Raw genomic sequence first — 56704 nt, 5'->3', positions numbered from 1 at the left:
GGTGGGCCTCGATGCCTCGTACGGCGACCGTCTCCCGCACGAGCTCTCCGGCGGTCAGTGCCAGCGCGCCGGAATCGCCCGCACGCTGGCCTCGGAGCCACGTCTACTGGTCCTGGACGAACCGGTCTCGTCCCTCGACCCGTCGGTGCGCGCCGGCGTGCTGAACCTGCTCGCCGACCTCAGGGATGATCTCGGCCTCGGCTACCTGTTCATCTGCCACGACCGGGCGGTCGTACGGCATTTCGCGGACCGGACGGTCGAGATGCGTGAGGGGCGCGTCATTTCCGGGTAGCGGCGTCGATCACCTGGCGCAGGCCCTCGGTGAGCTGCTCCGCGGAGGGCGCGGTCTTGGCGTCGAAGGTCCACTGGGCGATGAGCCCGGTCATCAGAGTCACGTAGAACATGCCCAGGGTGTCCGCGGTCTCATCCAGGACGTCCTCCTCCCGCCCGCCCATCAGCAACGGGATCAGGCCCCTCCCGGCCTCCCGCTGCGCCACCGCCAAGTGGTCGCGCACCTCGGGCAGTTGGTCGCCCATGACCACGATCTCCATACTGAGGCGCCACAGCGAACCGGGCTCCCGCATGGTGCCGATGATGTTCGACCACACCTCCCGGAACCGCTCGACCGAGCCGGGCTCGGCGCTGATCCCGGCGGTCCCGTCGCCCTCGAAGGCGTCGCCCATCCCCTCGACCAGCGACACGTACGCCTGCGCCAGCAGCGCGTCCTTCGAGCCGTAGTGGTAGCCGATCGACGCCAGGTTGGTCCCCGACTCCTTGACGATGTCGCGCGCCGTCGTACGTACGAAGCCCTTGGCCAGCAGGCAGCGCTTGGCGCCTTCGAGCAGATCCTCGCGGTGTCCCATGGCACCACCCTACTCCGGATCCATACGACCGTCCTATACATACGTTCTAGACAAGCGTTTAAGACGCGCGTACATTCACCGCCATGACAACCAACCCGACGAGCACCACCCCGCCCGCCCGCGCCGGCCGCCGCGAATGGACCGCCCTCGGCGTCCTGATGCTGCCGCTGCTGCTGGTCTCCATGGACGTCTCGGTCCTCTACTTCGCGATCCCGTCGATCAGCGCCGACCTGGAGCCGAGCGGCACCCAGCAGCTGTGGATCTTCGACATCTACGGCTTCGTCCTGGCCGGTCTGCTGATGACGATGGGCTCGCTCGGCGACCGCGTCGGCCACCGCCGCCTCCTGCTGGTCGGCGCCGCCGCCTTCGGCACCGCCTCACTCATGGCGGCGTACGCGAACAGCGCCGAGATGCTGATCGCGGCCCGCGCCGTCCTCGGCATCGGCGGCGCGACCCTGATGCCGGCGACGATGGCCCTCCTGCGCACGATGTTCGGCGACCCGGCGCAGCGCGCGAAGGCGATCGGGATGTGGTCCGGCGTGATGACGGCCGGGATCGCGCTCGGCTCGGTGATGAGCGGGGTCCTGGTCGAGCACTTCTGGTGGGGCTCGGTGTTCCTGGTCAACCTGCCCGCGATGGCCCTGCTGCTGGCCCTCGGCCCGGTGCTGCTCCCCGAGTCGAGGAACTCCGCGCCCGGCCGCTTCGACTGGCTGAGCGTCCCGCTCTCGATGGCCGCGGTGCTTCCCGTGGTCTACGGCCTGAAGGAGATCCCGTCCGAGGGCTGGAACGTCCTCTACGTCGTCTCGATCACCGTCGGCCTGCTGTTCGCGACCCTCTTCGCCCACCGCCAGCGCACGACCGCGGCACCGATGATCTCCCCGGCCCTGTTCCGCGGGCGGGGCTTCGCACCCTCCGTGGTGCTCAACCTCGTCTGCATGTTCGGCGTGATGGGTTCGTCCTACTTCACCACGCAGTACCTTCAGTCGGTGCTCGGCATGGGCGCGCTGGAGGCGGCCCTGTGGGCCCTGCTGCCGTCGGTGCCGATCGGGGCGGCGGGACCCCTCGCGGCCCAGCTGGTGCAGAAGGGTGTCAACCGCGCCTACGTCGTCACCGCGGGTTTCGCGACGTCCGCGGCCGGGTTCGCACTGCTGTCCCTCGCCGGTACGGACTCGCTGTGGCTGGTGCTGACCTCGTGCGCGGTCCTCGCCGTGGGAGGCGTCACGGTGATGTCCCAGATCATGGACCTCGCCATGGGATCCGTTCCGGTGGAGCGGGTGGGCTCCGCGTCGTCCCTGCTGGAGACCGGCGCCGAGTTCGGCGGCGCCCTCGGCATGGCCCTGCTCGGCTCGATCGGTACGGCGGTCTACCGCCACGAGATCCCGGCCTCGGCCCCGGACGGGGCGCACGAGACGCTGGGCGGAGCGCTGGCGGTCGCCGATCAGGTACCGGGCCTGGCCACCGTCGCGCGGGAGGCGTTCACCAGCGGCATGCAGGGGGCGGCGATCGCGGGAGCGGTAGTGCTGGCGGGGGCGGCCGTGCTGGCGGCGGTCACCCTGCGGCGGGTCGAGGTGCGGGAGCGGGCATGCGAAACGCCGGACGCGCCGAGCAACCTCAGCACGTCCGGCGTTTGAGAGACCTCAGCCGCGGGAGACCTCAGGCGAGGTTCACCGCACGGGCCGACGTGGCACCGATCTCCTCGGCGACCTCGGTCAGCACGCCCGCGGGCACCGTGTCGTCCACGGTCAGGACGGCCAGCGCCTCACCACCGGCGACGGCACGCGAGACCTGCATGCCGGCGATGTTGATGCCCGCCTCGCCGAAGACCCGGCCGACCGTGCCGACGACACCCGGACGGTCCTCGTACTTCAGGACGACCATGTGGTCGGCGAGCGCGAGGTCCACGTCGTAGTCGCCGACCGCGACGATCTTCTGCAGGTGCTTGGGACCGGCCAGGGTGCCGGAGACCGACACCTCCTCGCCGTTGCCGAGCGTGCCGCGCACGGTGACGACGTTGCGGTGGTCGGACGACTCCGAGCTGGTCGTCAGCCGCACCTCGACGCCGCGCTCCTGCGCGAACAGCGGGGCGTTGACGTACGACACCGTCTCGTCGACGACGTCCTCGAAGACACCCTTGAGGGCGCTGAGCTCCAGCACCTTCACGTCGTGCTGGGTGATCTCGCCGTACACCTCGACGTCGAGGCGGACCGCGACCTCACCGGCGAGCGCCGTGAAGATACGGCCCAGGCGCTCGGCGAGCGGCAGACCCGGCTTGACGTCCTCGGCGATGACACCGCCCTGGACGTTGACCGCGTCGGGCACGAGCTCACCGGCGAGGGCGAGGCGCACCGAGCGGGCGACCGCGATACCGGCCTTCTCCTGCGCCTCGTCGGTGGAGGCACCGAGGTGCGGGGTGGCGACGACCTGGTCGAACTCGAAGAGCGGGGAGTCCGTGCAGGGCTCCTTCGCGTACACGTCGAGACCGGCACCGGCGACCCGGCCCTCCTTGAGGGCGGAGTACAACGCCTCCTCGTCGACGATCCCGCCGCGCGCGGCGTTGACGATGCGCACGCTCGGCTTGACCTTGCGCAGCGCCTCGTCGCCGATCAGACCGACGGTCTCGGGGGTCTTGGGCAGGTGGACGGTGATGAAGTCGGAGACCTCGAGCAGCTCGTCCAGCGAGAGCACCTTCACGCCCATCTGGGCGGCGCGGGCGGGCTGGATGTAGGGGTCGTAGGCGACGACCTTCATGCCGAAGCCGGACATGCGCTGGGCGACCAGCGCACCGATCCGGCCCAGACCCACGACACCGAGGGTCTTCTCGGCCAGCTCCACGCCCGTGTACTTGCTCCGCTTCCACTCGCCGTTCTTCAGAGCGGCGTTGGCCTGCGGGATGTGGCGGGCGGTGGCGACGAGGAGACCGCAGGCCAGCTCGGCGGCGGTCACGATGTTCGAGGTGGGGGCGTTGACGACCATCACGCCGGCCTTGGTGGCGGCGGAGACGTCGACGTTGTCGAGGCCGACGCCGGCTCGCGCGACGACCTTCAGCTTGCTCGCGGCTGCGATCGCCTCGGCGTCGACCTTGGTGGCGGAGCGGATCAGGATCGCGTCCACTTCGGCGATGGCCGGGAGCAGTTCGGCTCGGTCTGCTCCGTTGCACTGGCGGATCTCGAAGTCGGGGCCAAGCGCGTCGACGGTGGCGGGCGACAGCTCTTCAGCGATGAGTACGACGGGTTTCGAGCTCACGTGAGTCCTCACATGTCCAATGCGGACGGCCGTCCCGACGGCCGCATGCGGTGGAGGGGGCTTGCCGCGTGGAAGACGCACGACGCTGTGGGCCTGACGCGTATGTAGTACGGCAGTGTAGTGCCGCGGCGGAGGTCGTCTTACGCCTCTGCGGAAGGATCACCCGGACGAGAAACGCCATTCTGTAGGGGTCTCCGTGGCGGGTCCGGGGCAAAGCCCCGTGGCGGTACCCCCAGCCGAGGGTACCGCCACGGAGCAGAGGATCACGCCTCTTCGTCGACCCAGCTCATCAGCTTGCGCAGCTGCTTGCCGGTGGTCTCCAGGAGGTGCTCGGAGTCCGCGGTCTTGTACTCGTTGTACTTCTTCAGACCGCCGTGGTACTCGGCCATCCACTCACGGGCGAAGGTGCCGTCCTGGATCTCGGCGAGGACCTTCTTCATCTCGGCCTTGGTGGCGTCCGTGATGATCCGCGGGCCGGTGACGTAGTCGCCCCACTCGGCGGTCTCGGAGATCGACCAGCGCATCTTCTCCAGGCCGCCCTCGTACATGAGGTCGACGATCAGCTTCAGCTCGTGCAGGCACTCGAAGTACGCGATCTCCGGCTGGTAGCCGGCCTCGGTCAGCGTCTCGAAACCGGCCTTGACCAGCGCGGCCGTACCACCGCAGAGAACGGCCTGCTCACCGAACAGGTCGGTCTCGGTCTCCTCGGTGAAGGTCGTCTTGATGACGCCCGCGCGGGTGCCACCGATGCCCTTGGCGTACGACAGCGCGAGCGCGAAGGCGTTGCCGGTCGCGTCCTGCTCGACGGCCGCGATACACGGAACGCCGCGGCCCTCCTCGTACTGACGACGGACGAGGTGGCCCGGGCCCTTGGGGGCGACCATGCACACGTCGACGTTCGCCGGGGGCTTGATGAAGTCGAAGCGGATGTTCAGGCCGTGGCCGAAGAACAGCGCGTCGCCGTCCTTGAGGTTGTCCTTGATGGACTCCTCGTACACCTGGGCCTGGATCGGGTCCGGGACGAGGATCATGATGACGTCGGCCTCGGCGGCGGCCTCGGACGGCGTCACCACGCGCAGGCCCTGCTCCTCGGCCTTGGCCTTGGACTTGGAGCCCTCGTGCAGACCGACACGCACGTCGACACCCGAGTCACGGAGGGACAGCGCGTGGGCGTGGCCCTGGCTGCCGTAACCGATGACCGCGACCTTGCGGCCCTGGATGATGGACAGGTCGGCGTCGGCGTCGTAGAACAGCTCGGCCACTTTGGGTTCTCTCCTTGTGTGCAGGTGTTGCGTCCCACCGTATGACGGCGGGGGGAAGGGAAGTCTCGGGGTCTCGCCATACGGGCGGGATCCGGACGGCCGGTGTCACCCGACCGTCCGAACGCGCCCTATGCCGAGCGGTCGAGCGCGCGCAGCGAGCGGTCCGTGATCGAGCGCGCGCCGCGTCCGATCGCGATCGTGCCGGACTGGACGAGTTCCTTGATGCCGAACGGCTCCAGCATCTTCAGCATGGCCTCCAGCTTGTCGCTGGAGCCGGTGGCCTCGATGGTGACGGCCTCCGGGGAGACGTCGACGGTCTTGGCGCGGAACAGCTGGACGATCTCGACGATCTGGGAGCGGGTCTCGTTGTCGGCGCGGACCTTCACCAGAACGAGTTCGCGCTGAACGGCCGAGCCGGGCTCCAGCTCGACGATCTTCAGCACCTCGACGAGCTTGTTGAGCTGCTTGGTGACCTGCTCCAGCGGGAGGGCCTCAACGCTCACCACGATCGTGATGCGGGAGATGTCGGCGTGCTCGGTGACGCCGACGGCGAGCGAGTCGATGTTGAAACCGCGGCGGGAGAAGAGGGCGGCAATCCGGGCCAGGATGCCCGGCTTGTTCTCCACCAGGACGGAGAGCGTGTGCTTGGACATGATCTCTTTGCTCTTCCTCGCTCAGTCGTCTTCGTTGTCGCCGAAGTCGGGGCGGACGTCCCGAGCGGCCATGATCTCGTCGTTGGAGGTGCCTGCGGCGACCATCGGCCACACCATCGCGTCCTCGTGGACGATGAAGTCGATGACGACCGGGCGGTCGTTGATGGAGTTCGCCTCTTCGATGACCTTGTCGAGGTCGGCCGGGTCCTCACAGCGGATCGCGTAGCAGCCCATGGCCTCCGACAGCTTCACGAAGTCGGGGACGCGGGTGCCGGCGCTCGGCTGCTTGCCGTCGGCCTCGGGGCCGGAGTGCAGCACGGTGTTGGAGTAGCGCTGGTTGTAGAAGAGGGTCTGCCACTGGCGAACCATCCCGAGAGCGCCGTTGTTGATGATGGCGACCTTGATCGGGATGTTGTTCAGGGCGCAGGTGGTGAGCTCCTGGTTGGTCATCTGGAAGCAGCCGTCGCCGTCGATCGCCCAGACCGTCTGGTCCGGCGCGCCGGCCTTGGCGCCCATCGCGGCCGGGACCGCGTAGCCCATCGTCCCGGCGCCGCCGGAGTTCAGCCAGGTCGCCGGTTTCTCGTACTGGACGAAGTGCGCGGCCCACATCTGGTGCTGGCCGACGCCCGCCGCGAAGATCGTGCCCTCCGGGGCGAGCCGGCCGATGCGCTCGATGACCTGCTGCGGGGACAGCGAGCCGTCCTCGGGCTGGTCGTAGCCGAGCGGGTAGGTCTCGCGCCAGCGGGAGAGGTCCTTCCACCAGGCGCTGTAGTCGCCCTTGTGGCCCTCGGCGTGCTCCTTCTGGACGGCCTGGACCAGGTCGGCGATGACCTCGCGGGCGTCACCGACGATCGGCACGTCGGCGGCGCGGTTCTTGCCGATCTCGGCCGGGTCGATGTCGGCGTGGACGATCTTGGCGTGCGGGGCGAAGCTGTCCAGCTTGCCGGTGACGCGGTCGTCGAAGCGGGTACCGAGGGCGACGATCAGGTCGGCCTTCTGCAGCGCGGTGACGGCGGTGACCGCACCGTGCATGCCCGGCATTCCCACGTGCAGCGGGTGGCTGTCGGGGAATGCGCCGAGCGCCATCAGGGTGGTGGTGACGGGCGCTCCGGTGAGTTCGGCGAGGACCTTCAGTTCGGCGGTGGCGCCGGACTTGATGACACCGCCGCCGACGTAGAGGACGGGCCGCTTGGCCTGAGTGATCAGCTTGGCGCCCTCGCGGATCTGCTTGGCGTGCGGCTTGGTGACGGGCCGGTAGCCGGGCAGGTCCATGGTGGGCGGCCAGGAGAACGTGGTCTTCGCCTGGAGGGCGTCCTTGGCGATGTCCACGAGGACCGGGCCCGGGCGGCCGGTGGCGGCGATGTGGAACGCCTGGGCGATCACCCGCGGGATGTCCTCGGCCTTGGTGACCAGGAAGTTGTGCTTGGTGATCGGCATGGTGATGCCGACGATGTCCGCCTCCTGGAAGGCGTCCGTGCCGATCGCCTTCGAGGCCACCTGCCCGGTGATCGCCACGAGCGGCACCGAGTCCATGTGCGCGTCGGCGATCGGCGTGACCAGGTTGGTGGCGCCCGGTCCCGAGGTCGCCATGCAGACCCCGACCTTGCCGGTGGCCTGCGCGTAGCCGGTGGCGGCGTGGCCGGCGCCCTGCTCGTGGCGGACCAGGACGTGGCGCACCCTGGTGGAGTCCATCAACGGGTCGTACGCCGGGAGGATCGCACCGCCGGGAATGCCGAATACCGTGTCGGCGCCGACCTCCTCGAGCGAACGGATGAGGGACTGCGCACCCGTGACGTGCTCGGGGGCGGACTGGTGTCCTCCGGATCGGGGCCGCGGCTGCGGGTGAGCCCCGGTGGCCTGCTCGGTCATCGGCATTCTCTTCTCGATGCTGAGGGTTTTTGCGAAGTTTGAGCGGAGTTGCGGTGCTGCACGACTGGTGCCTGTGCAACAAAAAACCCCTCGTGCCAAAAGGCAAGCGAGGGGAGCGCGCCGGGGGTGGTCGCTGGGAGTTCCGGGTCTGTCCGGACGTCACCAGCTTCAGCCGACGCGCTTTCCAAGTACGAGAATTCGGGTGCGCATGGCACTGACCCTCCCCCCGGCGCACACCCACTGTCAAGTAGGTGGGACGGGAGTCTCATTATGTGAGCGATGGGCACTTCCGCCTCCGAGAACAGCGGTCACACCACTGGTGTACACCCCTGCCCCGCCACCCGCGAACGCGGGCTCCACCGGCCCGTGCGGCACCGGATAACGACCGGAACCGATCGCCCGGCGCAGCCGGTACTCGTCGAGCGGCCCGGAGAAGGCCATGCCCTGCCCGTGCGTGCACCCCATCGCGCGCAGTGCGACGACCTGTTCCGGCAGGTCCACGCCGTCGGCCACGGACTGGAGCCCGAGGTCGCCGGCGATCCGCAGCAGCCCACTGGTGATCTTGTGCAGCCGCGCGGACTCGACGACTCCCTCGACCAGACCGCGGTCGAGTTTGAGTACGTCGACGGGGAGCCGGCGCAGGGCCGTGATCGCCGCGTATCCGCTGCCGAAGCCGTCCAGGGCGATCCGGACGCCGAGTCTGCGCAGGCCGCTCAGACGGCGCTCCAGTTCGTCCAGTGGGACGCGGGGGTCGAGGTCGGACAGCTCGATGACCAGCGACCCTGGCGGCAGGCCGTGCCGGGTCAGCAGCGCCTCGATCGAGCCGAGCGGCATCGACCGGTCCAGCAGCCGGCGCGCGCCCATCCGTACGGCGACGGGTACGGCGAGCCCGGTCGCGGTGCGCTCGGCGGCCTGCTCCACGGCCTCCTCCAGCATCCAGCGGCTCAGCTCGGCGGTCTTGTCGCTGTCCTCGGCCACCCGCAGGAACTCGGCGGGCGTGAACAGCACCCCTTGCGAGGAGCGCCAGCGCGCCTGGGTGGCGACCGATGCGATCCGGCCGTTCTCCAGACACACCACCGGCTGGTGCAGCAGCGCGAACTCTCCGTCGTGCAACGCGGCCCTCAGACGCGTGGCCAGCTCCGCCTTGCGTACGACGTCCTGCTGCATCTGCGGCTTGTACAGCTCGACGCGGCCCTTGCCGGCCGCCTTGGCCCGGTACATCGCCAGGTCGGCGTTGCGCAGCAGCTCCCCCGCGCCGAGTCCCGGCTCGGCGAAGGCGACGCCGATGGAGGCGTTGACACGGACATCGTTGCCGTCGATGAGGTACGGCTGGGACAGCGTCACCCTGAGGCGGTCGGCGAGCTCCAGGATGTGCCGTTCGCGTGCGGTGCGGTCCCGGGTGGTGTCCCCGGCGATCAGGGCCGCGAACTCGTCGCCGCCCAGCCGGGAGGCCGTGTCCCCGCCCCGGACGGCGTCCTGGAGTCTGCGGGCCGCCTGCACGAGCAGTTCGTCTCCGGCCTGGTGTCCGATCGTGTCGTTGACCCCCTTGAAGCCGTCGAGGTCGATGAAGAGGACGGCCGTGTTGCGCAGGGCGATGCCCCGGTCGGAGGCGCGGCGGCCGGACAGGGCCTGCTGGACCCGCTGGGTGAACAGCGCGCGGTTGGGCAGGTCGGTGAGCGGGTCGTGCTCGGCGTTGTGCTGGAGCTGCGCCTGGAGGCGCACTCTCTCGGTCACGTCCCGGCTGTTGAAGATGAGGCCGCCGTGGTGACGGTTGACCGTCGATTCGACGTTGAGCCAGCCGTCGTCACCGGACCGGAAGCGGCACTCGATGCGCGTAGTGGGTTCCTCGAGTGGGCTGGCGGCGAGGAAGCGGCGCACCTCGTGCACCACGCAGCCCAGATCCTCGGGGTGGATGAGATTGGCCAGTTCCGAACCCACCAGCTCCTCGGCGGAGCGGCCGTAGACCCCGGCGGCGGCCGGGGAGACGTACCGGAGGATGCCGTTGGGCGCGGCGATCATGATGACGTCGCTGGAGCCCTGCACCAGGGAGCGGAAGTGGTTCTCCTTCTGCGCCAGTTCCTGGGTGAGGGTGATGTTGTCGAGCAGCATGATGCCCTGCCGCATCACGAGCGCGAGCACGACCGTGCCGCCCGTGATCAGCACCACGCGGTCGACGCTGCGGCCGTTGAGGACGTTGTAGAGGATCCCCAGCGTGCAGACGGCGGCGGCGAGGTACGGCGTGAGTGCGGCCAGGGAGCCGGCGATCGGCCGGGTGACCGGGTACCTGAAGTGATCACCTTGCTGAGCGGGCGGCGTCTGAGCGGGCGGCGTGTGGTGATGGCTGCCGCCGCGCTGCCCCGGCACATGCTCGTGCACCACGCGCGTCTGCCCGGCTCCGTCGTGCCGCTCGCTGTCGCCGTTCCTCGGGGTGGCCCACGGGGCGTACGCGAGGAGCAGCGACCCGGCGAACCAGCCCGCGTCGAGCAGCTGGCCGGAGCGGTAGCTGTTGTGCAGCAGCGGCGAGGTGAACAGGGCGTCGCACATCACGGTCAGGGCGAGCGCGCCGATCGCGGTGTTCACCGCGGTGCGGTTCGCCGAGGAGCGCCGGAAGTGCAGCGCGAGCACCATGCTGACCAGGGCGATGTCGAGCAGCGGGTAGGCGAGGGAGAGCGCGGTGTGCGCCACGCTCTCGCCGCCGCTGGAGTCGATCTCGGCGGCCTGGGCGAGGGCGAGGCTCCAGGCCAGCGTCAGCAGCGAGCCGCCGATCAGCCAGGCGTCCAGCCCGAGGCAGACCCAGCCGGCCTTCGTCACCGGCCGCTTGGCGAGCACCAGGAGTCCCACGATGGCGGGCGGTGCGAAGCACAGGAAGAATCCGTCGGCGTAGGACGGGCTGGGCACGGGCTGCCGCAGGACGACCTCGTACCACCCCCAGACCAGGTTTCCGAGGGCCGCCATCGCGGAGGAGAGGGCGAACAGCAGCCAGGCGGGCCGAAAGCGGATACGGCGGCTACGGGCGTAGCGGAAGCACGACACGGCCGCGGCGCCCGCCGCGGCGGCCAGCCCGAAGTCGCCCATGATCAGCGCGACTTGGTTCGACCCCCAGCCGAACGCGGAGCCCACGGCGTATCCCGCGCACACCAGGGCCAGAACGAGTTGCGGGACCAGGCCCGAGCCGCCCCCGAAGGACAAGGGGCGGGGCAGCTTCGCCGCCGACGAAGGCTGTGCTCGCAGCCCTGCGTCGAGCGTGCTCGTGGAGGGCGGTGGCGAGCTCACCGGGGCCTCCCGGTCCGCGTCGCTCGCGGGCCTTGAGGGTCCCGGTGCGCTGCGTGCGCATGCCGCCTGCGGCTGCTGTGCCTGCGATGGTGATGAGTGTGCCGGCAACCGAGGGTGCCGGGTCGGCCGCGTCTGCGCGCGGCCGTTCGCCAGGGTCGCCGCCGACGGCCCCGCCGCGTCGGATCGCTCGTCCATAGGCCGTGCATCGCCCGTCGCCCCCCTCACAAATCTGAAATGTCCATCCCAGGCGCCGAAAGCTGCGCGGCGCTGCCCCTGTCGGGACGATACACCAGTCTCGTCACTCAGGGACATAGCACCTCTACGCTCCGTGACGACCAGCGCATATGCGAGTACGGACCGCTTCCGGAAGGTTGCGGACGGTACTCGAAGCGGATTTCAGGCCTGTTGCGCGCGGCGCGCGCGACCCCGCGCACCGCTCAGCTCATGAGCGTCATGCGTGCGTCGCGCCCGTCGTAAGGATCACGTTGCGCAGGGGCTCCCGGTTCACGAAACGCGTCAACTGGTCCACCAGGAGCCGCTTGGCGCGCGGCAGGAAGGCGGATGTCGGACCGCCCACATGAGGGCTGATCAGCACGCCCGGCGCACTCCACAGGGGGTGCTCCCGGGGCAGCGGTTCGGGGTCGGTCACGTCCAGGGCCGCGGTGACCCGCCCGGTCTCCAGCTCGGCCAGCAGCGCCTTGGTGTCGACGACGGGTCCGCGGGCGACGTTGACCAGCAGCGCGCCGTCCTTCATCCGGGCGAGGAAGTCGGCGTCGACCAGGTGCCGGGTGGTCTCCGTCAGGGGCGTGGACAGGATGACGACGTCCGCTTCCGGGAGCAGAGCGGACAGTTCGGTGAGCGGATGCACGGGTCCGCGCGCCGTGGTGCGCTCAGAGCGCGCGACGCGCGCCACCCGCGCGAGTTCAAAGGGTGCGAGCCGGTCCTCGATGGCGGCGCCGATCGAGCCGTATCCCACGATGAGGACGTTCCTGTCGGCCAGCGCGGGCCGGAAACCGCCGAGCCACTCTCCCCTGTCCTGGGCCCGCACGAAGTCGGGGATGCCGCGCAACGAGGCGAGGATCAGCGTGAGCGTGAGCTCGGCGGTGCTCGCCTCGTGCACCCCGCGCGCGTTGCACAGCCGCACGCCCGGGCGCAGGTGCTTGAGGCCCGGCTCCACGTGGTCGATGCCGGCGGAGAGCGTCTGCACGACCTGGACGGAACTCATCTCCGGCAGGGGACGCTGCCCGAGCGCGGGCGCCTTCATGTACGGGACGACGTAGAAGGCGCAATCGGCCGGGTCGGCCGGAAAGTCCTCGGCGCCGTTCCAGTAACGGTAGTCGGGGCCCGCGGGAAGGCCCTCGATCTCGTCCGGCGGGATGGGGAGCCACACGTCAGCAGTCATGCATTGGAGGCTAGGCCCTTCCCGGCGGCTCGGGCCGGTCGGGCCGGAGAAACGTGACGGCGCCCGATCGTCACTGGTGAGCGCCGCAGACGCGCGTGTCGGTACTCCGCTGTCCCGGCATGATCCGCCGGGCAGGCCCTTGGTCGGGCGAACAGGTGTGCAGAGGTTAGGTTGGGGTGCCGGAAGAGGGAGGGTTACGGCCAGGTGGAGCGCAGGACGATCGGCGCGGCGGCACTCGCGGTGGGAGCCGTCGGGCTCGGGTGCATGCCGATGAGCTGGGCCTACAGCTCGTCGCGGCAGCGGGGCGAGGAGTCGGTCAGGGCGGTGCACCGGGCGCTCGATCTGGGCTCGACGCTGCTGGACACGGCCGACATGTACGGCCCGTTCACCAACGAGCTGCTGGTGGGGCGGGTGTTGAAGGAGCGCCGCCAGGACGCGTTCGTGTCGACGAAGGTCGGTCTGCTGGTCGGCGAACAGCACATCGTGGCCAACGGCCGCCCCGGCTATGTGAAGCGGGCCTGCGACGCCTCTCTGCGCCGCCTCCAGACGGACGTGATCGACCTCTACCAACTGCACCGCGCGGACCCCGAAGTCCCCGTCGAGGAGACCTGGGGCGCGATGGCGGAACTCGTCCAGGCCGGAAAGGTACGGGCGTTGGGGCTGTGCGCCGTGGGCGCGCGGGGTGGCCGCCGCTCGGGAAACCGTCTGCACGACGCGACGATCCGCCAGCTGCGGCGGGTGCAGCAGGTCTTCCCGGTGAGCGCCGTGCAGGCGGAGCTGTCGGTGTGGTCGCCGGAGGCGCTGGAGACGCTGCTGCCGTGGTGCGAGGCGCGCGACGTCGGCTTCCTGGCGGCGATGCCCCTGGGCAACGGCTTCCTGACCGGCACCCTGACCCCCGGTCAGGGCTTCGAACCGGACGACGTCCGTGCCCGGCACCCCCGCTTCACCGCGGAGATGATGGCGGCCAACCAGCCGATAGTGGCCGGTCTGCGCCGCATCGCGAGCCGCCACGGGGACGGGGTCACGCCCGCGCAGGTCGCGCTGGCGTGGGTAGGGGCGCAGGGACGGCACGTGGTCCCGGTGCCCGGGACCAAGCAGGAACGCTGGGTGACCGAGAACGCCCGGGCCGCGGGCTTGCGGCTGACGACGGAGGACTTGGCACAGGTGGCGCAGCTGCCAGGGGCATTGGGGTCCTGGGACTGATTCGAAGTCCTGGGACCGACGCCGCGGGGACCCTGGACATGCGGAGCCCGTCCCCGGGTGGCCGGATCCCGACCCGCCCGGCACCGTGCCGCACTCGCCCTCGCCGCGCCCGCGCCGACTCCCCCGCTCCGGGATGAGCGCCGCGGCCACCGGCCGACGGTGATTCAAGATTCATGGATCGGGAACGTGTGAGGCGCGAGCGGTGTAAGAAAAGGAGAACCCTCCGCGTCGAAGGGACCGTGATCGTGCAACGTCGAGTCGTGACGGCCGTGATGGCCGCGGCCGCACTTGTGCTGACGGCCGGATGTTCCTCCGACGACGGGGGATCACCGGGCGGTGGCGGAGCCGCGGCACCGAGCAGTACCACGGGGTCGTCGCCCACCGGGCGGGCTGCCGAGGAGACCCCGCCGGCCCAGGGCACCGTCAAGGTGGTGCGCACGGTCGCCGAGGGCCTGAACACACCCTGGGGCCTGGCCCCGCTCCCCGACGGCGATCTGCTCGTCTCCTCGCGCGACGACGCCACGATCACACGGATCGACGGGAAGACCGGCAAGAAGACCGAGCTGGGCGAGGTGCCGGGCGTGTCCCCGGCGGGCGAGGGCGGCCTCATGGGCCTGGCACTGTCGCCGGACTACGCCTCGGACCACATGATCTACGCGTACTTCACCTCGGCCTCGGACAACCGCATCGTCCGCGTGCTGTACGACGAGCAGCGGCCGGTCGGCGAGCAGTTGGGCGCACCCGACACGATCTTCAGGGGCATCCCCAAGGGCTTCATCCACAACGGCGGCCGGATCGCCTTCGGCCCGGACAGGATGCTGTACGCGGGCACGGGCGAGAGCGGTGACACGGGCCTGTCCCAGGACAAGGAGTCCCTGGGCGGCAAGATCCTCCGCCTGACGCCGGAGGGCGAACCGGCTCCCGGCAACCCGTTCACCGACTCCCCCGTGTACTCATACGGCCACCGCAACGTCCAGGGCCTGGCCTGGGACTCCAAACAGCGCCTGTTCGCCGCGGAGTTCGGCCAGGACACCTGGGACGAGCTGAACGCGATCAAGCCGGGCGACAACTACGGCTGGCCGGAGGCGGAGGGCAAGTCCGACGACGCCAAGTACCACAACCCGCTGGCACAGTGGGGCACGGACGACGCCTCCCCCAGCGGCATCGCCTACGCCGAGGGCTCCGTCTGGATGGCAGGCCTCAAGGGCCAGCGTCTGTGGCGCGTCCCGCTCGACGGCACCGAGGCGTCGGCGGACCCGCAGGCCTTCCTGGAGGGTGAGTACGGCCGGCTGCGGACGGTCGTCCCGGCCGGCGGCGACAAGCTGTGGGTGACGACGAGCAACACCGACGGGCGGGGCAGCCCGAAGGACGGGGACGACCGGATTCTGGAGGTGCAGGTGAGCTGAGCGAGGCCGTCGGGCTCCCGGGCTCTCGCGCCCTCACTCCTTCCCGTCGGCGTCCCCGCCACCCTCGTCTTCGGCGTCCCCTTCAGCGCCGTCGTCGGCATCCCTGTCCGAGGGCTCAGGCATCCGTACGACGACCTTCCCGGAGGAGAGATCTATCGGCCCGCGCACGGGATCGTTGTCGCCGACGTCCTCGCGGGTCAGCTCCAGACGGTTCTGTTCGTCGCGGGTGTGCTTGCGGCCGGGCGCGAAGAGTTCCTCGAAAGCGTTGAACACGCGACCTCCTCCGGACCGACGTCCCTTACAACGTATACCTCGGGCTCACGCCCCCGACCTGAGAGTTTCGGCCGCGAACAGCCTCATTCGATGCGCCACCGCCGCCGCCTCGCCCCGCCCCGAGACGCCGAGCTTCCCCAGGATGTTCGACACATGGACGCTGGCCGTCTTCGGGGAGATGAAGAGCTCCTCGGCTATCTGGCGGTTGGTGCGACCTGCGGAGACCAGGCGGAGGACGTCGCGTTCGCGGGTGGTGAGGCCGAGGGAGTCGGCCGGGTCGGTCGGGGGCAGGGGCGGGGCCGTCGTGAGGGTGAGGCGGGCTCGCTGGGCCAGGCGGGTCGTGGCGTCGACCAGCGGGCGGGCGCCCAGGTGGGTCGCGGCGGCCCGGGCCAGGCGGAGCAGTTCCGTGGCGCGGGCGCGCTCGTCGTCGCCGCCGATCGCGAGCAGCGCCTCGGCCAGCCGGTGGCGGACCTGAGCGAGGTCGTAGGGGCGCTCCAGGGCTTCGAAGGCGGTGACCACGTCCGACCAGGCGTCGGGCTCCAGGGCCAGGTTGCCGGCCCGGTCGAGTTCGGCTCGGGTCCACTTCTCGTACGCCAGCCACAGGGGCGCGCCGGTGGTGAGCTTGCGAACGGCCTCGAAGAGCCGTTCCAGGAAGGCGGCACGCCCCTCCTGTGCGGCGGGCAGCGCGTGGGCGCGGGCGTCGGACTCGGCGACGGCGGCGGCCAGCAGCAGCGGCCACGCGTAGCGCTGCGTGCCGGGCGGGAAACCGGCGCTCAGGGCCTGGTCGGCCTCCGCGCGGGCGTCGAGAATCCGGCCCTCGGCGGCGGCGATGCCCAGGGCGAGGCGGGTCATCGGCAGGTTGTTCTGCGGCATGGGGTCGTGGGTGCCGTAGGAGGTGCGGGCGGCGGCCAGATGGCGGGCGGCCTCGGCGGTCTCGCCGCGGGCGAGCGCGAGCAGGGCGAGCTTGTTGGAGCCGCCGCCGCGCGGTTTCGCCGACTGCCCCGTCCGCTGGGCATGTGCCGCGGCCTCGGCGGCCTCGTCCCAGCGGCCCAGGGAGAGCAGCGACTGGGCGAGGTTCGTCCAGACCCAGGCCTCGGAGTCGCACAGGCCCCACTCCTGGGTGAGCCGCAGGCCCTCGCGCAGGATGCCGACGGCGTCCTCGGAGCGGCCGATGCCTTCGAGGGCGCACGGCAGGTTCACATGGCTGCGGCCCACCACCGAGGTCAGGCCACGGGCCAGTACCTCACCCCTGACCTCGTACATCTGCGCCAGCCCGGCATCGATGTGCCCGGCTTCGACCATGAGGCCGCCGAGCGTGAGGCGCGCGTTCAGTTCGATGTCCTCGGCGCCCACCATGCGCGCGTACTCGACGGCCCGCTCGGCGGCCGACATGGCGTCGGGGCCGGGGTCGCGGAGCATCGACCAGTTGGCCGCGGTCGCCAGCACCTCGGCGTGCACCTCGGACGGCGGCAGGCCGCGGACCAGTTCCTGCGCGATGCCCAGCTCCTTCCAGCCGTCGCCGCGGGCCTGCGCCTGGACCAGCCGGGAGCGCTGGACCCAGAACCAGGCGGCGCGCTGGGGGTCGCCGCCCTCGTCGTCCAGGAGGTGCAGGGCCCGCTTGGTGATCTTCAGGGCGCGTTCGCGCTCCCCGCAGAGCCGTCCCGCGACGGCGGCCTCGGCCATGAGGTCGAGGTAGCGCAGGGGTGTGGTGGCGGGGTCGCAGCCGCAGGGAGGATAGACCTCGGTGTAGTCGACGGGGCGCAGCGTGGCCCGGATGTCCTCGGGGGCGGAGTCCCACAACTCCATCGCGCGTTCCAGCAGCCGTAGTCGCTCGGCGTGGGCGTGCCGGCGGCGGGCGCTGACGGAGGCGTCCAGGACGGCGGGCAGGGCCTTGGCCGGGTCGTGGGCGTGGTACCAGTAGCTGGCCAGCCGCGTGACCCGTTCACCGGCCGGGACGAGCGTCGGGTCGGCCTCCAGGGCTTCGGCGTAGCGGCGGTTGAGGCGGGAGCGTTCGCCGGGCAGCAGGTCGTCGCCGACGGCCTCGCGGACCAGGGAGTGGCGGAAACGGTAGCCGTCGCCGCCGGGCGCGGCGGTGAGGATGTTGGCGCCCACGGCGGCCCGCAGCGCCTCGATGAGGTCGTCCTCGGCGAGCTGGGCGACGGCCGCGAGCAGTCGGTACTCGACGGTGGAGCCGCCCTCGGCGACGATCCGGGCGACTCGCTGGGTGGCCTCGGGCAGCCCCTCCACCCGGACGAGGAGCAGATCGCGCAGGGTGTCGGTGAGACCGGTGCGGCAGCCCTCGTGGGCGGCGACGGCGAGTTCCTCGACGAAGAAGGCGTTGCCGTCGGAGCGTTCGAAGATCTCGTCGACCTGGTCCGGGTCGGGTTCGGTGGCGAGGATGCCGGCGATCTGGCGGCAGACCTCGGCGCGGTTGAAACGGCCGAGTTCGATCCGGCGGACCGTGCGCAGCCGGTCGAGTTCGGCGATGAGCGGGCGCAGGGGGTGGCGGCGGTGGATGTCGTCGGAGCGGTAGGTGGCCAGGACGACGAGGCGGCCGGTGCGCAGGGTGCGGAAGAGATAGGCGAGGAGGTGGCGGGTGGAGGCGTCGGCCCAGTGCAGGTCCTCCAGGGCGACGACGACCGTGCGGTCGGCGGCGACGCGCTCCAGGAGGCGGCCGGTGAGTTCGAAGAGACGGGCCATGCCCTCCTCGTCGGAACGGTCCGCTCCGCGCACCGGCGCCGTCTCGCCCAACTCGGGCAGCAGCCGGGCCAGTTCCTCCTCCCGGCCCGCCGCGGCGGCGGCCAGCTCGTGTGGCAGTTCGCGGCGCAGGGCGCGCAGCGCGGTGGAGAACGGGGCGAACGGCAGCCCGTCGGCGCCGATCTCGACGCAGCCGCCGAGCACGACGACGGCACCCTCGCGCCCGGCGGCGGTGGCGAACTCCTCGACGAGGCGCGTCTTGCCGACGCCGGCCTCGCCGCCGATCACCAGCGCCTGCGGGTCTCCCCCAGTGCTTGATGCCTGGGCGGTACCCCCACCGGCGGCTCGGGCGAGGGCGTCGTGCAACGTTTCCAGCTCGGTCGCGCGACCGACGAACACGGGACTTACGGACCGGCTCTCCACGGGGGCGAGCATCGCACGCGGCACTGGCGGTCCGGCACCGTTTTTCCGGGGGCCGGCGCCCCCGGACCGCCGCTTCGGCCCCGAGGGGGCCTCGTCGTCGAACGCCGGACGGGCCGGCAGAGACCGACCGGCATCCGCCATCACGCGGTGTGCGGGTGCCGGTGTCTACGGGAGCGGGACGTATGTTCCTCCGTTGCCGCACCCTCAGCGGAGCGTTCCGCGGCCTCGCGGCGGGCGGCGCGGCGCAGGCGCACCGCCTCGCGGGCCAGGCGGTCGTGCTCGGCCTGGCGGATCAGTTCGGCGGAGCGGAGGCGGTGGACTTCGTAGCCGTACATGGCGGGTCCCTCGTTTTCCCTGGTGAGAAGGCGGTGTCGGCGTCGCTTCGCCGATGCCTTCAACCTTCGTCCGCCAGGAGGGTCCGCCACATCGGGAGAGTTCCGCATCTTCGGCGGTCTCACGGGGCCTTAGACGCGCGTGAGGGGCCTCAGGGCGCCGTCCGACGTACTTACGGCGGCCCTGAGGCCCCTCAGGGCCTGCGGTGGTTCAGCCCACTGACGGCAGGCCGAGCAGGAGGTCGGTGTACTTGAGTACGGCCAGGAGCAGGCCGATGACGCCCAGCGAGACGCCGCCCCAGGCGACCGACCTGATCCACACGGCCTGCGGCCGGCCGGGCGCCCCGAACGCGGGCCGGACGAGTACGACGACACCGACGATCAGCGCGGCGAGCGCGAAGGCGCCGGCCCACAGGGCGGTGGCGTTCCAGGCGTCCCCGTAGCCCTGCTCCAGCAGCTTGGAGACGTTCTGGGACGACGACGTCGAGGACTCCAGCTGGGCGACGAGGGACTGCCGCGCGGCGGCGACCGTACCGAGCCAGCCACCGGTGAGGGAGACGACGCCCAGCGCGGCGGAGACGATCGCGCCCGCGCCCTGACCGACTTCGGAGGGCGCCGCTTCCGTCGCCTCGGCGGCCACCTCCTCATGCTCGTCCCCGTCGACGGCCTCGGCCTCGGTCTCGGCCTCGGTCGCCTTGGTGACGTCCACGTTCTCGTCGTCGGTCTTGGCCTCGGTCACGGTCTCGTCCACTGTCTTCGTTCCCATGTCTCGCACCGTACGGACGCTTCCTGAGAAGTGTCTTAATGATCGTTGTGTGCGGCACGCGCGCGTGCTTCACGCCACTCCGGGGCGAGGATCGACCACACCTCCAGATCGTGCCGCACCCCACGATAGGGGTGGGCCTGCCGGCGTACGCCGTCGCGGGTCATGCCGAGGCGACGGGCGACGTTCAGGCTGGGCGTGTTGCCGGAGGCCGCGACCCATTCGACGCGGTGGATGCCGCGCTCCTCGATCGCCCAGTCGATGAGCGCACGCATCGCCCGGGTGATGAGCCCGCGTCCGGTCGCGGCGGGCTCCAGCCAGCACCCGACCTCGCAGTTGCCGGTCGCCGCGTCGAAGTTCAGCGTGAGGACGCCGCCGACGAGTTTCCCGTCCAGCCAGATGCCGTGGTACGACGCCGTGTCCGCGGCGCGCATGTCCGCGTACCGCTGGAGTGTCTCGCGTGCCGACGCCGGATCGGTGGCGTTCGAGCCGAACGGGATGTACTGCCCGATGAACTCCCGCCCCCGTTCCAGGTGGGCCAGGAACTCCTCGGCGTGCCAAGGCTCCAGGGGCCTCAGTTCGGCTCCGTCGTCACCCAGCGGTATCGCGTACATCGCCCCGTTGCTCCTTCTCCAGTTCCGCCACGACGTCGGTGAGCCTCTCATGGGCGGCACGGGACTCGGGCGGCTCGATGCTGATGCGGGGCATGCGCTGGTCGAGCCAGCGGGGCAGCCACCAGTTGGCGCCGCCGAGCATGTGCATCAGGGCGGGGACGAGGAGGGTGCGGAGCACGAAGGCGTCCAGGGCCACCGCGGCGGCGAGGGCGACGCCGAACATGGCGATCACGCGGTCGCCGCTGAGGACGAAGGCGAGGAACACCGAGATCATGATGACGGCGGCGGAGTTGATCACCCGGCCGGTCTCGGCGAGGCCGATCCGTACGGCCCGCCGGTTGTCGCCGGTCTCCAGCCACTCCTCGTACATCCGGCTGACCAGGAAGACCTGGTAGTCCATGGAGAGGCCGAACAGCACCGACACCATGATCACGGGGAGGAACGGCTCGATCGGACCCGCGCGGCCCAGCTCCAGCAGCTCGCTCCCCCAGCCCCACTGGAAGATCGCGACGACGACACCGAAGGCGGCGGCGACGGCGGCCACGTTCATCGCGGCGGCCTTCAGGGGGATGCCGACGGACCGGAAGGCGAGCAGGAGCAGCAGACAGCCCAGGCCGATGACGACGCCGACGAACAGCGGCAGCTTGCCGACGATCACCTCGGCGAAGTCGTCGTAGCCGGCCGTCACGCCGCCGACCCGCACATCGAGCGAGGTGCCGGACTCGGCGCGCGGCAGGACGTCTGAGCGCAGCCGGTCGACGAGGTCGCTGGTCTGCCGCGACTGCGGGGAGGACTCCGGTACGACGGTGAGGTACGCGGTGTCGCCGCCGGTGTTGTACGTCACCGGGGTCACCGACGCGACGCCCTCGGTGGTGCGGAGGGTGCCGTCGAGGTTGTCGAGGGCGAGCTTGTCGTCGCCGCCGTCGACCTCGGTCACGAGGGTGAGGGGGCCGTTCACGCCGGGGCCGAAGCCGTCGGCGAGGAGGTCGTATGCCTGGCGGGTGGTGGCGGACTCCGGGTTGTTGCCCTGGTCGGAGGTGCCCAGGCGCAGGCCGAGGGTGGGCAGGGCCAGGACGGTGATGACGGCCAGGGCGATCGCACCGAGCGTCTTGGGGTGGCGCTCGACGAACGCCGACCAGCGGGCGGCGAACCCGGCCGGCAGCTCCGGCTCGGGGCCGTGCTCCGTCAGTCGGCGCCGCTCGCGACGGCTCAGCGCGCGCATGCCGATGAAGGACAGCAAGGCGGGCAGCAGGGTCACGGAGGCGGCGACCGTCAGGACCACGGTCAGGGACGCGGCTATCGCGACGCCGTTGAGGAAGCCCAGCCGGAGGATCAGCATCCCGAGCAGGGCGATGCACACGGTGGCACCCGCGAACACGACCGCGCGTCCGGTGGTCGCCACGGCGTTGGCTATCGACTCGCCGACGGTCAGCCCGCGTTTCAGTCCGCGCCGGTGCCGGGTGACGATGAACAGGGCGTAGTCGATGCCGACGCCGAGCCCGATGAGCATGCCGAGCATGGGCGCGAAGTCGGCCACGGTCATGGCGTGCCCGAGCAGCGCGATCCCTGCGTACGCGGTGCCGACGCTGACCAGTGCGGTCGCGATCGGCAGCAGGGAGGCGGCGAGCGACCCGAAGGCGAGGAAGAGGACGACCGCCGCCACGGCCACGCCGACGACCTCGGCGATGTGCCCGCTCGGCGACTCGGTGAGCGCGACGGCGCTGCCGCCCAGCTCCACCTGGAGCCCGCCGGTCTCGGCGTCCTTGGCCGCGCTCACGACGGCCTGCGCCTCGCCCTGGTCGAGGCTCTCGGCGCCGGCTTCGAAGGTGACGGTGGCGTACGCCGTGTGCCCGTCCTCGCTGATCCGGGCGGCGCCCTGCTTGTCGTACGGGCTGCTCACGGCCGCGACGCCGGGCAGTTCCGCGATCCGGCCCAGGGTGCGCGTCATGGTCTGTTCGACGTCGGCGGCGCGGACGGTGCCGGACGCGGTGTGCCAGACGACGGTGCCGCTGTCGCCGCCGAGCCCCGGGAAGCCGTCCTCCAGCAGTCCGGTGGCGCGGCCCGATTCGGTGCCGGGGACCTGGTAGTCGTTCGAGTACGCGGAGCCCGTCACGACGGCGGCCGCGCTCACCCCGCCGAAGGCGAGCAGCCAGAGCAGTACGGCGACGAGGCGACGTTGGACACACCAGCGGGCGAGGGCTGCCACGAACGTGCTCCCAGGGGCAATATGTGGATCTTTGACCGGGAAACGTCCGTTGATGAAAGTGAACAGCCCGCAAAGAACGCATGAGCGATGTGAAGCAAACTCTCGCAGGCGCCAGTGATCGTTTGCCCCGTTCGTGGGTTTATTCACACGAGTGGGAGGAAGATCACAGGACAGTAACGGTCACTCTGTCGTCGCAGGTGGCGTCTCTCACACCATGGCCCGCACGCACCGGGAACTTCTCAGTCGAACTGGTCCCCCAGTGCCATCACCATCACCCCGGCGACGAGCAGCCACAGCGCCCGCCGGGTGCGACCGCGCGAGCCGAGAAGCGCGGCGAGCGCGCAGACGGCGGCGCCGAGGGCGTACGCGGCCGGAACGAGGGCAGGAGCGGAGCCGGTCGCACGGAGCGTCGAGGCGGCCAGCCCTGCCAGGGCGAGGAGCGCCCCGGTCCCGGCCGCCGTCCAGCGGGCCCGCCGCGCCACCTGCGCCGGATCGTCGACGCCCTCGTCGTCGTCCTGGTCGTCCTGGTCGTCCTGGTCGTCCACCGAGTCCTCGGTGTGCTCGTCCTCAGGTGTCTCGGACTGCTCCTCCCGCGTCTCGGATATCTCGGAATCACCGCGTCCACTCATGGCGGGCGAGCGTAGCGCGTCACGCCGGGAAACCGGATGCCGGTCCGCAGGGCGGGCTGCTAGCTTCCAAAGGTCCGCCGTTCCCGCGGCACACCGCCGCCGACCTGGGCAGGTGCATTGTTTGAGCGTCCGACCGAGCTCCTCCGTATCCCTTTCCGCTTCCCCGGACTCAAGGAGCCCGTTCACCGATGCCAGACATCATCCCGCCGCCGACGGGGCCCTCGAATGAGGACCTCACCCAGCGGCTGACCCACCCCGACCACCCGCGCAGCAACAGCTACGACGCCCGCTGGGTCATCGAGAACCAGATGGGCCCGAACGCACTGTGGCTGCTGGAGTGGCTGGCCCCCGCCCTGGGCCTGGACGCCCTGCGCCCCTGCGCGCGCGTCCTCGACCTCGGCTGCGGCCGGGCGATGACCTCCGTCTTCCTGGCCAGGGAGTACGACGCCCAGGTCACCGCCGCCGACCTGTGGATCAAGCCGGACGAGAACGCCCGGCGCATCGCCGAGGCCGGTTTCGCCGACCGGGTGCTGCCCGTCCACGCCGAGGCGCACGACTTGCCCTTCGCCGAGGGCAGCTTCGACGCGATCGTGAGCATCGACGCGTACCAGTACTTCGGCACCAACGACCTCTATCTGCCCACCCTGACCCGGCTGTTGAAGCCGGGCGGGCGGATCGGGGTCGTCGTCCCCGCGCTGCGGGAGGAGTTGGCGGGCGACGAGCCTCCGGAGCACCTGGGTCCCTTCTGGGACCCCGATTTCTGGGCGTTCCACTCCGCCGACTGGTGGCGGCGCCAGTGGACGCGCAGCGGGGCCGTCGAGGTCGAGACCGCCGAGTGGCAGCCCGACGGCTGGAAGGACTGGCTGCTGTGGAGCGAGATCTGCGCCGAGGAGAGCCCCTACGAGTGGATGGCCGCCATGGCCCGTGACTCCGTGGACCTGATGAAGGCCGACGAGGGACGCACCCTGGGTTTCGTACGGCTCGTAGGACGCCGTAAGCAGTAAGCAGTAGACGGCAACGGCCCCGGAGGCTTCCCTCCGGGGCCGTTCGAGCCTTCGATCAGCCCTCGCTGACGCCCAGCTTCTCCAGGATCAGCTCCTTGACGCGGGCCGCGTCGGCCTGACCGCGCGTGGCCTTCATGACCGCGCCGACCAGAGCACCGGCCGCGGCCACCTTGCCGCCGCGGATCTTGTCGGCGATGCCCGGGTTGCCGGCGATGGCCTCCTCGACGGCGGTACCCAGGGCACCCTCGTCGGAGACGACCTTCAGACCGCGCTTGTCGACGACCTCGTCCGGGGTGCCCTCGCCCGCGAGGACGCCCTCGATGACCTGGCGCGCCAGCTTGTCGTTCAGGTCACCCTTGGAGACCAACTCGGTGACCCGGGCGACCTGCGCCGGGGTGATGGCCAGCTCGTCCAGCGATTTGCCCGACTCGTTGGCGCTGCGGGCGAGTTCACCCATCCACCACTTCCGGGCGGACGCGGCGTCGGCACCGGCGTCGATCGTGGCGACGATCGGGTCCAGCGCACCGGCGTTGAGGATCGCCTGCATGTCGAGGGCCGTGATGCCCCACTCCGCGACCAGGCGGTTGCGGCGGGCCAGCGGCAGCTCGGGCAGCCCGGCCCGGATCTCCTCGACCCACTCGCGCGAGGGGGCCACCGGCACCAGGTCCGGCTCGGGGAAGTACCGGTAGTCCTCGGCCTCCTCCTTCACGCGGCCCGAGGTCGTCGACCCGGTGTCCTCGTGGAAGTGCCGGGTCTCCTGGATGATCGTCCCGCCACCGCTCAGCACGGCCGCGTGACGCTGGATCTCGTAGCGGGCCGCGCGCTCCACGGATCGCAGCGAGTTGACGTTCTTCGTCTCGGAACGGGTGCCGAACTTCTCGGTGCCGTTCGGGCGCAGCGACAGGTTCACGTCGCAGCGCATCTGGCCCATCTCCATCCGGGCCTCGGAGACGCCGAGCGCCTTGATGAGCTCGCGCAGCTCACGGACGTACGCCTTCGCCACCTCGGGGGCACGCTCGCCCGCGCCCTCGATCGGCTTGGTGACGATCTCGATGAGCGGGATGCCGGCGCGGTTGTAGTCCAGCAGCGAGTGCGAGGCTCCGTGGATACGGCCCGTCGCGCCGCCCACGTGGGTCGACTTGCCGGTGTCCTCCTCCATGTGGGCGCGCTCGATGTCCACGCGGAAGGTCTCGCCGTCCTCCAGCTGTACGTCGAGGTAGCCGTTGAAGGCGATCGGCTCGTCGTACTGGGAGGTCTGGAAGTTCTTCGGCATGTCCGGATAGAAGTAGTTCTTCCGGGCGAAGCGGCACCACTCGGCGATCTCGCAGTTCAGCGCGAGACCGATCTTGATCGCGGACTCGACGCCGGTCGCGTTGACGACCGGGAGTGCGCCGGGCAGGCCGAGGCAGACGGGACAGGTCTGCGTGTTGGCGTCCTGACCGAGTTCGGTCGAACACCCGCAGAACATCTTGGTCTTGGTGCCGAGTTCGACATGGACCTCAAGGCCCATGACGGGGTCGTACGACGCCAGCGCGTCCTCGTACGACACCAGGTCGGTCGTGGTGGTCACGGTGAAACTTCCCTCTCAGCCCAGCAGGACGTCGTCGTCGCCCAGCCGCTTCAGCTCGCGGTAGAGGATGGCGAGGCCGGTGGCGATCGCGGCGGCGGACACGGCGGCGTCGATCAGGCGCAGCGTGTCGCTCTCGGTGCGGGCCAGCTTGGCCTGCTTGGCGACGCTGACCGCGCCGAACGCGGTCGTGGCCATGGACAGGTACAGGCCGGACTTGGACTTCTTGAAGCCCTTGGCCTTGGACAGTGCCTTACTCACAGCGACGGAGCCTCCTCGATCAGCGGGTGACCCCACTGTTCCACGAAGGCCGCCTCGACGGCCGCCCCGACCTTGTACAGCCGGTCGTCCTTCATCGCCGGGGCGATGATCTGCAGGCCGACCGGCAGGTTGTCCTCCGGCGCGAGACCGCAGGGCAGCGACATGGCCGCGTTGCCCGCGAGGTTCGTCGGGATGGTGCACAGGTCGGCGAGGTACATCGCCATCGGGTCGTCGGCACGCTCGCCGATCGCGAAGGCGGTGGTCGGCGTCGTCGGCGAGACGATCACGTCGACCTGCTCGAAGGCCTTCTCGAAGTCCCGCGTGATGAGCGTACGGACCTTCTGCGCGGAGCCGTAGTACGCGTCGTAGTACCCGCTCGACAGGGCGTACGTGCCGAGCATGATGCGGCGCTTGACCTCGGGGCCGAAGCCCGCCTCACGGGTGATCGACGTGACCGCCTCGGCGGAGTTCGTGCCGTCGTCGCCGGTCCGCAGGCCGTAGCGCAGGCCGTCGAAGCGGGCGAGGTTGGAGGAGCACTCGGAGGGCGCGATCAGGTAGTACGCCGAGAGCGCGAGGTCGAAGGACGGGCAGTCCAGCTCGACGATCTCCGCGCCCAGCTCCTTGAGCAGTGCCACGGACTCGTCGAAGCGCTGGATGACGCCGACCTGGTAGCCCTCGCCGCGGAACTGCTTGACCACGCCGACGCGCATGCCCTGGACGCTGCCGTTGCGGGCGGCCTCGACGACCGGCGGGACCGGGGCGTCGATGGACGTGGAGTCGAGCGGGTCGTGCCCGGCGATGACCTCGTGGAGCAGAGCCGCGTCCAGGACCGTGCGGGCGCAGGGCCCGCCCTGGTCGAGGGAGCTGGAGAAGGCGACCATGCCGTAACGGGAGACCGCCCCATAGGTCGGCTTGACGCCGACCGTGCCGGTGACGGAGGCCGGCTGGCGGATGGAACCGCCGGTGTCGGTGCCGATGGCGAGGGGCGCCTGGAAGGAGGCGAGCGCGGCGGACGAACCGCCACCGGAGCCGCCGGGGATCTTGGTGAGGTCCCACGGGTTGCCGGTCGGGCCGTAGGCGCTGTTCTCCGTCGACGACCCCATGGCGAACTCGTCCATGTTGGTCTTGCCGAGGATGACGACGTCAGCGGCCTTGAGGCGCTTGGTGAGGGTGGCGTCGTACGGCGGAATCCACCCTTCCAGGATCTTCGAGCCGACGGTCGTCGGGATGCCCTCGGTGGTGAAGATGTCCTTGAGCGCGAGGGGGACGCCGGCGAGGGGGCCGAGCTTCTCGCCGTTCTCCCGCTTCTCGTCGACGGCACGCGCCTGGGCGAGGGCTCCCTCGCGGTCCACGTGCAGGAAGGCGTGCACCTTCTCGTCGACGGCCTCGATACGGGCCAGATGGGCCTCGGTGACCTGGACCGCGGTGAGCTCGCCGGAGGCGATCTTCGCGGCGGTCTCGGCGGCCGTGAGCTTGATGATGTCCGTCATGGCGATTAGTCCTCCCCCAGGATCTGCGGCACCTTGAAACGCTGCTGCTCCTGGGCCGGGGCGCCGGAGAGCGCCTGCTCGGGGGTGAGCGACGGACGGACCTCGTCCGCCCGCATGACGTTCGTCAGCGGGAGCGGGTGCGAGGTCGGCGGTACGTCTTGGTCGGCGACCTCACTGACGCGGGCGACCGCGCCGATGATGTCGTCCAGCTGTCCCGCGAAGTGCTCGAGCTCTTCGGGCTTCAGCTCCAGACGCGCCAGCCGGGCGAGGTGGGCGACCTCCTCGCGCGTGATGCCAGGCATGCAGCGATCCTCTGGGGTGAGTGTGTGTGGTTTGGGGCCAATCCTATGGGGCCGGGGTGGGTGACCGTTACGCGGTTTCCTCGCCCCCGCCGCCCCTACCCGTCCCATCCTTCTGGGGCTCCGCCCCAGACCCCGCTCCTCAAACGCCGGAGAGGCTGGATCTTTCAGCCCGTCCGGCGTTTGAGGACGAGGCCCCTTCAGGGCCGAAAGCGGGGGTCTGGGGGCGGCAGCCCCCAGGGATGGGACGGGTAGGGGCGGCGGGGCGAGGAAACGAGCTACTCGTCGGCCGCGGCCGCCGGCAGGGCCGCCCGCGGGCGCTGCCACCCACGCGACCCTCGCGCCCGCAGCCACGCCGTGGTTTCCTCGGGCGGCATCGCCGCCGCGACGAGCCACCCCTGTACGGCGTCACAGCCCAGGTCGCGCAGGCGTTCCCAGGTCTCGTCGTCCTCGACGCCCTCGGCGACCACGAGCAGGCCGAGCGAGTGCGCCAGGTCGACCGTGCAGCGCACGATCTCCGCGTCCTCGTTGTCGATCGCGAGCCGGGCCACGAACGAACGGTCGATCTTCAGTTCGCTCACGGGCAGCCGTCTCAGGTGCACCAGGGACGAGTACCCGGTACCGAAGTCGTCCAGGGACATCTTCACGCCGTGCCCGGTCAGCCCGGCGAGCGTGTCCGCGGCCCGCTGCGGGTCCTCCAGGAGCACGTGTTCCGTTATCTCCAGTTGGAGCGCTCCCGCGGGAACACCGTGCCGGGCGAGCCGGGCTGCGACGGAACCCGCGAATCCGGGGGTGTGGACGTCGCGCGGCGAGACGTTGACCGCGACCGGCACGTACAGGCCCTGGGAACGCCATCGCGCCACCTGCGCGAGCGCCGTCTCCAGCACGTACTCCGTCAGATGCGGCATCAGCCCCGACGACTCGGCGATCGCTATGAACTCGTCCGGCGCCACCCTCCCGCGCTCGGGATGCACCCAGCGGACCAGGGCTTCGAGGCCGGCGACCTGTCCGTCGAAGCGGACCTTCGGCTGGTAGTGCAGCTCGACCTCGTGAGCGTCGAGCGCTCGGCGCAGATCCCCCAGCAGGCCCAGCCGGTCCGGGGTGTTGGAGTCCCGCTTCGACTCGTAGACCTCCACGCCCGTGCGGTCCCGCTTCGCCTGGTACATCGCCACGTCCGCGCGGCGCAGCATTCCCTCGGCGTCGAGGGCGTGGTCGGGGAAGACGGCGACGCCCGCACTGGCCTCCAGGACCAGGGTGAGGCCGTCGAGGTCGAGCGGGGAGCTGAGGGCGGCGACCAGGCTGCGGGCCACCCGGGTCGCGGACGTCGTGGAGTCGGCGACCGGCAGTAAGACGGCGAACTCGTCGCCGCCGAGCCGCGCGGCCTCCGCTCCGCGTGGCAGGGCGAGGCGCAGCCGGTCCGCTATCTGCAACAGCAACCGGTCACCGGCGAGATGACCGAGCGTGTCGTTGACCGATCGGAAACGGTCGAGGTCGATCAGCATCAGGGCGGACCGGGCGCCGATGCGCTCGGCGTCGTCGAGTGCCGTCCAGATCCGTTCCAGCAGCCACTGCCGGTTGGGCAGCCCCGTCAGCGGATCGCGCAGCTGCTCCTCGGCGCGGGCCCGAGCGATCCACAGGGTGGAGTCGAGGGCGATGAGGGGGATGGCGAACAGCGGCAGCAGGAGGGGCTTGGCGATGGCGACCACGCACACCAGCGGCGCGATGCCGAGCAGCGCGACCGCGACCAGGCCCTGTCGGACCAGGGCGGTGCGGGCGACGGTGGGCAGGCCGCCGCGCGGGGCGTTCAGGTACCAGAGCAGAACCCGGGTGACCGCGAGATAGGCGGCGGCGACGAGCACCACGCCCGGGGCGGTGTAGAGCGTCCAGGTGTCGGGGTTCCAGGGGTTCTCGACGGTCGGCACACGTCCGAAGGCGGCCAGCACCAGGGCCCCGGAGGCGATGCCGAGGATGTCCACCGCGCCGTGCAGCACGCCCTGCCGCCAGCGGCCCCGGCGGGCGACGCCGACCAGGACGACCACGGTGAGGCTGACCATGCCGGCGGGGACCCAGCCGTACAGCATCAGGACGGCGAGGGTGAGGGCGGCGCCGGAGCCGGTGCCGCCCCACCAGCGGGCGCGGCCGAGTGCGACCAGGTGGCCGACGATGATGCCGGTCAGCACGGCGAGGGACCAGCCGACGGTGCCGGACGGGAAGAGGGCGTGGTCGCCGGAGAAGGCCCGGTAGAACCCGGCGCCGAGGACGAAGCCGGCCGCCGCCACGACCGCCGCGGGCAGCGCGGGCCAGGACAGGTGCCGCTCGTGGTCGGAGTCGGGCAGCCCGGCGGTGTGCTCGGCGTCGAGCCGCACCGCGGTGCGGCCGTCCGCCACGTTGTGCTGCTGCCCGGTGCCGCTTCCCGCGCCTGTTTCCATCCGCGAACGCTCCGCGGTGCGCGCCGTCCACCCCCGCCACAGGCCGGCCATCCGGCGCAGCCGTGAGTCAGGGGCGGCGCTCTCGGTCGGTTCCATTCCCGTCCCTCTCACAGCCGGCGGTGCCCACGCCACGCGGCCCGATGCCCGACGACAACCTTCAACGGCACCGCGTTGGAAAACCCTTGCCCCGCCCGTCCAGGCTCCTCAAGAGCAAGGGGATGCCCCGACCGCAGCTGGGCACGGCAGGCGCACACCTCAACAGTAGGCCGCAGAAGGCTTCCACGGGCACCGGTCGTCGACGGTTGCCCGAATGCGCCCCAGCCACCCGTATGCATCTGGTATGCGCCGATCCGGTGGCCTTCAACCGCTAACCCTCCGCGGGGAGGGCAACTTCGGCCGCCGCGTCGGGTCCCTGTTCCAGGAGCACGGTGAAGCCGTCCTCGTTCAGAACAGGCACCTTGAGCTGCATCGCCTTGTCGTACTTGGACCCGGGGCTGTCACCCACCACGACGAAGGATGTCTTCTTCGAAACGGAACCGGTCACCTTCGCTCCGCGACTTTGCAGCGCCTCCTTGGCACCGTCACGGGTGAAACGCTCCAGCGTGCCAGTGACGACGACGGTAAGCCCTTCCAGCGGACGGGGGCCCTCGTCCTCGCCGGAGCTCTCCTCCTCCATGCGGACACCGGCCGCCTTCCACTTGCGCAGGATCTCCTGGTGCCACTCCTCGGCGAACCACTCCTTGAGCGAGGCGGCGATGATCGGACCGACGCCGTCGGTGTTCGCCAACTCCTCCTCACTGGCCTGTTCGATGCGCTCGATGGAGCGGAACTCGCGGGCCAGCGCTTCGGCGGCGACCGGTCCGACATGACGGATCGACAGGCCCGTGATGATCCGGGCGAGCGGGCGCTCCTTGGCCGCGGCGATGTTCTCCAGCATCGCGACCGCGTTCTTGCGGGGCTCGCCCTGCTGGTTGGCGAAGACCGTGGCGATCTTCTCCTCGCCGGTCTTCGGGTCGCGCTTGGGCAGACCGCTGTCCTGGTCGAGGACGTACGCCTTGATGGGCAGCAACTGCTCGACGGCCAGGTCGAAGAGGTCGCCCTCGTCGACCAGCGGCGGCTCGGACGGCTCCAGCGGCTTGGTGAGCGCGGCGGCGGCCACATAGCCGAAGTGCTCGATGTCCAGCGCCTTGCGGCCCGCGAGATAGAACAGGCGCTCACGCAACTGGGCCGGGCAGGTACGGGCGTTCGGGCAGCGCAGGTCGACGTCGCCCTCCTTCATGGGCCTGAGCGCCGTACCGCACTCCGGGCACTCGGACGGCATCACGAACTCGCGCTCGCTGCCGTCGCGCAGGTCGACGACGGGTCCGAGGATCTCCGGGATGACGTCGCCGGCCTTGCGCAGCACGACGGTGTCGCCGATGAGGACGCCCTTCAGCTTCACGACGTCCTGGTTGTGCAGGGTGGCGAACTCGACCTCCGAGCCCGCGACCGTGACCGGTTCGACCTGGGCGTACGGCGTGACCCGGCCCGTACGGCCCACGCCCACGCGGATGTTGACGAGCTTGGTGTTGACCTCTTCCGGCGCGTACTTGTACGCGATCGCCCAGCGCGGCGCGCGCGAGGTGGAGCCCAGCCGTCCCTGGAGGGGGATCTCGTCGAGCTTGACGACGACGCCGTCGATCTCGTGCTCCACGGAGTGCCGGTTCTCGCCGAAGTAGGCGATGAACGCCCGGACGCCGTCGAGGTCGTCGACCACCTTGTTGTGCCGGGCGGTGGGCAGGCCCCAGGTCTTGAGCAGGTCGTACGCCTCGGACAGACGCGTCATGCCGTCGGAGCCGGCCAGCGCGCCGATGCCGTGGACGACCATGTGCAGGGGGCGGGTGGCGGTCACGCGCGGGTCCTTCTGGCGCAGTGAACCGGCGGCCGCGTTGCGCGGATTGGCGAAGGGCTTGTCGCCGGCCTCGACCAGGCGGGCGTTGAGCTCCTCGAACTTCTCCATCGGGAAGTAGACCTCGCCCCGGATCTCCACGAGGTCCGGGATGCGGTCACCCTTGAGGCGGTCCGGAATGTCCGCGATCGTACGGACATTGGGAGTGATGTCCTCGCCGGTGCGGCCGTCACCCCGGGTCGCCGCGCGGGTGAGGCGGCCGTGCTCGTAGGTGAGGTTGACGGCGAGGCCGTCGACCTTGAGCTCGCACAGGAAGTGATAGCCCGGGTTGCCGACGTCCTTGTGGACGCGCTCGGCCCAGGCGGCGAGTTCCAGGTCGTCGAAGGCGTTGTCGAGGGAGAGCATGCGCTCGCGGTGCTGGACGGCCGTGAAATCCGTCTCGTACGCGCCCGCGACCTTCTGGGTCGGCGAGTCCGAGGTGCGCAGCTCCGGATACTCCTCCTCCAGCGCTTCGAGCGAGCGCAGGAGCTTGTCGAACTCCGCGTCGCTGACGACCGGAGCGTCGTTCACGTAGTACCGGAAGCGGTGCTCCTCGATCTGCTCAGCGAGCTTCGCGTGCTTCTCCCGTGCCTCGGCGGGCACCGTCGTCTCCGCTTGCTTGTCGCCGGCCACCGTATGGTCCTCCCGTTACTCTGGGTTGTCCGCGAGGGATCTCGCCGCCTGGACGCAATGGGCGAGTGCCTTGCGCGCGTACTCCGGGGAGGCCCCCGCGAGTCCGCACGACGGCGTGAGCGTGACGGCCTCCGCGAGAAGCCCCGGTGACAGCCCCAGCCTGCGCCACAACGTCCTGACACCCATGACGCTACCGGCAGGGTCTGACAATCGGCCGTCCGTGCCCGGGACGACACCTGCGAAGAGCCGGGTCCCCGCTTCCACCACCTCGCCGATTGCGTCGTCGTCACGCTCGGTGAGGAGGGAGAAGTCGAAGGAGATCGCCGCCGCACCCGCCCGGCGCAGCAGGGCGAACGGGACGTCCGGTGCGCACGAGTGGACCACGACGGGGCCGTCGCCGTGAACCCCGACGACGTCGCGCAGGCCCGCCTCGACGATCTGGCGGTCGACGGCGCGGTGGGTGCGATAGCCGCTCGCGGACTTGACCTGCCCGCGGAGCACGGCGATGAGGGAGGGCTCGTCGAGCTGGAGGACCAGCCGGGCGCCGGGGATGCGGCGGCGGACCTCCTCCAGGTGCAGGCGCAGGCCCTCGGCGAGCGAGGCGGCGAGGTCGCGGCAGGCACCGGCGTCGGAGAGGGCCACCTCGCCGTTCCTCAACTCCAGTGCCGCCGCCAGGGTCCAGGGACCCACGGCCTGGATCTTCAGCAGACCCTCGTACCCCTGGGTGAATTCCTCCAGCGCGTCGAGGTCCTCGCCCAGCCAGGAGCGGGCACGCCGGGTGTCGCGGCCCGGGCGGTCGCCGATTCGCCAACCGCTGGGCTCCACGCGTGCGTACAGCTCGACGAGCATTCCGGCGGTGCGGCCGATCATGTCCGCGCCGGGGCCGCGAGCGGGTAGCTCGGCGAGGTACGGGAAGTCCTCGAAGGAGCCGGTGACGGTTTTGGCGGCCTCGCGGGCGTCGGCGCCGGGCATGGAGCCGATGGCGGTGGCTGCGCCGAAGCGAATGTCTGCGTTCACATGTGCAGCCTATGTTTTCGCCCCCGCCGCCCCTACCCGTCCCATCCCTTGAAGGGGCTCCGCCCCTTCCACCCCGCCAAGGGGCTGCCGCCCCCTGGACCCCCGCTTCGGCCCGAAGGGCCTCGTCCTCAAACGCCGGACGGGCTGAAGTGGCCGTCACCCGCCCGGTCGCACCGTCAGGTCGTTGATCTCCGCGTCTCTCGGGAGGTCCAGGGCCATCAGGATCGTCGTCGCCACCGACTCGGGGTCGATCCACTTCGACGCGTCGTACTCCTTGCCCTCCTGCTGGTGGACCTTGGCCTGCATGGGGCTTGCCGTGCGGCCGGGGTAGACGGTGGTGACGCGGACGCCGTTGGTGTGTTCCTCGTGGCGCAGGGAGTCCGCCAGGGCCTTCAGGCCGTGCTTCGAGGCGGCGTAGGCGGACCAGCCGGCATGGGCGTTGAGGCCGGCGCCCGAGTTCACGAAGAGCACGTGGCCGCGGGCGGCTCGGAGCTGGGGGAGGAAATGGCGGGTCAGTTCGGCCGGGGAGATCAGGTTGACGTTGAGCTGATGGCTCCAGGACTTGGGGGTCAGGTCGCCCACCGGACCGAGGTCCACGACTCCCGCGATGTGGAGCAGGGAGTCCACCCGGTCGGGGAGCGACTGGTGGGAGAAAGCCCAGGACAGCCTGCCCGGGTCCGCCAGGTCGCCGACCAGCGTCCTGGCGCCGGGGAAGCCGGCCGCCAGCTCCTTCGCGCGGGCCGCGTCGCGCGCGTGGAGGACGAGTTCGTCCCCGCGCGCGTGCAGCCGGCGGGCGACGGCCGCGCCGATGCCGGAGCCCGCTCCGGTGATCACATGTGTAGCCATGCCTGCCATGCTCGCATCAGTGGCCGCTCACTCCACTCCCTGGCTCTCCTCCAGGTAGGCCAGCGCCCCCACCGGCTCCTCCGCGAAGAACACCAGGTCGGTCAGCGGCCGGGGCAGGAAGCCCTCGTCCTCCATGCGGCGGAACTGCTCCTTGAGGCCGTCGTAGAAGCCCGCGGTGTTGAGCAGGACCACCGGCTTGTCCGTGTGGCCGTGCTTCTTCAGCTCCAGGATCTCCGTCGCCTCGTCCAGGGTCCCCGTGCCTCCGACCATGATCACCACCGCGTCGGCCTTCTCCAGGAGCAGCCGCTTGCGCTCGGCCAGGTCCTTCGCGATCACCATCTCGTCGACGCCGGGGCGCACCTTGGCGGCCAGGAACTGCACGGAGACCCCGGCCAGCCGGCCGCCCGCCTCCTGCACCCCGTCGGCCACCACCTTCATCAGCCCCACGTCGGAGCCGCCCCACACAAGCGTGTGCCCGCCCTTGCCCAGCAGTTTCGCGAACTCGCGCGCGGGACGCGTGTAACGGTCGTCGAGGTCGGCGGCGGAGAGGAAGACACAGATTCGCATGCGGCCACCGTACGCGGGAAGAACCGGGCGCCCGCGAGCGCTCTTCGGATATGGCTGACGGACACACGATCACGATCGAGCAGGGCACACGGCGCGTATGGGCCGTCCACGGCGACCAGGTCCTCGCGGAGAGCGACCGGGCGCTCGTCCTGCGGGAGACGGGCTGTCCCCCGCGGTACTACCTCCCCGCCGAGGACGTACGCCTGGACCTGCTGACGCCCTCGGGCACGCACACGTACTGCCCGTTCAAGGGAACGGCCTCCTACTGGTCCCTGCCGGACGCCGCGGACCTCGTCTGGGCCTACCCGGACCCGAAGCCGGGCGTGGCCGAGATCAAGGATCACCTCTGCTTCTACGAAGTCGAAGTGTCGTAAGCGACTAGTTCCGCCGCCGTACGGCAGTCTCCACAGGCATGGACAAGAAGACCATTTCCGCGGACGGCACCTCCATCGCCTACGAGATCACCGGGGACGGTCCCGCGGTGATTCTCGTCAGCGGGGCGATGTCCACCGGGGGCACCGTGGCGCCGCTCGCCGTGCCCCTGGCAGACCGCTTCAGGGTCGTCCCGTACGACCGCCGGGGGCGCGGCGAGAGCGGCGACACGCGGCCGTACGCGGTGGAGCGGGAGGTCGAGGACCTCGCCGCGCTGATCGAGGCGGTGGGCGGCGAGGCATCGTTGTGCGGCATCTCGTCGGGCGGCGCGCTGGTCCTGGAGGCGGCGGCGAGCGGGCTGCCGGTGCGTCAGGTCGCGGTGTACGAGGTGCCGTTCGCCGACTTCCTGGAAGACGGCGCGACCCGGTACGCCGAGTACACCGCGCACCTGCGCGAGGCGCTCACGCACGGGCGTCGCGGGGACGCGGTCGAGCTGTTCCTGCGGCTCACCGGGATGGCCGAGCAGACGATCCAGGGCGCCCGCCAGTCCCCCATGTGGTCCGGCATGGAGACCATCGCGCCGAGTCTGGCCCACGACGACGCCGTGATGGGCGACGGCCTGGTTCCCCGGCGACGGCTGGCCTCGATCACGGTCCCGGTCTTGTCCGTCGCGGGCGGCGCGAGCCCGGCATGGATGCGTGAGGCCGCGCGGGCGGTCGCGGAGGCCGTGCCGGAGGGGACGTACCGGAGTCTTGAGGGGCAGACCCACATGGTGGAGCCGGGCGTGCTCGGGCCTGTTCTGGCGGAGTTCTTCACGGGGTGACCGGGGTGTCCGGGGTGTCCGGGGTGTCCGGCTCAGACGGTCGTGGGAGTCGCCCGGACCGTCGAAGCGATCGTCGCCGACCCCACCACGCGCGTGCCGTCGTACAGCACGATCGCCTGGCCCGGCGCCACGCCCCGGACCGGCTCGGTGAAGGCGACCTCCAGGGAGCCGTCGATCAGCTCGGCGCTCACCTCGGTCTCGCCGCCGTGGGCGCGGAGCTGGGCGGTGTAGGTGCCGGGGCCGGTCGGGGCGGTGCCGCACCAGCGGGGCTTGACGGCGGTGAGGGCGCTGACGTCCAGGGAGGCCGCCGGGCCGACCGTCACCGTGTTGTTCACCGGCGAGATGTCGAGGACGTAGCGCGGCTTGCCGTCGGCGGCCGGGGTGCCGATGCGCAGACCCTTGCGCTGGCCGATGGTGAAGCCGTAGGCGCCCTCGTGGGTGCCGAGCTTCGCCCCCGACTCGTCGACGATGTCGCCCTCCGCCTTGCCGAGACGGTTCGCCAGGAAGCCCTGGGTGTCGCCGTCGGCGATGAAGCAGATGTCGTGCGAGTCGGGCTTCTTCGCGACCGCGAGGCCCCGGCGCTCGGCCTCCGCACGGATCTCGTCCTTCGTCGTCACCGTGTCGCCGAGCGGGAACATCGCGTGCGCCAGCTGCTTGTCGTCGAGGACGCCGAGGACGTACGACTGGTCCTTGGCCATGTCGGAGGCGCGGTGCAGTTCGCGGGTGCCGTCCTCGTGCAGGACGACCTGGGCGTAGTGGCCGGTGCAGACGGCGTCGAAGCCGAGGGCCAGCGCCTTGTCCAGCAGGGCCGCGAACTTGATCTTCTCGTTGCAGCGCAGGCACGGGTTCGGGGTGCGGCCTGCCTCGTACTCGGCGACGAAGTCGTCCACCACGTCCTCGCGGAACCGGTCGGCGAGGTCCCACACGTAGAACGGGATGCCGATCACGTCCGCGGCGCGGCGGGCGTCGCGGGAGTCCTCGATGGTGCAGCAGCCCCGCGCGCCCGTGCGGAAGGATTGGGGGTTCGCGGAGAGCGCGAGGTGGACGCCGGTCACATCGTGACCCGCTTCGGCCGCGCGGGCGGCGGCGACGGCGGAATCGACCCCGCCGGACATGGCGGCGAGGACGCGGAGGGGGCGGGAGGGCTGCGCGGTGTCAGTCATAACCCTTCCAGGGTACGGGGCGCGGGAACCAGGGCCCGCGGGTATCCGTTGACGATCACATGGGACAGCGGAAGGCTCCGAAGGACGGCGACCGGAAGGTCGGGCGTCGCGCTTTGCTGATCGGTGGGACGGTGGCCGCGGCGGGCTCGGCCGTGCTGGCCCGCGACGAGCTCGCGCGCCTGTGGTGGCGGGTTCCCGGCGTGGAGAAGCCGCGCAAGGAGGGCGAGGTCGACTACGCCGGGGCGCGGTGGGTGGCGGCGTCGGACGCGAACTGGCGGCGGGCGGACCGTCCCGACGACTACGGCGTGGACATGGTGATCATCCATGTCACCCAGGGCAGCTTCGCCAGCGCGGTGAAGGTGTTCCAGGACCCGGAGCACGGCGCGGCCGCGCACTACATCGTCCGCAAGGACGGCCACGTCACGCAGATGATCCGCGAGCTCGACGTGGCGTACCACGCGGGCAACCGCGACTACAACGAACGCAGCATCGGCATCGAGCACGAGGGCTTCGTGGACCGGCCACAGGACCTCACCGACGAGATGTACGAGGCGTCGGCGCGGCTCACGGCCCGAATATGCGCGCGCTACGACATCCCCGTCGACCGTGAGCACATCATCGGGCACGTGGAGGTGCCGGGGACCGATCACACGGATCCCGGGAAGCACTGGGACTGGGACCGGTACATGAAGCTCGTGCGGGCGGAGCGTACGGCGCCCGCGTAGCGGCCCGCCCGTGCCTAGGTGAGCCCGGCCGCCCGTGCCCGTTCGACCGCCGGTCCGATCGCCTGGGCGACCGCCTCGACGTCGGCCTCGGTAGAGGTGTGGCCGAGGGAGAAGCGGAGGGTGCCGCGGGCCAGGTCCGGGTCGGTGCCGGTGGCGAGGAGGACGTGGCTGGGCTGGGCGACGCCCGCCGTGCAGGCGGAGCCGGTGGAGCACTCGATGCCCTGGGCGTCGAGGAGCAGCAGCAGGGAGTCGCCCTCGCAGCCCGGGAAGGTGAAGTGCGCGTTGGCCGGGAGGCGGCCGCCGGGTGCCGGGTCGCCACCGAGGATCGCGTCCGGGACCGCCGTACGGACCGCCTCGACCAGGGCGTCGCGCAGGGCGCCGATCTCCCGGTCGAACCACTCGCGCTGCTCGGCGGCGAGGCGGCCGGCGACGGCGAAGGAGGCGACGGCGGGGACGTCGAGGGTGCCGGAGCGGACGTGGCGCTCCTGGCCGCCGCCGTGCAGGACGGGGACGGGGGCGTACTCGCGGCCGAGCAGCAGGGCGCCGATGCCGTAGGGGCCGCCGATCTTGTGGCCGGAGACCGTCATCGCGGCGAGCCCGGAGGCGGCGAAGTCGACCGGCACCTGGCCGAATGCCTGGACCGCGTCGGCGTGCAGGGGGACGTCGAACTCCCTTGCCACGTCGGCCAGTTCGCGGACCGGCATGACGGTGCCGATCTCGTTGTTGGCCCACATCACGGTGGCGAGGGCGACGTCGTGGGGGTTGCGGGCGATGGCTTCGCGCAGCGCGTCCGGGTGGACCCGTCCGTGCGCGTCGACCGGGAGGTACTCGACCGTGGCTCCCTCGTGCTCGCCGAGCCAGTGGACGGCGTCGAGGACGGCGTGGTGCTCGACGGGGCTGGCCAGGACGCGGGTGCGGGCGCCTGCCGGGTCGGCGTCGCGGCGGGCCCAGTACAGGCCCTTGACCGCGAGGTTGTCGGCCTCGGTGCCGCCGGAGGTGAAGACGACCTCGCTGGGGCGGGCGCCGAGCGCGTCCGCGAGGGTCTCGCGGGCCTCCTCGACGTTGCGCCTGGCGCGGCGGCCGGATGCGTGGAGGGAGGAGGCGTTGCCGGTGACGCTCAGCTGGGCGGTCAGCGCCTCTGCCGCCTCCGGGAGCATGGGGGTCGTCGCGGCGTGGTCGAGGTAAGCCATGGTGGCGACGATTCTACGGCGCCGGTCCGCCGCGCTCGGCTCGGGCCGGGGCGCCTTGCCTGCGCCGCCCTTGAGTTGGTGCCGTGACAACCGGCACCACCGGCCGCGCAGACCTCTAGAAGCTCCACGACAGCGTGTTGTCCAGCTGCACGAACGCCAGCAGAACCAGCAGGTCGGCGACGCCCAGGCCCATGCCCAGGTACGCCCGGCCCCGGCGCTTGGTGCCGCGCCACAGGGAGGCCGCGGCCAGGACGATGGCGGTCGGGCCGAGGAAGAGGTTGAAGACCAGGAGGCCGAGGAGGCCGAGGATGAACGACGCCACGGCCATTCCGTCGGCGTCGCGGGCGGGGGTGCGGGTGGCGGGGCGGCCGGTGGCCGGGGCGGTGAGTTGCATGGGTGTCAGCTCCGAGAAGTCGGTTCGGTGCGGTGGGCGGGGTCAGTGGCGGCGGGCGCGGCGCTCGCGGGCGGCGAAGATGCCCAGCCAGGCGGCGATCACGGCGGCGGCCACGACGGTGAAGGCGAGCGGCGCGTGGGCCACGGTGCCCAGCAGCACGCCCAGCAGCAGAAGCGCGGCGACGAGGAACAGCATGGGATCGGATCCCCCTCTGAGATCTCTCTCGTTGATCTCACTCGTTAAGTTTCGGTGAACAGTTGTAGTAACAGTTGTTCACTGACTCCTAAGTCTAGCGCGCCCCACGGCTTTTCAATTCCAGAGAACAGTTGTTAACTGCATGGTATGAGTCACACCCTCGGTATCCGGCAGGCGCAGAAGCAGAAGACCCGGCAGGCGCTCCTGGACGCGGCGTTGGGCCTGCTGGAGGAGCAGAGCCTGAGCAGCCTGGGTCTGCGCGAGGTCACCCGCGCCGTCGGCGTCGCGCCGACCGCCTTCTACCGGCACTTCCGCTCCACCGCCGACCTCGGCGTCGCCCTCGTCGAGGAGGCGCTGGGCAGTCTGCATCCCATGATCCGTACGACCGTCTCCTCGGCCGGGGACAGCGACCAACGCATAGAGCGGGCCGTCGAGCTGATCGCCCACCACGTCGAGACACAGCCGGCCCACGTCCGCTTCATCGCCCGTGAGCGGCACGGCGGGGTGCAGTCGGTGCGGGAGGCCATCCAGGACCAGCTCGCCCGTTTCGCCGAGGAGGTGAAGGTCGCGCTCGCCAAGGACCCGGTCTCCGAAGGCTGGAGCGATGACGACCTGCTCATGCTCGCCAACCTCTACGTCGACCAGATGCTGATGACGGCCTCGCTCTTCCTGGACGTCCTGGAGGCGCCGGAGGAGGAGCGGCGGCGCGTCGCCCAGGTCGCGACCCGCCAGATGCGGTTGATCAGCATCGGCCGGGAACATTGGCTGGATTGAACCCCCGCGACACCACAGGGGCGGCACCCCCGTTCACCGGGAGTGCCGCCCCTGTCGTACGGCGTAGCGCGTCAGCTCTTGGTCGCCGTCGCCGCGGGACTCGGCGCGCCGCTCGGGGCACCACTGGGAGCCGCCCCGCCGCCCTGCCCGCCGCCCGGGCCTCCGCAGCCGCCGCCCTGGCCCCCGCCGGGGCCGCCCTGGCCGCCCTGCGCGCCCTGACCGCCGCCACCCGGGGCACCCGACGGCGCACCGCTCGGCGCACCGGACGCACCCGCCGACGGCGCGCCGGAAGGCGCCCCGCTGGGCATGCCCGAAGGAGCCCCGCTCGGCGCACCGCTGGGAGCGCCGGACGGCTGCTGGCACGACGACGACTGCTGGCCGGAGTTGCCGCTGTCCGAGGTCGACGACGAGTCGCCGGACCCGCAGGCCGCCAGGGCCAGGGGCGAGAGCGCCAGCAGGGCCACGGCGGGGAGGAGACGCGCACGCTTCATGAGAAACAGCTCCATGGAAGATGAGGAAGTCCTGGGGCCGGAACTCAACCAACGCCGCTTAGGGCTTCCTTGAGTCCCTGCTGTCGACGGCCTGTGCGCCGGGCAAAGCCCCCCTCAAGACACCTCGCTGACCTGCGCGTTTCCTCGGAGCCTCACCCTACTCGCTGGTACAAGGCCGTGACAGAAACGGCCGCTCGGGCCAGTTCGTCCCGCACCTCGGGCGGGGAGACGACCTCCACCCGGTCGGAGAACTGCAGGAGTTGACGGGCCTCGCCGACAACTCCCAGCGAGAGACGGACGGTGGCCCAGCCGCCCTCGGCCCGGCCCTCGTCCGCCGCCTGGGCCTCGGTCTCGGTCTCGGTCTCGGGAAGCGAGACCAGCGAGGACGCCATGAGCCGCAGGAACAGGTCGAGCCGGTCCCGTCGGACCCGCACGGTCACGTCGATCCCGCCCGGCCGCTCCTCCACCTGGCGGCGCAACACCTCCCAGGCGTCGGCGAGTTCGACTCCGGTCCGACGGCGCACCGCGTCGTCCAGCACGGTCGCCGACCGCACCCGGTCGGCGCGGAACAGCCGCGGTCTCCCCCGCCGGTCGGCGACCAGGTACCAGACGCCGGCCTTCGAGACCAGGCCGTACGGGTCGACGGTGTACGTCCGCGCCTCCTGGTCGCCGCTGTGCCGGTAGCGCAGCCTGAGGCGCCGGTCGGCGAAGACAGCGTCCTGCAACACGTCCAGGTGCACGGCGGGCTGGGGGCCGCCTTTCCAGCGCGTGGCGTCGACGAGGACGCGGCGGGAGGTCACCTCGGCGGCCGGGCGGTGCGGCGCCGGCAGGGCCGCCATCACCTTGCGCAGCGCCGAGCCGAGCGCCGCGTCCAGGCCGAGCGCGGCATGGGCGCCCTGAGCGGCCAGGACGAACAGCGCGCGGGACTCGTCCGCGGTCAGGCCGGTGACGTCCGTACGGAACCCGGCGAGGAGTTCGATGCCGCCATGGCGCCCGCGCTCGGCGTAGACCGGGACACCTGTGGTGGACAGGGCTTCCACGTCCCGGTAGATGGTGCGGACCGACACCTCCAGGCGCTCGGCGAGTTCCCTCGCCGGGACCCGGCCCCGGGTCTGGAGGAGCAGCAGGATCGAGAGGAGGCGGTCGGACTTCACCCGACCACGATCTCAGCCCGCCACGGGGTCCGGCCCGCGCCGGCCCCGTGACCCGTGACCCGTGACCCGTCAGCTCAACCGCGCCCGTGCCAGCTGCCTCGACTGGGCGACCAGCCGGTCGGCGCTGTCCCAGACCTCCGCGTCCTCCTCCAGGAAGCCGCCCGCGAGGTTGCGGGTCGTGATCGACACCCGCAGCGGGCCCGGTGCCGGGCGGCACCGTATGTGGACGGTGAGTTCGACCGTCGGGACCCAGCCGGAGATGCCGATCTCGAAGGCGGTCGGGGGCAGGGCGTCGACCGCCAGCAGCAGCGAGAGCGGGTCGGCGTCGCGGCCGTCCGCGAGGCCGAACCAGGCCCGCATCTCGCCCTTGCCCGAGGGCTGCCCGAGCGCCCAGCCCAGGGTGGACGGGTCGAGCTTGAGCATCAGGCGGTCGGCGATGGCCGAGCTGCCGTCGACGGGGGCGGGGCCGTCCTGGGGGCCGAAGCAGTGCTCCATGGGCGGGAACGCGGGTGGCTTGGCCGTCGTACGGACGTCGTCCGGGAGGGAGTCGAGGTCGCCGTACGAGGCGAGGACGCGGATCCGCTCGACCTCGCGGCCCTGCTCGTCGCGCTGGAAGAGCGAGGCCTGGCCGGTCGACAGGGTCCGCCCCGTGCGCACCACGTCCGTGCGGACCACCGCCGGGCCCGGCTGGGACGCCGTCAGGTAGTGCGCGGAGATCGTGAACGGGTCCGCGTGCGGCAGGGCGTCCGCGAGGGCGCGGCCGAGCACGGCCAGCAGATAGCCGCCGTTGACGGCGCTGATGATGGTCCAGCCGGCGGAGAGGTCGATGTCGTAGACGCCGGGTTCGCGCCGGGTGAGCGCGGTGTCGCGGTCGAACTCGCTGTCGCCGATCGTGGCCTGCGGGGCCGTCGGTGCGGAGGCTGCTTCTGGCATGGCTGAACGGTACAACAGCTAACTACTAAGCGGTAGCTTTTTCGTTTCGGGCCACGGGCGGGATGTGAGCAACTTTTCGGTAAGTGTCCCCGCTCGTCCGAAACCCGGAGCCCGCTCTCCCCCTCTATGAGGACATGAGTCTCACCGGGGCCCCGTTCCTCTACACGCTGATCGCGCTGTGCGTCGTCGCCGTCGCACTGCCGCTGGTCCTCTGGTCGCGGGTGCGCGGTCCCAAGGTCGCGCGGGCCGCCTCCCGGGTGCTGATGCTGCTGTTCGCCCAGGGCACGGCGGTCGCCCTGGTCTTCACCATGGTCAACAACTCCAACCAGCTGTACGACAACTGGGGCGACCTGCTCGGCACCGGCAACCACGTCCACGAGGCCGCCGACCTCGGGGCCAGCGGCACCGGCGGGATCTCCCTGGAGAAGCTGCCCAAGGTCCGCCAGACCTTCAAGCCGGGCAAGGGTCCGGGGATGGGCTCGGCGGGCGGGGTGCTGGTCACGCAGCTCACGGGCCGGGTGTCCGGCGTGCACGCCGAGGTCAACGTCTGGCTGCCGCCGCAGTACCACGAGCCCGCCTACCGCACCCACCGGTTCCCGGTCGTCGAGGTGCTGCCGGGCTATCCGGGCTCGTCGAAGGCGTGGTACGGATCACTGGACGCACCCGAGCAGCTGGCGCCGCTGATGCGCGACGGGCAGATCGAGCCGTTCATCATCGTCTCCCCGCGTACCTCGCTGCTGCCCGGCGTGGACACGGGCTGCGCGAACATCCCGGGCAAGGTGAACGCCGACAGCTGGCTCAGCGTCGACGTGCCGAGGATGGTCATGGACAACTTCCGGGCCCAGGCGGCGCCGGACGGCTGGGCGGTGGCCGGGTACTCGGCGGGTGCGCACTGCGCGGCGAAGCTGGCCGTCGCCCACCCCGACCGCTACCGGGCCGCGGTCAGCATGTCCGGCTACAACGACCCGAGCGCCGAATCCAAGTCGCTGGCCGGCAAGTCACCGGCCCTGCGGGCCGCGAACAACCCGTATGTGCTGCTCGAGGAGTCCCGTGTCCCGCCGCGCGTGGCGCTCTACCTGTCCGGTCAGCCCAACGACGGGTACGAGGCGGCCATGGCCGTCCAGCGGGCCGCGAAGGCCCCCACGACCGTGAACGTGGTGTTCATCCCGAGCAGCGCGGGCGGGCACACCATGGCGCTGTGGAAGCCTCAGGTGGTCCCGGCGTTCCGCTGGCTGAGCGAGGTGATGGGGGCGGACCGGATCCGTACCGCTCCGGGCACCGGCGGCACTACTCCTCTCGCACCGTCGACCGCCGGTTCCAGGCCCGCGGAGCTCGCCAGTGGTAGCGCATCGCGAGCAGCCGCAGCACGAAGGCCGTGACGACGGCGAGCGCGCTGGTGAACGAGTTCAGGGCGTCGTAGTGGAGGCACAGGACGACCATCGTGGAGCCCACGATCGCCGGGACCGCGTACAGGTCGCGGTCCCAGCGCAGCAGTGAGGGCACCTCGTTGGCGAGGACGTCGCGCAGCACACCGCCGCCCACGGCGGTCGCCATGCCCAGGCAGGCGGACGCGGTGAGGTTGAGGCCGTAGTCGTACGCCTTCGTCGTCCCGGCGACGCAGAACAGACCGAGGCCCGCGGCGTCGAAGACGTTCACGCCGGTCTGGATGCGCTCCACGTGCGGGTGGAGGAAGACCACCAGGAGCGCGGCGAACAGCGGGGTGAGGAAGTACCCCAGGTCCGTGAAGGCGGCCGGGGGTACGGCGCCGATGACCACGTCCCGGAAGAGCCCGCCGCCCAGGGCGGTGACCTCGGCGAGAACGGCGATACCGAAGACGTCGAAGTTCTTGCGGACCGCCAGCAGGGCGCCGGAGATGGCGAAGACGAAGATGCCGATCAGGTCGAGCGTGTGCTGGACGGACGGGCTGAACAATTGCTGGAGCACCCGTACATTCTTACGCAGCCGAAGGCCCCCGCCTTGCAAAAGAAGGCGGGGGCCTTGAGCGTGGCTACTTGCTGTCGTCCTTGCTGTCGTCCTTGGACGACTCGTCGGAGGGTTCCGTGGCCGCCTCGGCGGGCGGTGCCTCGGACGGCTTCGCGAGCGCCTTCCCGGGCGCTTCCGGGGTCTCCTCCGCGGCCGCCGGCGACGCGGTCACCTCGTCCGGCACCAGCTCCGCGGCCTCCTTGGCCACCGACAGCAGCACCGTGTCCTGCGGCTGCTGGTCCGCGAAGTCCTCCGGGTGGTGGCACGCCACCCGCTGCCCCGGACGCAGCTCCGCCAGCGGCGGCTCCGTCGTCCGGCAGACCTCCGTCGCCTTCCAGCACCGCGTGTGGAAGCGGCAGCCGCTCGGCGGGGCGATCGGCGAGGGCACGTCACCGCGCAGCAGGATGCGCTCGCTCTTGGCCGTGCGCCGCTTCGGGTCCGGGATCGGCACCGCCGACAGCAGGGCCTTGGTGTACGGGTGCATCGGCGACGCGTACAGCGCGTCCCGTTCGGCCAGCTCCACGATCTTGCCGAGGTACATCACCGCGATGCGGTCCGAGACATGGCGTACGACGGACAGGTCGTGCGCGATGATCACGTACGTCAGCCCGAGCTCGTCCTGGAGGTCGTCCATCAGGTTCACGACCTGCGCCTGGATCGACACGTCGAGCGCGGAGACCGGCTCGTCGGCCACGACCATCCGGGGCTTGAGGGCCAGCGCGCGGGCGATGCCGATGCGCTGGCGCTGGCCGCCGGAGAACTCGTGCGGGTAGCGGTTGAAGTGCTCGGGGCTCAGGCCCACCAGCTCAAGGAGGCGCTGGACCTCCTTCTTGACGCCGCCCTCGGGTTCGACGCCCTGGAGCCGGAACGGTGCCGAGACGATGCTGCCGATGGTGTGCCGGGGGTTCAGCGAGCCGTACGGGTCCTGGAAGATCATCTGCACGTCGCGGCGGAGCGGGCGCATGCCGCTCGTGCCCAGGTGCGTGATGTCCGTGCCGTCGAACTCGATCCTGCCGCTGGACGGCTCCAGCAGCCGGGTGATGAGCCGGCCCATGGTCGACTTGCCGCAGCCGGACTCGCCCACGACACCGAGGGTCTCCCCCCGGCGCACCTCGAAGTCGATGCCGTCCACGGCCTTGACCGCCCCGACCTGCCGCTGCAGCAGCCCCTTCTTGAGGGGGAAGTGCTTGACCAGGCCCTCGACCTTGAGCAGCGGTTTCTCGTCGTCGGCCGGCCCGGCTTTCACGGCCGCGGTCCCGGCCCCGGTCTCAGTCTCGCTCACAGCTTCGGCGCAATCTCTTCGGTCCAGATCCGGGTGCGGTCCTCCTGCGACAGGTGGCAGGCGGTGAAGTGCCTGCTGCCGACCTCGCGCAGTTCGGGGCGTTCGGTGTGGGTGACCCCGCCCTTGGGGACGTCCGCGTAAGGGCAGCGCGGGTTGAACGCGCAGCCCGAGGGGACGTTGATGAGGCTCGGCGGCTGCCCCTTGACCGGGATGAGCCGGTCGGTCTGCTCGCGGTCGATGCGCGGCATCGAGCCGAGCAGGCCCCAGGTGTAGGGGTGCGACGGCTCGTAGAAGATCTTGTCGACGGGTCCGCGCTCCACACAGCGTCCGCCGTACATCACGAGGATGTCGTCGGCGATCTCGGCGACCACGCCGAGGTCGTGCGTGATGATGATGACCGCGGAGCCGAACTCCTTCTGGAGGTCCCGGACGAGGTCGAGGATCTGCGCCTGCACGGTCACGTCGAGGGCGGTGGTCGGCTCGTCCGCGATCAGCAGCTCGGGGTTGTTCACCAGGGCCATGGCGATCATGGCGCGCTGCCGCATACCGCCGGAGAACTCGTGCGGGTACATGTCCACCCGCTTGTTCGGCTCCGGGATGCCGACGCGGTCGAGGAGTTCGACGGCGCGGCGGCGGGCGGTCTTCTTGTCGACCTTGTTGTGGACCCGGTACGCCTCCACGATCTGGCTGCCGACCGTGTAGTACGGGTGCATGGCGGACAGCGGGTCCTGGAAGATCATCGCCATCTCGCGGCCGCGCAGCCGGCGCACCTCGTCGGGACTGGCCGAGACGAGTTCCTTGCCGTCGAGCCAGATCTCGCCGGACATCCGCACGTTCTTGCCGCGGTTGCCCAGGCGGTGCAGGCCCATGACGGCCAGCGAGGTCACGGACTTGCCGGAGCCGGACTCGCCCACGATGCCGAGGGTGCTGCCCTTCTCCAACTGGAAGGAGAGCCCGTCCACGGACTTGACCAGGCCGTCGTCGGTCGGGAAGTGCACCTTGAGGTCGCGCACTTCGAGGAACGCCCGGGGCGGCTCGCCGGCACGCACGGGCTCGCCCACGGCGGCCCCGGTCTTGGTCAGGTCGGTCACGAGAGCCTCACCCGCGGATCGATCGTGGCGTACAGCAGGTCCACCACAAGGTTCATGAAGACGACGAAGAACGCCGCGAGCAGGGTCACGCCGAGGATCGGGGGCAGGTCGTTGGCGGTGATCGCCTGGACCGCGTACTCACCGATGCCGTGCAGGGAGAACACCGTCTCGGTGATGACGGCACCGCCGAGCAGCAGGCCGATGTCCATGCCGAAGACCGTCACCAGCGGGGTCAACGCGGCCCGCAGACCGTGTCGGACGACGACCTTTCGCTCGCGCAGGCCCTTGGCCCGGGCGGTTCGGATGAAGTCCTCGTTCATGGTCTCCAGCATGCCCGAGCGGGTCAGCCGGGCGTAGATGGCCGAGTAGAGCAGAGCCAGCGAACACCAGGGCAGGAACAGGGTGTTGGCCCACTGGGAGGGGTTCTCGGTGAAGGGGACGTAGGTTCTGCCGAAGATCTCCAGCTTGTAGCTGAACAACAGCAGGGCCAGCTGCCCGGTGAAGAACATGGGCAGGGAGACGCCCGCCAGGGCCACGCCCATGGCGGACCGGTCGAAGAACGAGCCCGGCCTGAGTGCGGAGATGACACCGGCCGTGATGCCGCCGACCAGCCAGAGCACGGCGGCGCCGAGAGCCAGCGAGAGGGTGACCGGCAGCCGTTCGGTCAGCTGGGGCCAGACCTCGATGTGGTCCTTGAAGGAGTAGCCGAAGCAGGGGGCGTCACAACGGACCGTGGTGGGGCCGAGGTCGTAGGTGGCGCCGGAGACGATCCCCTTGATGAACTCCCAGTACTGGACGTAGATCGGCTGGTCGAGTCCGAGGTTCGCCTTGACCGCGGCGATGTCCGCGGGGGTCGGGTTCTTGCCGATGTACTGCTGTGCCAGCTGGTCGGCGGTCTGCCCTGCGAGTTTCGGCAGGATGAAGAAGATGCCGAAGGTGACCGCGGTGACGACGAGCAGCAGGACCAGTGCCGCGATCGTCCGGCGGATGATGTACGAGATCACGAGGACCGGCGCCGGCGCCCGCGGAGGACGAAGTCCGCGGGCGCCAATGCCTTCACCTGCCTTCCGGGGCTACTTCTCGGCGGTACCGACGTTGAGGTAGTCGTACTGACCGCTGAAGGCGGACGTCGACACCAGGTTGGTGGCGTGCGGCGTGCGGTACAGCAGGACCTTGAAGTAGGTCAGCGGCACGATGGCGGCCTGCTCCATGACCTTCTGGTCGACCTCGGCGTACGCCTTGGTGCGGGCGGCCTCGTCGGTGTTGCCGATCGCGTCGTCCAGCAGCTTGTTGATCGCGGGGTCGTCCAGCTCGGACAGGTTGGTGTTACCGGACTGGCTGATGGCCTTGCCGTGCGCGATCTGCTGGAGGAAGCCGTAGCCGGTGGGCCAGTCGGCACCCCACTGCATCATCATCAGGCCGATGTTGTTCTTCTCGTTGAACTTGGGCACGCCCGCGTAGTCGGAGAAGTACTTGCCGGACGGGTACTGCTTGATGTCCGCGTCGATGCCGACCTTCTTCAGTGCGCCGACGATCGCGGTGGCCGCGTCGACCTCGCCCTGCCGGTCGGTGCGGGCCGAGATGGAGGTCTTGAAGCCGCCCTCCTTGCCGCAGGCCTTCAGGTGCTCCTTGGCCTTGGCCACGTCGCCCTTGCTGCCCTTGGTGGCGTAGGCGTCGGCCTTCTCGTAGCCCGAGACGTCGGTGGGCAGGACGGTGGTGGCGATGTCACCGCGGATCGGGCCGCCCATCGCGGTCTGCACGGCGGTCTTGTCGATCGCGTACTCGACGGCCTTGCGGCACTCGACGTTGTTGAACGGCGCCAGCTTGGTGTTGATCGCCGCGTAGATGAGGCGGCCGCCCGGCGCGTTGTCCGTGTTGGCCATCTCGGCCTTGTCGTTCAGGATCTGCGCCTGGGTCTGCGCGTCGACACCGGTGCCCTGGATGTCGATCATCGTGGCCCCGGACATCACGTCCTTGTCGATCGTGGCCTTGTTGACCTTGAGGTTCACCACGATCTTGTCCGGGTACTGCTTGCGCAGCGGGTCCGTCTTGGCGTCCCACTCGGTGTTGCGGACGAGGACGATCTGCTTGCCCTCCTCGTACTTCTCGAACTTGTACGAGCCGGAGGAGACGACCTTCTTGGTGTAGTCCACACCGGTGTCCTTGGCCCGCGGCACGGGGGCCGTCTGCGGGGCGCTGACCAGGTAGTCGAACTCGGAGAACGCCTTGTTCAGGTGGAAGACGATCGTGTGGTCGTCCGGGGTCTCGATGGACGAGATGCCCTTTTCGCTCTTGTCCTTGTAGGGGCCCTTGTACTTGTCCGGGTCGTCCAGCAGGTTCTGGAAGTAGTTGGGCCCGAGGGACAGCACGTCACGCGCGAAGTTCGAACGCTCCACCGCGTACTTGACGTCCTTGGAGGTGACCGCGGTCCCGTCCTCGTACTTGACGCCCTGGCGGATCTTGTACGTCCAGGTCTTGCCGCCGTCGCTGGGAGTGCCCGCGCCCTCGGCGAGGTCCGGGACGAGTTCGTTGCCGGCCTCACCGGGGGCGGGCTTGAAGGTCATCAGGGGACGCGCGTAGAGGCGGCTGAAGTTGTAGCCGTAGGCGTAGTACATGTTGCCCGGGTCCAGGGACTCGGGAGCGTCGGCGCTCGCGTAGGTGACCGTGCCGCCCTTGTGGGTCGACGCGTTCACCACTCCCTTGGTCGCGGCGTTCGCGCCGGCGCCCTTGGGTGTGTCGCTGCCTTCGTCGGCCTTGCTGCAGCCCGCGAGAAGCAGGCCGGCGCTACTGGCGACCGCAACTGCGGCCATTGCTGACCTTCGCATGATGGTCGGATTCCCCTTCGTAGGTGGACACTTGGGTGGGACGTCGGGTCGCATTCGGGTGTCGCGACCGCGTACGTCAGCGGCTGCGGGGGTCGAGTGCGTCCCTCAGGCCGTCACCGAGGAGGTTGAAGGCCAGCACCGTGATGAAGATCGCCAGGCCGGGAACGATCATGTACTGCGGGTCGACCTCGAAGAAGTCGACGGCCTGGTTGAGCATTCCGCCCCAGGACGCCTGGGGCGGCTGGATGCCCACACCGAGGAAGCTCAGCGAGGCTTCGAAGAGGATGTTCGTCGGGATGAGCAGCGTCGAGTAGACGATGATCGGCGCGACGAGGTTGGGCAGCAGTTCCTTGAAGAGGATGTACGGGCCGCCGGCCCCCATCCCCCGGGAGGCGTCGACGAACTCCCGCTCGCGCAGGGCCAGGGTCTGGCCGCGCACGATGCGTCCCATGTACGGCCAGTTGAAGAAGCCGATCACGAAGATCAGGACGGAGATGTGCAGGGGCAGCCCTTCGAGGCCGAAGGCACCGCCCTGGAGCGTCGCCGAGATGGCGATGGCGAACAGGAGCAGCGGGAACGCGAGGAAGGTGTCCATGAGCCGGCTGACGATGGTGTCGACCCGTCCGCCGTAGTAGCCGGCGACGAGGCCGAGCACCGTCCCGATCACGTTGGACAGGATCGTCGCGCCGAAGGCCACGACCAGGGAGACCCAGGAGCCCTCCAGGATCCGCGCGAGGATGTCGCGGCCGAACTTCGGCTCGACACCCAGCGGGTGGTCCCAGCTCATCCCGCCGAAGTCGCCCTTGGGCAGCGAGGTGTTGGGGTCGATCAGGTCCTGGTGGAAGGCGTTGGGGTCGAGTCCCAGCAGCGACTGCAGCGGGCGGGACAGGACCGCCACGAGGATGAGCAGCACGACAACGATGCCGCCCGCCACCGCGACCTTGTCGCGCTTGAAACGGGTCCAGGCGATCTGCCCGAGTGACCGGCCCTCGATCTTCCGGGCCTCGACCCCCTTCAGCGCGGCCTCCGGCTGGGCGTCGGCCTGCGCTCCGGTGGTCTCGATCGGTGCCGTCACGGTACGTCTGACCCCTCTCGGCCGACGGTTGCCGGCCCCCCTGGCTGCCGCTGTAGCGGTTGCTCCAACTCGCACACAGGACCTACCGGTCCGTGTCTTGTGCGGGGAGTCTTCAACGCTTTGGCGATCTGTTGCCAGAGTTGGCAAGGAAAGTATGCGCAACCGTGATGCAGGCTGCGAGGTTCCGTTATCCGAACAGTGGGTAACGGGGGTCGGACGCGCGCCAGTTGGGGCGTATGAGGGCGGACCGGGACCTTCCGATCACATCTACGCGCGAAGATTCACCTGCGAAACCGCAGTCCGCGGCCCGTTGCGCCTACGACAGTCGGGTCGCCGACCGCTCGGCGGGCCGGCCCGTGAATGATCAGTAACGGCCTTGTGGCGGTGGGTAGCCGTAGCCGGCCGCCGGCGCCTGGACGGGCGCGGGGGCGTGCGCCTCGCGGTCGTAGAACGGGCGGGCGGTCGCCCGCATCCACATGGCGACCGGGTCGTCCTCGTCGGACATCGCCACGGTCGAGACCGGCAGTCCGTCCGGGACCGCGCCGATCGACTGGAGCATCATCGAGCGCACCGAGTCGACGGCGGGCGGGCTGGTGTCGTACACGTCGAGCCCGATCGCGAGATACGGCGCGCCCAGCGCCGGCTGCACCCAGGCGCGGCGCAGGGAGCGGACGGCCGGGGTGCGGTGGGCGTTCTGCGCGAGCAGGGCGTAGAACTGCGGGATCTCGATGCCGGGTTCCGCCAGGCGCAGCGGGCCGGCGGGCTGGCGGTCCAGGCCGGTGGCGATGCGGCGCAGGTCGAGCCATGGGATGCCGAGGCCGCCGCCCGGGGCGTGCGGGTTCAGCCAGAGGCCGAAGTGGTCCGGGTAGAGGGTGCGGGCCACGTCGATGCCGTCGACCACCTCGTACGAGCGGTTCCAGCCGCTGGCCGACAGCTCCTGGGCGGAGGTGACGCAGGGGGCGTACCCGTAGCCTTCGACCTCCATGTTTCCGTACTGGGCGTCCGGGGAGCCGGCCTGGCCGTGCCACAGCAGCATCCAGATCTGGCCGGAGGACGGGGTCGCGAGCGCGCGCAGGAGGGCCTCGTAGGCGTCGTAGCGCCCGGGCGTCACCTGGCGCAGCATGTGCTCGACCTGTCCGGTCGAGGTGGTGCCGCTCGCACTCACCTTTTACCGCCCCTTCGGGAAATTTGGCTTTGGGCCCAGCTTAGGCGCTCCGCCGGGAGAGCCGGAGAGGTCGGGACCTGATGTGGTCTGCGGACGTTCAATAGCCCCGCTGGTAGAAGGGGCGGACCCGTTGGCGCATCCAGTCGATCACCGGGTCCTGGGCCACGTCCAGGAGGACCAGGTTGACCGGCCACGGCAGTGGGGCGCGGCCCAGGGCCCGGGACAGGGCGTCCATGGGGGCCGCTCGCAAGTCGCCCTCCCACTGGGAGAGTTCCACGCCGACGAACATCACCGGGGCGGCCGTCTCGATCACCGCCAGGCAGCGGCGGGCCGTCGTGACCACGCCGGTCTCGGCGAACTCGGCCGACGCCACCGCGAGGAAGTCGACCGGCTCGTCCTGCCAGTCGGGCTCGTAGAGCTTGACGCGCCCTCCGGAGGTCAGGCCGTCCAGCGGTGTGCGGCCCACGCGGCAGAGCTCGGCCACGGCGGCGGGCGGCAGGGGCACTCCGACCACGCCGTCGGGGTTCACGGCGATACCCACGTGCGGGGGCAGACCGCGGGCGAACTCCACGGCGGGGGCGATGGTGTACGACAGGTGGGAGCCCACGACCTGGCGGAACTGTTCCTCGGAGCTGAAGACCGGGACGTAGGCCTGGCCCTCGATCTCCACCGTCGGCAGGTCCAGCGGACCGCTGTCCGGCCCGCCACCGCCGGGCAGGGGCACCCAGACGAAGCTGCGGCCCAGCACCTCGATGATCCGGCCGCCGGCCGAGGGCAGGCCGAGGGAGGCCGAGAGCACCTCCTCCAGCTCGTTGCCGGGCCAACCGCCGTGCGGATGGGGGTGCGCCTGTGCCGGGAAGTCCGCGGGAAGTTCCGCCGGGAAGTCCATCTGCTGTCAACCGCCTGCTATGAACCGCTGCTGTGGCTCAAAAGGCTAGCGGGTGACCACCCCGTACAGGTCTACGGCGGCTCAGCCCGCGAAACCGATCCGGCGCAGGGCGTCCGCCGCCTCCCGGTCGATCAGTACCGCCGAGCCGCAGCCCTGGGGCAGGTTGCCCTTCTCCGCCGAGGTCAGCAGGTGGGCGGCCGCCCTGCGGTGGCGCAGGAAGGCGTAGCGCGAGACGCCCCGGCCGCGCTCGCGCTGGCCCTCCAGGGCGGTGTCCGGGGCGACGTCGAGCAGCAGCAGGTGCAGGCTGCCGCCGCGGCGACGGGCCGCGCGGGACAGCCAGCCGCGCACCCAGGCCTGGGTACCGCAGTCGTGTACGACGACGCCCTCGCCGGAGCGGACCGCGCGGCGCAGTCCGGCGTAGTGCGCGAGGCGGACCAGGGGGCGGTAGACGGCGTAGGGGAGGAAGCGGGGCATGCGGGCGTCCCAGCGGTCCCGGGTGTCCTGGGAGTCGACGCGGGTGCCCTTGACCGTGCGCTTCATCAGCGTGGACTTGCCGCTGCCGGGCAGGCCCGTGATCACGACGAGGTCCTGAGGGCCGAAGAGCAGCGCGCGCGGACTGTGGCCGGAGCGCTCGCGCAGATCACGGACCACGGGTGCGAGGCACGTGCCGCGGGCTTCGGCCGCCGGGGCCGCGGGCTGCTTGGGCAGCGCCATGCCCGAGGTCGTGGCGTACGCCGTAGTGCGGTTCACCGTCATCGTCCTCCTCCGGGGTCAGGATTCCCCATCCCCACTGAGCGTAAAGAGAAGGTAATGGATGATCTCTCGCATTTTCGTTCACTTCCTGCCACAAGCCGGTTACAGACGCGGCCTGCCGTTGACGAGCGTGGCATGCAATGATGTGCGCGCCAACTGCATACCGGCCGTTTGAATCCGCGCGGGAGAGTCCCCAGCAGTCCATCGCTGGGGCGCCGAAGGAGCAAGTCCCTCCCTTGAATCTCTCAGGCCCCGTTACCGCGCGGGCGAGGCACATCTGAAAAGCGGGCCGCTCCGTCTCTACCCGGGACGCGTGGCCCCACCCAAGGTGCAAGCCGTTGATCGTCCCTGTGGCGGTCCCGGCGAACCTCTCAGGTTCCGATGACAGATGGGGAGGAACGACCTCGCCCGTGTCATGCCTTGGGAGACATCCGTCCGATGAGCAGTACAGAAGAACTCCGTCACACCGCGCTCGATGCCCTGCATCGCGCCCTCGGCGCGACGATGACCGACTTCGCCGGCTGGGACATGCCCCTGCGGTACGGCTCCGAACGCGACGAGCACAACGCCGTCCGTACCAAGGCCGGCCTGTTCGACCTCTCCCACATGGGCGAGATCACCGTCACCGGCCCCGCGGCGGCCGCCTTCCTCAACCACGCCCTGGTCGGCGACATCGCCTCGGTCGGCGTCGGCCGCGCCCGCTACACCATGATCTGCCAGGCCGACGGCGGCATCCTCGACGACCTGATCGTCTACCGGCTCGCCGAGGCCGAGGCCGGGTCTTCTCACTACATGGTCGTCGCCAACGCCTCCAACGCCCAGGTCGTGCTGGACGCGCTGACCGAGCGCGTGGCCGGCTTCGAGGCCGAGGTCCGCGACGACCGCGACGCGTACGCGCTGATCGCCGTCCAGGGCCCCGAGTCCCCGGGCATCCTGAAGTCGCTGACCGACGCCGACCTCGACGGCCTGAAGTACTACGCCGGCCTGCCCGGCACCGTCGCCGGCGTCCCCGCCCTCATCGCGCGCACCGGCTACACCGGTGAGGACGGCTTCGAGCTGTTCGTGCGGCCGGAACACGCCGTCGAGGTGTGGCAGGCGCTGACCAAGGCGGGCGAGGGCGTCGGCCTGGTGGCCTGCGGTCTGTCCTGCCGGGACACGCTGCGGCTGGAAGCGGGCATGCCGCTGTACGGCAACGAGCTGTCGACCTCCCTCACCCCCTTCGACGCCGGGCTCGGCCGGGTGGTGAAGTTCGAGAAGGAGGGCGACTTCGTCGGGCGCGAGGCGCTCGCCGCGGCAGCCGCCCGCGCCTCCGAGAACCCGCCGCGCGTCCTCGTCGGCCTGGTCGCCGAGGGGCGTCGCGTCCCGCGCGCCGGGTACCCGGTCGTCGCCGGCGGCGAGGTCATCGGCGAGGTCACCTCCGGCGCGCCCTCCCCCACCCTGGGCAAGCCGATCGCCATCGCCTACGTCGACGCGGCGCACTCGGCGCCGGGCACGGCCGGGGTCGGCGTGGACATCCGCGGCAGCCACGAGCCGTACGAGGTCGTGGCGCTGCCGTTCTACAAGCGGCAGAAGTAACGCCGTACGGAGAGACTGGCCCAGAAGTCGGGCCCGGAATGTGGCCCACAAAGAGCGACTCACAGCGGCCCGTGCGTGACCCTGCGCACATCTGCGCTGCTCACACACGTCTCCAGCAGTCCCCCATTCATCACCACTCCCGCGCGTACAGGAGAATTCAGGTCATGAGCAACCCCCAGCAGCTGCGCTACAGCAAGGAGCACGAGTGGCTGTCGACCGCCGAGGACGGCGTCTCGACGGTCGGCATCACCGAGTTCGCGGCCAACGCGCTCGGCGATGTCGTCTACGCCCAGCTCCCCGAGGTCGGCTCGACCGTGACCGCGGGTGACACCTGCGGTGAACTGGAGTCGACCAAGTCGGTTTCCGACCTGTACTCCCCGGTCACCGGCGAGATCACCGAGATCAACGAGGACGTGGTGAACGACCCGGCGCTGGTGAACTCCGCCCCCTTCGAGGGCGGCTGGCTGTTCAAGGTACGCGTCACGGAGGAGCCCGCCGACCTGCTCTCCGCCGACGAGTACGTCGCCCACACCGCCGGCTGAGGAGTCGTAGCCCCTATGTCTGCCCCCATCTCTGACAAGTCGCTTCTGAACACCCCCCTGCACCAGCTGGACCCGGCGATCGCCGCCGCGCTCGACGCCGAGCTGGAGCGCCAGCAGTCCACCCTGGAGATGATCGCCTCCGAGAACTTCGCGCCGGTC

The 56704-nt window shown here is 70.7% G+C and carries 51 protein-coding genes, 1 pseudogene and 1 riboswitch (1 of these 53 cut by a window edge); of the genes and pseudogenes, 13 read left to right on the top strand and 39 right to left on the bottom strand.

From position 1 onward, the window contains the following. Positions 1 to 292: the final stretch of an ATP-binding cassette domain-containing protein gene (locus ACFU95_RS17150; protein ID WP_383827969.1), read on the top strand. 389 nt of this gene lie to the left of the window's left edge; only the last 292 of its 681 coding nucleotides appear in the window; the start codon falls outside the window, past its left edge; it ends in the stop codon at positions 290 to 292. Here the strand turns inward: ACFU95_RS17150 and ACFU95_RS17145 are convergent. Continuing rightward, on the bottom strand, positions 279 to 863 hold the full coding sequence (locus tag ACFU95_RS17145) for a TetR/AcrR family transcriptional regulator (protein WP_383827967.1): 585 nt from the start codon (positions 861 to 863) through the stop codon (positions 279 to 281). The genes ACFU95_RS17150 and ACFU95_RS17145 overlap by 14 nt on opposite strands. 83 nt (positions 864 to 946) lie before the next feature. Between ACFU95_RS17145 and ACFU95_RS17140 the strand changes: the two genes are divergently transcribed. Beyond that, positions 947 to 2494, top strand: coding sequence for an MFS transporter (locus ACFU95_RS17140; protein ID WP_383827965.1), 1548 nt, complete (start codon positions 947 to 949; stop codon positions 2492 to 2494). 22 nt (positions 2495 to 2516) lie between these two features. Here the strand turns inward: ACFU95_RS17140 and serA are convergent, their stop codons facing one another. The 6 genes from serA to ACFU95_RS17110 form a co-directional block, all read right to left on the bottom strand. Continuing rightward, on the bottom strand, positions 2517 to 4106 hold the full coding sequence (gene serA / locus ACFU95_RS17135; RefSeq protein ID WP_383827963.1) for a phosphoglycerate dehydrogenase: 1590 nt from the start codon (positions 4104 to 4106) through the stop codon (positions 2517 to 2519). A gap of 263 nt (positions 4107 to 4369) precedes the next feature. Then, the gene (ilvC, locus tag ACFU95_RS17130) at positions 4370 to 5368 is read right to left on the bottom strand and encodes a ketol-acid reductoisomerase (RefSeq protein WP_030942878.1); all 999 of its coding nucleotides are present in this window, start codon (positions 5366 to 5368) and stop codon (positions 4370 to 4372) included. Positions 5369 to 5496: 128 nt separating this feature from the next. Continuing rightward, complete coding sequence (gene ilvN, locus ACFU95_RS17125; RefSeq protein ID WP_383827961.1) at positions 5497 to 6021, bottom strand: acetolactate synthase small subunit; 525 nt, start codon at positions 6019 to 6021, stop codon at positions 5497 to 5499. A gap of 21 nt (positions 6022 to 6042) precedes the next feature. After that, positions 6043 to 7896, bottom strand: coding sequence for an acetolactate synthase large subunit (locus ACFU95_RS17120; protein ID WP_383827959.1), 1854 nt, complete (start codon positions 7894 to 7896; stop codon positions 6043 to 6045). 237 nt (positions 7897 to 8133) lie between these two features. Beyond that, entirely contained in the window at positions 8134 to 11163 is a 3030-nt protein-coding gene (locus ACFU95_RS17115) for a putative bifunctional diguanylate cyclase/phosphodiesterase (RefSeq protein ID WP_383827957.1), read from the bottom strand. A 451-nt stretch (positions 11164 to 11614) separates the two neighbouring features. Next, the gene (locus ACFU95_RS17110) at positions 11615 to 12565 is read right to left on the bottom strand and encodes a 2-hydroxyacid dehydrogenase (RefSeq protein ID WP_383827955.1); all 951 of its coding nucleotides are present in this window, start codon (positions 12563 to 12565) and stop codon (positions 11615 to 11617) included. A 204-nt stretch (positions 12566 to 12769) separates the two neighbouring features. On the opposite strand from ACFU95_RS17110, the gene ACFU95_RS17105 reads away from it, so the two are divergent. Together ACFU95_RS17105 and ACFU95_RS17100 are read left to right on the top strand one after the other, a co-directional pair. Beyond that, on the top strand, positions 12770 to 13768 hold the full coding sequence (locus tag ACFU95_RS17105) for an aldo/keto reductase (protein ID WP_383827953.1): 999 nt from the start codon (positions 12770 to 12772) through the stop codon (positions 13766 to 13768). A gap of 272 nt (positions 13769 to 14040) precedes the next feature. Next, positions 14041 to 15174, top strand: coding sequence for a PQQ-dependent sugar dehydrogenase (locus ACFU95_RS17100; protein WP_383828150.1), 1134 nt, complete (start codon positions 14041 to 14043; stop codon positions 15172 to 15174). 33 nt (positions 15175 to 15207) lie between these two features. Here ACFU95_RS17100 and ACFU95_RS17095 read toward each other — a convergent pair whose 3' ends face one another. From ACFU95_RS17095 to ACFU95_RS17065, 7 genes are all read right to left on the bottom strand, one after another. Next, positions 15208 to 15447: a DUF6191 domain-containing protein gene (locus tag ACFU95_RS17095; protein WP_383827951.1), complete on the bottom strand. Its 240-nt coding sequence runs from the start codon at positions 15445 to 15447 to the stop codon at positions 15208 to 15210. Positions 15448 to 15492: 45 nt separating this feature from the next. Continuing rightward, the gene (locus ACFU95_RS17090; RefSeq protein ID WP_383828149.1) at positions 15493 to 18579 is read right to left on the bottom strand and encodes an AAA family ATPase; all 3087 of its coding nucleotides are present in this window, start codon (positions 18577 to 18579) and stop codon (positions 15493 to 15495) included. A gap of 128 nt (positions 18580 to 18707) precedes the next feature. Then, positions 18708 to 18902: a hypothetical protein gene (locus ACFU95_RS17085; RefSeq protein WP_383827949.1), complete on the bottom strand. Its 195-nt coding sequence runs from the start codon at positions 18900 to 18902 to the stop codon at positions 18708 to 18710. Positions 18903 to 19110: 208 nt separating this feature from the next. Continuing rightward, entirely contained in the window at positions 19111 to 19665 is a 555-nt protein-coding gene (locus ACFU95_RS17080) for a hypothetical protein (RefSeq protein ID WP_383827947.1), read from the bottom strand. A gap of 35 nt (positions 19666 to 19700) precedes the next feature. Continuing rightward, positions 19701 to 20276, bottom strand: a complete 576-nt coding sequence (locus tag ACFU95_RS17075) for a GNAT family N-acetyltransferase (protein ID WP_383827945.1) — start codon at positions 20274 to 20276, stop codon at positions 19701 to 19703. Beyond that, entirely contained in the window at positions 20254 to 22482 is a 2229-nt protein-coding gene (locus tag ACFU95_RS17070; protein ID WP_383827943.1) for an MMPL family transporter, read from the bottom strand. The genes ACFU95_RS17075 and ACFU95_RS17070 overlap by 23 nt, the downstream gene beginning before the upstream one ends. A gap of 239 nt (positions 22483 to 22721) precedes the next feature. Beyond that, positions 22722 to 23111, bottom strand: a complete 390-nt coding sequence (locus ACFU95_RS17065; RefSeq protein WP_383827941.1) for a hypothetical protein — start codon at positions 23109 to 23111, stop codon at positions 22722 to 22724. A gap of 188 nt (positions 23112 to 23299) precedes the next feature. Between ACFU95_RS17065 and ACFU95_RS17060 the strand changes: the two genes are divergently transcribed. Beyond that, positions 23300 to 24115, top strand: coding sequence for an SAM-dependent methyltransferase (locus ACFU95_RS17060; RefSeq protein WP_383827939.1), 816 nt, complete (start codon positions 23300 to 23302; stop codon positions 24113 to 24115). 55 nt (positions 24116 to 24170) lie between these two features. Here ACFU95_RS17060 and gatB read toward each other — a convergent pair whose 3' ends face one another. The 9 genes from gatB to ACFU95_RS17015 all read right to left on the bottom strand — a co-directional run bounded on the left by gatB (position 24171) and on the right by ACFU95_RS17015 (position 35151). Further along, entirely contained in the window at positions 24171 to 25685 is a 1515-nt protein-coding gene (gene gatB / locus ACFU95_RS17055) for an Asp-tRNA(Asn)/Glu-tRNA(Gln) amidotransferase subunit GatB (protein WP_383827937.1), read from the bottom strand. Positions 25686 to 25700: 15 nt separating this feature from the next. Then, positions 25701 to 25943 (bottom strand): hypothetical protein, encoded by a 243-nt coding sequence (locus ACFU95_RS17050; protein ID WP_086767189.1) that lies wholly within the window; start codon positions 25941 to 25943, stop codon positions 25701 to 25703. Continuing rightward, a complete protein-coding gene (gene gatA / locus ACFU95_RS17045) occupies positions 25940 to 27433 on the bottom strand; it encodes an Asp-tRNA(Asn)/Glu-tRNA(Gln) amidotransferase subunit GatA (protein WP_383827934.1) in 1494 nt (497 codons plus the stop codon). The genes ACFU95_RS17050 and gatA overlap by 4 nt, the downstream gene beginning before the upstream one ends. A 5-nt stretch (positions 27434 to 27438) precedes the next feature. Continuing rightward, positions 27439 to 27735, bottom strand: coding sequence for an Asp-tRNA(Asn)/Glu-tRNA(Gln) amidotransferase subunit GatC (gatC, locus tag ACFU95_RS17040; protein WP_007384860.1), 297 nt, complete (start codon positions 27733 to 27735; stop codon positions 27439 to 27441). A 275-nt stretch (positions 27736 to 28010) separates the two neighbouring features. Next, on the bottom strand, positions 28011 to 30257 hold the full coding sequence (locus ACFU95_RS17035) for a putative bifunctional diguanylate cyclase/phosphodiesterase (protein ID WP_383827932.1): 2247 nt from the start codon (positions 30255 to 30257) through the stop codon (positions 28011 to 28013). A 271-nt stretch (positions 30258 to 30528) separates the two neighbouring features. After that, a complete protein-coding gene (gene ligA / locus ACFU95_RS17030; RefSeq protein ID WP_383827930.1) occupies positions 30529 to 32721 on the bottom strand; it encodes an NAD-dependent DNA ligase LigA in 2193 nt (730 codons plus the stop codon). Between the two features lie 15 nt (positions 32722 to 32736). Next, positions 32737 to 33738: a methionine synthase gene (locus tag ACFU95_RS17025; RefSeq protein WP_383827928.1), complete on the bottom strand. Its 1002-nt coding sequence runs from the start codon at positions 33736 to 33738 to the stop codon at positions 32737 to 32739. Positions 33739 to 33894: 156 nt separating this feature from the next. After that, on the bottom strand, positions 33895 to 34593 hold the full coding sequence (locus ACFU95_RS17020) for an SDR family oxidoreductase (RefSeq protein WP_383827927.1): 699 nt from the start codon (positions 34591 to 34593) through the stop codon (positions 33895 to 33897). Positions 34594 to 34611: 18 nt separating this feature from the next. Beyond that, positions 34612 to 35151: a TIGR00730 family Rossman fold protein gene (locus ACFU95_RS17015; protein ID WP_383827925.1), complete on the bottom strand. Its 540-nt coding sequence runs from the start codon at positions 35149 to 35151 to the stop codon at positions 34612 to 34614. Between the two features lie 50 nt (positions 35152 to 35201). Here ACFU95_RS17015 and ACFU95_RS17010 point away from each other — a divergent pair, with 50 nt between their 5' ends. Both ACFU95_RS17010 and ACFU95_RS17005 read left to right on the top strand, forming a co-directional pair. Next, positions 35202 to 35525, top strand: a complete 324-nt coding sequence (locus ACFU95_RS17010; protein ID WP_383827923.1) for a DUF427 domain-containing protein — start codon at positions 35202 to 35204, stop codon at positions 35523 to 35525. A gap of 38 nt (positions 35526 to 35563) precedes the next feature. Beyond that, a complete protein-coding gene (locus ACFU95_RS17005; RefSeq protein WP_383827921.1) occupies positions 35564 to 36346 on the top strand; it encodes an alpha/beta fold hydrolase in 783 nt (260 codons plus the stop codon). A 32-nt stretch (positions 36347 to 36378) separates the two neighbouring features. On the opposite strand, the gene mnmA is transcribed toward ACFU95_RS17005, so the two are convergent. After that, positions 36379 to 37509 (bottom strand): tRNA 2-thiouridine(34) synthase MnmA, encoded by a 1131-nt coding sequence (gene mnmA / locus ACFU95_RS17000; protein WP_383827919.1) that lies wholly within the window; start codon positions 37507 to 37509, stop codon positions 36379 to 36381. 59 nt (positions 37510 to 37568) lie between these two features. Between mnmA and ACFU95_RS16995 the strand changes: the two genes are divergently transcribed. Further along, positions 37569 to 38234, top strand: coding sequence for an N-acetylmuramoyl-L-alanine amidase (locus tag ACFU95_RS16995; protein ID WP_383827917.1), 666 nt, complete (start codon positions 37569 to 37571; stop codon positions 38232 to 38234). A gap of 14 nt (positions 38235 to 38248) precedes the next feature. Here ACFU95_RS16995 and ACFU95_RS16990 read toward each other — a convergent pair whose 3' ends face one another. From ACFU95_RS16990 to ACFU95_RS16980, 3 genes are all read right to left on the bottom strand, one after another. Next, positions 38249 to 39424 (bottom strand): cysteine desulfurase family protein, encoded by a 1176-nt coding sequence (locus tag ACFU95_RS16990; protein WP_383827915.1) that lies wholly within the window; start codon positions 39422 to 39424, stop codon positions 38249 to 38251. Between the two features lie 115 nt (positions 39425 to 39539). Beyond that, positions 39540 to 39818, bottom strand: coding sequence for a DUF4190 domain-containing protein (locus ACFU95_RS16985; protein ID WP_383827913.1), 279 nt, complete (start codon positions 39816 to 39818; stop codon positions 39540 to 39542). 42 nt (positions 39819 to 39860) lie between these two features. Next, the gene (locus tag ACFU95_RS16980; protein WP_383827911.1) at positions 39861 to 40013 is read right to left on the bottom strand and encodes a hypothetical protein; all 153 of its coding nucleotides are present in this window, start codon (positions 40011 to 40013) and stop codon (positions 39861 to 39863) included. Between the two features lie 147 nt (positions 40014 to 40160). On the opposite strand from ACFU95_RS16980, the gene ACFU95_RS16975 reads away from it, so the two are divergent. Further along, positions 40161 to 40787, top strand: a complete 627-nt coding sequence (locus ACFU95_RS16975) for a TetR family transcriptional regulator (protein WP_383827909.1) — start codon at positions 40161 to 40163, stop codon at positions 40785 to 40787. Positions 40788 to 40858: 71 nt separating this feature from the next. On the opposite strand, the gene ACFU95_RS16970 is transcribed toward ACFU95_RS16975, so the two are convergent. The 3 genes from ACFU95_RS16970 to ACFU95_RS16960 all read right to left on the bottom strand — a co-directional run bounded on the left by ACFU95_RS16970 (position 40859) and on the right by ACFU95_RS16960 (position 43365). Then, positions 40859 to 41278, bottom strand: a complete 420-nt coding sequence (locus ACFU95_RS16970; protein ID WP_383827907.1) for a hypothetical protein — start codon at positions 41276 to 41278, stop codon at positions 40859 to 40861. Positions 41279 to 41430: 152 nt separating this feature from the next. Next, positions 41431 to 42432 (bottom strand): helix-turn-helix transcriptional regulator, encoded by a 1002-nt coding sequence (locus ACFU95_RS16965; protein WP_383827905.1) that lies wholly within the window; start codon positions 42430 to 42432, stop codon positions 41431 to 41433. Positions 42433 to 42501: 69 nt separating this feature from the next. Then, positions 42502 to 43365 (bottom strand): thioesterase family protein, encoded by an 864-nt coding sequence (locus tag ACFU95_RS16960; RefSeq protein WP_383827903.1) that lies wholly within the window; start codon positions 43363 to 43365, stop codon positions 42502 to 42504. A gap of 134 nt (positions 43366 to 43499) precedes the next feature. Here ACFU95_RS16960 and ACFU95_RS16955 point away from each other — a divergent pair, with 134 nt between their 5' ends. After that, positions 43500 to 44744: an alpha/beta hydrolase gene (locus tag ACFU95_RS16955; RefSeq protein ID WP_383827901.1), complete on the top strand. Its 1245-nt coding sequence runs from the start codon at positions 43500 to 43502 to the stop codon at positions 44742 to 44744. Here ACFU95_RS16955 and ACFU95_RS16950 read toward each other — a convergent pair. From ACFU95_RS16950 to ACFU95_RS16910, 9 genes are all read right to left on the bottom strand, one after another. Then, the gene (locus ACFU95_RS16950) at positions 44653 to 45309 is read right to left on the bottom strand and encodes a trimeric intracellular cation channel family protein (RefSeq protein ID WP_383827899.1); all 657 of its coding nucleotides are present in this window, start codon (positions 45307 to 45309) and stop codon (positions 44653 to 44655) included. The genes ACFU95_RS16955 and ACFU95_RS16950 overlap by 92 nt on opposite strands. Before the next feature lie 64 nt (positions 45310 to 45373). Then, positions 45374 to 46630: an ABC transporter ATP-binding protein gene (locus tag ACFU95_RS16945; RefSeq protein WP_383827897.1), complete on the bottom strand. Its 1257-nt coding sequence runs from the start codon at positions 46628 to 46630 to the stop codon at positions 45374 to 45376. After that, positions 46627 to 47721, bottom strand: a complete 1095-nt coding sequence (locus ACFU95_RS16940; protein ID WP_383827895.1) for an ABC transporter ATP-binding protein — start codon at positions 47719 to 47721, stop codon at positions 46627 to 46629. Before ACFU95_RS16940 ends, ACFU95_RS16945 begins: the two co-directional genes overlap by 4 nt. Continuing rightward, positions 47718 to 48725, bottom strand: a complete 1008-nt coding sequence (locus tag ACFU95_RS16935) for an ABC transporter permease (RefSeq protein WP_383827893.1) — start codon at positions 48723 to 48725, stop codon at positions 47718 to 47720. The genes ACFU95_RS16940 and ACFU95_RS16935 overlap by 4 nt, the downstream gene beginning before the upstream one ends. Positions 48726 to 48794: 69 nt before the next feature. Continuing rightward, entirely contained in the window at positions 48795 to 50531 is a 1737-nt protein-coding gene (locus ACFU95_RS16930; protein WP_383827891.1) for an ABC transporter substrate-binding protein, read from the bottom strand. A gap of 91 nt (positions 50532 to 50622) precedes the next feature. Beyond that, positions 50623 to 51621, bottom strand: coding sequence for an ABC transporter permease (locus tag ACFU95_RS16925; protein WP_383827889.1), 999 nt, complete (start codon positions 51619 to 51621; stop codon positions 50623 to 50625). A 364-nt stretch (positions 51622 to 51985) separates the two neighbouring features. Further along, a complete protein-coding gene (locus ACFU95_RS16920) occupies positions 51986 to 52786 on the bottom strand; it encodes an enhanced serine sensitivity protein SseB C-terminal domain-containing protein (RefSeq protein ID WP_383827887.1) in 801 nt (266 codons plus the stop codon). A 97-nt stretch (positions 52787 to 52883) separates the two neighbouring features. Further along, entirely contained in the window at positions 52884 to 53675 is a 792-nt protein-coding gene (locus tag ACFU95_RS16915; protein ID WP_383827885.1) for an enhanced serine sensitivity protein SseB, read from the bottom strand. A gap of 81 nt (positions 53676 to 53756) precedes the next feature. Beyond that, positions 53757 to 54431: an AAA family ATPase gene (locus ACFU95_RS16910; RefSeq protein WP_383827883.1), complete on the bottom strand. Its 675-nt coding sequence runs from the start codon at positions 54429 to 54431 to the stop codon at positions 53757 to 53759. Between the two features lie 169 nt (positions 54432 to 54600). Beyond that, positions 54601 to 54699: riboswitch (glycine riboswitch) on the top strand. Between the two features lie 167 nt (positions 54700 to 54866). On the opposite strand from ACFU95_RS16910, the gene gcvT reads away from it, so the two are divergent. The 3 genes and pseudogenes from gcvT to ACFU95_RS16895 form a co-directional block, all read left to right on the top strand. After that, positions 54867 to 56003: a glycine cleavage system aminomethyltransferase GcvT gene (gene gcvT, locus ACFU95_RS16905; RefSeq protein WP_383827881.1), complete on the top strand. Its 1137-nt coding sequence runs from the start codon at positions 54867 to 54869 to the stop codon at positions 56001 to 56003. A gap of 164 nt (positions 56004 to 56167) precedes the next feature. Continuing rightward, positions 56168 to 56545 carry a glycine cleavage system protein GcvH gene (gene gcvH, locus ACFU95_RS16900; protein ID WP_383827879.1) on the top strand — a complete coding sequence of 126 codons (378 nt, stop codon included), beginning with the start codon at positions 56168 to 56170 and terminating at the stop codon, positions 56543 to 56545. A gap of 15 nt (positions 56546 to 56560) precedes the next feature. Next, positions 56561 to 56704 (top strand): annotated as a pseudogene (locus ACFU95_RS16895) (serine hydroxymethyltransferase); the annotation flags it as partial.

The organism is Streptomyces sp. NPDC057623, from assembly GCF_042800355.1.
In the GTDB taxonomy this organism is placed as follows: domain Bacteria; phylum Actinomycetota; class Actinomycetes; order Streptomycetales; family Streptomycetaceae; genus Streptomyces.
The sequence above is the reverse complement of the archived record's forward strand: the minus strand, read 5'-3'. Positions and strand labels throughout refer to the sequence as shown.

What these genes read in the sequence shown, in the direction of transcription:
- ACFU95_RS17005 (WP_383827921.1), top strand. Translation starts at nt 35,564, where the DNA reads ATGGACAAGAAGACCATTTCCGCGGACGGCACCTCCATCGCCTACGAG.
- gatA (WP_383827934.1), bottom strand. Translation starts at nt 27,433, where the DNA reads ATGACGGACATCATCAAGCTCACGGCCGCCGAGACCGCCGCGAAGATC.
- ACFU95_RS16985 (WP_383827913.1), bottom strand. Translation starts at nt 39,818, where the DNA reads ATGCAACTCACCGCCCCGGCCACCGGCCGCCCCGCCACCCGCACCCCC.
- gcvH (WP_383827879.1), top strand. Translation starts at nt 56,168, where the DNA reads ATGAGCAACCCCCAGCAGCTGCGCTACAGCAAGGAGCACGAGTGGCTG.
- ACFU95_RS17090 (WP_383828149.1), bottom strand. Translation starts at nt 18,579, where the DNA reads ATGCTCGCCCCCGTGGAGAGCCGGTCCGTAAGTCCCGTGTTCGTCGGT.
- ACFU95_RS17110 (WP_383827955.1), bottom strand. Translation starts at nt 12,565, where the DNA reads ATGACTGCTGACGTGTGGCTCCCCATCCCGCCGGACGAGATCGAGGGC.
- gcvT (WP_383827881.1), top strand. Translation starts at nt 54,867, where the DNA reads ATGAGCAGTACAGAAGAACTCCGTCACACCGCGCTCGATGCCCTGCAT.
- ACFU95_RS17020 (WP_383827927.1), bottom strand. Translation starts at nt 34,593, where the DNA reads ATGGCAGGCATGGCTACACATGTGATCACCGGAGCGGGCTCCGGCATC.
- ACFU95_RS16975 (WP_383827909.1), top strand. Translation starts at nt 40,161, where the DNA reads ATGAGTCACACCCTCGGTATCCGGCAGGCGCAGAAGCAGAAGACCCGG.
- mnmA (WP_383827919.1), bottom strand. Translation starts at nt 37,509, where the DNA reads ATGACTGACACCGCGCAGCCCTCCCGCCCCCTCCGCGTCCTCGCCGCC.
- ACFU95_RS17060 (WP_383827939.1), top strand. Translation starts at nt 23,300, where the DNA reads ATGCCAGACATCATCCCGCCGCCGACGGGGCCCTCGAATGAGGACCTC.
- ACFU95_RS17085 (WP_383827949.1), bottom strand. Translation starts at nt 18,902, where the DNA reads ATGTACGGCTACGAAGTCCACCGCCTCCGCTCCGCCGAACTGATCCGC.
- ACFU95_RS16955 (WP_383827901.1), top strand. Translation starts at nt 43,500, where the DNA reads ATGAGTCTCACCGGGGCCCCGTTCCTCTACACGCTGATCGCGCTGTGC.
- ACFU95_RS17075 (WP_383827945.1), bottom strand. Translation starts at nt 20,276, where the DNA reads ATGTACGCGATACCGCTGGGTGACGACGGAGCCGAACTGAGGCCCCTG.
- ACFU95_RS16995 (WP_383827917.1), top strand. Translation starts at nt 37,569, where the DNA reads ATGGGACAGCGGAAGGCTCCGAAGGACGGCGACCGGAAGGTCGGGCGT.
- ACFU95_RS17120 (WP_383827959.1), bottom strand. Translation starts at nt 7,896, where the DNA reads ATGCCGATGACCGAGCAGGCCACCGGGGCTCACCCGCAGCCGCGGCCC.
- ACFU95_RS17015 (WP_383827925.1), bottom strand. Translation starts at nt 35,151, where the DNA reads ATGCGAATCTGTGTCTTCCTCTCCGCCGCCGACCTCGACGACCGTTAC.
- ACFU95_RS16980 (WP_383827911.1), bottom strand. Translation starts at nt 40,013, where the DNA reads ATGCTGTTCCTCGTCGCCGCGCTTCTGCTGCTGGGCGTGCTGCTGGGC.
- gatC (WP_007384860.1), bottom strand. Translation starts at nt 27,735, where the DNA reads ATGCCTGGCATCACGCGCGAGGAGGTCGCCCACCTCGCCCGGCTGGCG.
- ACFU95_RS17010 (WP_383827923.1), top strand. Translation starts at nt 35,202, where the DNA reads ATGGCTGACGGACACACGATCACGATCGAGCAGGGCACACGGCGCGTA.
- ACFU95_RS17080 (WP_383827947.1), bottom strand. Translation starts at nt 19,665, where the DNA reads ATGGGAACGAAGACAGTGGACGAGACCGTGACCGAGGCCAAGACCGAC.
- ACFU95_RS17100 (WP_383828150.1), top strand. Translation starts at nt 14,041, where the DNA reads ATGGCCGCGGCCGCACTTGTGCTGACGGCCGGATGTTCCTCCGACGAC.
- ACFU95_RS17145 (WP_383827967.1), bottom strand. Translation starts at nt 863, where the DNA reads ATGGGACACCGCGAGGATCTGCTCGAAGGCGCCAAGCGCTGCCTGCTG.
- ACFU95_RS16915 (WP_383827885.1), bottom strand. Translation starts at nt 53,675, where the DNA reads ATGGACTTCCCGGCGGAACTTCCCGCGGACTTCCCGGCACAGGCGCAC.
- ACFU95_RS17140 (WP_383827965.1), top strand. Translation starts at nt 947, where the DNA reads ATGACAACCAACCCGACGAGCACCACCCCGCCCGCCCGCGCCGGCCGC.
- ACFU95_RS17035 (WP_383827932.1), bottom strand. Translation starts at nt 30,257, where the DNA reads ATGGAACCGACCGAGAGCGCCGCCCCTGACTCACGGCTGCGCCGGATG.
- ACFU95_RS16970 (WP_383827907.1), bottom strand. Translation starts at nt 41,278, where the DNA reads ATGAAGCGTGCGCGTCTCCTCCCCGCCGTGGCCCTGCTGGCGCTCTCG.
- ACFU95_RS16910 (WP_383827883.1), bottom strand. Translation starts at nt 54,431, where the DNA reads ATGACGGTGAACCGCACTACGGCGTACGCCACGACCTCGGGCATGGCG.
- ilvN (WP_383827961.1), bottom strand. Translation starts at nt 6,021, where the DNA reads ATGTCCAAGCACACGCTCTCCGTCCTGGTGGAGAACAAGCCGGGCATC.
- ACFU95_RS16990 (WP_383827915.1), bottom strand. Translation starts at nt 39,424, where the DNA reads ATGGCTTACCTCGACCACGCCGCGACGACCCCCATGCTCCCGGAGGCG.
- ACFU95_RS16930 (WP_383827891.1), bottom strand. Translation starts at nt 50,531, where the DNA reads ATGGCCGCAGTTGCGGTCGCCAGTAGCGCCGGCCTGCTTCTCGCGGGC.
- ACFU95_RS16960 (WP_383827903.1), bottom strand. Translation starts at nt 43,365, where the DNA reads ATGCCAGAAGCAGCCTCCGCACCGACGGCCCCGCAGGCCACGATCGGC.
- ACFU95_RS17065 (WP_383827941.1), bottom strand. Translation starts at nt 23,111, where the DNA reads ATGAGTGGACGCGGTGATTCCGAGATATCCGAGACGCGGGAGGAGCAG.